Genomic DNA, 57,671 nt, shown 5'->3' with positions numbered 1-57,671 from the left:
GAAGAATTAGCTAAGCAAGGTATCCAAAACGTTCCAGTCGTTTCTCAAACTGGAAAAGTAATCGGCTTTGTACAATCAAAAAATCGGTATAAATATGGTGCTGTTGTTTCACCACAAATTGTTCCATACAATTCTGAAAATAATTTTGAAAAAACAAATCAAAACTCAGAACGACAATTGCCTTCAACTGGACAATTTGATAGTGTGTTCAGTATGATTGGTGCATTATTAATCGGCACTTTTGGTTTTGGGTTAATAACTAAAAGAAAAGAGAATTAATTAAAACTAATAAAATCAGATTGAAGAAAAGGTCTATTTTAGACAATTTTTTCAATCTTTTTTAGCAGGGATTACCAATTCCCTGCTTTTTTTCTCCTTAAAGATAGGAGGTGAAATTATATAGTGTCAGAAAGTCTAGCTCCGACTTAAACCGAGCATATCAGATCAACTCTACACTAACAAAGAAAGGAAAATATTATGAAAACACATAATCGCACAGCGGGATATTCAATTAACACCGCAAAACACTACATCAATACTAAGCAAGCTATTTACTGTCTTAGTGATGAATTAGAATCACAAGTCAAATTTGAGAACAATCAACCAACTGGAGAGGTCATTGCTTATAAAGCGTGGTTTTCACAGAAGGGACTACCACCTTTTCAGGTGAAATTTGAATCAGAAGTGCCTCTGCCTTCTTATTTGGCGATGGTTGATTTCGATAATCTTGAAGCATGTGAAGTTGGTTATAACGTTTATTTCCGCGCAAATGATGTTAAAGAGGTTAAATAATGGATAAAAAAGCACTTGAACAATATTTGTTGCAAAGTCTAAACATGGGACTAGGATCCTCGATACAGGGAGAAACTAGTTATACAAACAGTTTCGATATTAAAATCACTGCGGAAGGCTTTATTTTTATACCACGCCTTCCCGCCAGTTATATAATTGATGACGAGCTCTATCAGAAAATCTTTCTAATTGCTAATGCATCTTTATACCCAAGATATACCCTACTCAAACAAAATTCAGCATTTTTCATTGCTCTGGACACCGACGATATTCATGTTCAGCGCGGGCTCTTCTTTCCATGGAAACTTGGTATTTCTGAACGCATTGTAATACCCGATTTAGAAGAATTTTCAGAAAATCAAAAAGGAAATCTAATCCCAATCATGAAAAATCTTTCTATTGACTACAATAAGGTAACTTCTATGGCTATCGCTGGGAACAGCGGATCTGGTAAATCTTATGCTCTGACCTATTTTTTGACTTTGCTCAAAAATTTTTCTGACTTGATTATTGTAGATCCAAAGTTTGATACTCCCAGTCGTTGGGCCCGCGAAAATGGATTTCCTGTTCTCCATCCTCAACGAAATCGTTCTAAATCAGATTTTGTTTCAGAAATCAATGGACATCTTAGTTCTTGCTTAAATCTTATCCACCAAAGACAAGAAATCCTCTATGATAATCCAGACCATAAATTTAGGCATTTTACAGTTGTAATAGATGAAATGCTTGCATTATCTGAAGGAGTCAATAAAACTATAAGGGATTCATTTTTTTCACTAATCTCAGAAATCGCTTTGCTCTCGAGATCGTCAAATGTACATCTTTGTATGGTGGGACAACGTTTTGACCATACTTCTATACCGGTTTCTGTTCGAGAGCAATTAAATGTTTTAATTCAGATAGGCAATATCAACAAGAAAACAACGCAGTTCCTATTTCCAGATTTAGATCCCGAAGGAATTGTTATTCCTATTGGCAAAGGTACTGGACTAATACAAATTATTGATAGCGATCATCCATATCAGGTGCTTCCATTACTCTGTCCCACTTATTTTACAAAGGAAGGTGTTTTATAACAATGAGGAAGAGTTTTTTTCAAAAAACATACAATATTAACACAGGGTTAATCTATTTCATATTTATGAGCATATTTTTAAATCTAGCATTAAAACAACTTAGACAATTATTTGAAAAATTAAATATTCCGCAACTTAAAAATACATTCTCTCTTATTCAAGAAAAATTGAGAATTATCGAATACATGAGTAAAGTAACATCGATTATTTTAATAACTTTAATTGTTTTTCTTATTACTATCGAGTTATTTCAAAGATTTAGAAGTGATTCTGTCTTTAATTATTTTAAATCAATTTTTCAAACAATTAGATTTAGACATTTTTTAAAACAGTACGAAAAAACTGAAACAGTCAATGACAGGGACAATAACATAACAAAAACTCAGTTAGATCCTGTCATACAAAATTTTAACAGTTCGATCTCTAAATGTACGATTGACGTTAGGAATACAACTGTAAGTGTCGTTATGCAATATCCAAAGACTCAACAAGCACAAAAAATTCTACGAGAAATGACCGGACAAATTAAGGAAGAGATTTCTAATTATAACCCACGTTATATTTTCTCATCTCCTACTAGGGAAGGGGATAAATTCTGGTTTAAGGCAACAAAAGTATAACAAAAGGCAGTGCTTGGCTCATATAATGATAGCCAAGAGCACTGCCTTTTGTTATTTTTAATCAAGGTATCTATTGGGGCCCACTACGACAGCCCCCAATAGATAGACAATCATTAATCAAATTATTTTTTAAATCATTACCAAAAATGGTCAAAAATTCTCCTAATTAATGAGAATAAAAAAGGAGGTTGTTAACTTGGCAAAAAACATACGGTCAAATAAATGGACTTTCTTGTTATATCAAGAAAGTGCCCCTGAAAACTATCTTGAGATTCTAGAAGAGATGCATGTCCCTTTTGTTCTTAGCCCTTGCCATGATAAAGATGTAAATAAAGAAACTGGAGAATTCAAAAAAGCTCACCGACATGGTGCACTATATTTTGATTCGCTTAAAAGTTACACTCAAGTTTCTGATTTACTGACCAAGAATCTTAATACCCCTGCCCATGTGGAACCAGTCATGTCTCCGAAAGGGATGTACGATTATTTCACTCATGCTCAAAATCCTGAAAAAACTTTATATGATATCAATGATATTGAATCCGGTTGCGGTTTTGAGCTAGATAAATTTCTTATTAGTAATAACAATGACGAATTTCTTTCAATGGTAATCGATGTCATTGAAGAATATAATTTTACAGAATTTAATGCACTAGTAATATACGCTAGAAAAGAAAATAAACAGTTGCTAGGTTTAATTATGGATAAAACTTACTTCTTTGCTAAATATTTAGATTCAAGGAGACACGATAAATCAAGGAAGGAAAATACAAATGACAAATATTGAAAGTACAAAACTCGATCATATTGAACAGCTTCTGATATGCTTGGTATCCATTTCTCAGAAACAATTGGAAAGACATCAAAATTTAAAGATTGTAACTCAGAAAGAACTCTTAACGATTTTACAGATATCTCCTAACACTCTAAAATCTTGGGAAAAAACGGGACTTAAGCGTCTTGAACCACCCATTGAAGGAACTCGAACAGTCTATTATAAGATGCAGGATGTAATAGATTATTTGACTCCATAATATTTAAAATGTGTTAAAATAGCAATATCACATAGAATAGTGTGAGGTTGTTATTTTAGCCTTTTATATATCCGAATGTGAAAGGCTACTATGCAGAAAGAAACTATCATTCACAACAATCGAAAAGTCATTAAAACTATCAAGAATAATGGAACTATTAGCTATACGCAACGTGGTGTGTATATTGGTGTAGATGTTAAGACTGGTAAAAAAGTTACATCATCTATAACTGCTAAAACTCTAAAAAGTCTTGATAGGAAAATCATTCAAGCTCGAATTGATTTTGAAGCAAAGGGATCAACTCTAAAAGAGACCTTGTTGATTAATAACTTCGAGGAGTTAGCAGAAGCCTGGTTTGTCAGTTTTGTAACTTGGGTGACTTCTCAGAATACGATCAATCGAGTTCGAAGCTATCTTGATACCTATCTAATCCCTAAGTTTGGAGAATATAAGCCTGAAGAAATAAAATCTGCAGATATTCAAATTTGGGTTAATAAATTAGCTCAACAATCTAAAAAGTCTGTTGAATCGGGTGTTAAAAAATCCAAAAAGGGACACGCCAAAGATTTCGGTGCAGTTATCTATAAGCTTAGTGATATTTTCGATTATGGGATTACAAATTTCGAACTTTCTCATAATCCAGCTCGGACAGTAAAAATCCCTCCAAAACCAAAGGTGGTAAAGGAGAGAATCATGGTATTACATGGAGAGGACTTGGCTAATTGGCTGAACTATCTTGCTACTCTTCCTGATACACGAGCTAATCGAAGATTCAAAGTTATCTGCGACACACTTTTAGCTTCTGCGCTTCGAATCAATGAGCTTCTAGCTTTGACGATCAATGATTTAGATTTTGATGCTAATGAAATTATCATCAATAAAACACTAATGTGGAAAGCTGGAAATAAGAAACTCGGGATCAAAGGGGAAATAATTTGTAAGAACAGTGCCAAGACTGATGCTGGCAACAGAAGAGTTGCAGTTCCGAGACAAGTTTTGGATGACTTGAAAGCTTTTCATGCTGAGATGAGTGATTACTTTGAGCATCACGATTTACCAACTGTACACTTAATTTTCCCGACAATTTACGGGAACTATATGTGTGACAGAAATGAGCGTGCAACGCTTAAAAAGCGTTTGACTGAGTTGGGACTTCCAAACTATGGTTTTCACCTATTTCGTCATACACATGCTTCTTTAATGCTGAATGCTGGTGCAAACTGGAAAGAGCTCCAGATAAGGATGGGGCATAAATCGATTAAAACGACAATGGATACTTATGCTGAATTGGCACCGAAAAAGAAGGCAGAAGCAGTTGAAATCTATCTCAAAGAAATTGCAAAGTTGACAGCATAGCAAAATGACTACATTTATGACTACATTTTCTAAAGAACAATATAAAAACGTTGATATGACGGCGTTTAAAGAGTGCTAAAATAACATTAACAACCTTTACAGAAGTTAAGTAAGACAATATACCAAAAGCCTATGAAATCAACGTTTCTAGGCTTTTTTTGTTTTTATAATGTGGTTTTGTCTGATTTTTGTCTGATTAGAAGCAATTGACGTATTTTAACTGAAATTTAAAATTTCTTTCAAATATTTCCCCGTTTGAGACTCTTCACAACTGATAATATCTCTTGGTTTGCCTTCGAATAAAATATACCCCCCATTCTTTCCGCCCTCGGGTCCTAAATCAATTATCCAATCAGCTTGAGCAATAAGTTCTAAGCGATGTTCAATTATCACAACCGTATTCCCTTGATTGACGAGGCGTCTTAGTAAACTAAGCAGTTGTTCAACATCCTTACTATGCAGACCTGTGCTTGGTTCGTCGAGAACAAAGATTTGTCCTGACTCTTGTAACTTACTAGCTAACTTAACCCGTTGCACTTCTCCACCTGACAAGGTACTTGTAGGCTGACCTAAAGTCAGATAATCTAAGCCAACTTCCTTCATGACTGACAGAGATTGACAAATCTTATCGTTCGAAGAAAAAACTGTTAATGCTTCTTCGACAGTTAGATTCAAAATCTCTTCAATTGTGAAATTCTGATAACGATAGCTGAGCGCTTTAGGATTATAACGGTGACCCCCGCACTCCTCACAAACGACCTCAACTGAATCCGCAAAAGCCATGTCATAAACGATTTTTCCAGTTCCCTTGCAAATTGGACAAGCACCTTTTGAATTATAGCTAAACCAACTAGGGGTTACATTGTTGGCTTTGGCAAATAATTTTCGAATTTCATCCATTATTCCTAAGTAAGTTGCTGGTGTGGAACGAATGGAGGTACCAATAGGTTTTTGATTGATGATAATGGCATCTGGGTAATTTTCGATAAATTCGACACCAATCATAGAGCTCTTCCCTGAACCCGCGACACCCGTTACTGCGGTCAAGATTCCCTTAGGGATTTTTGTATTAACCTGTTTAAGATTATTTGCAGTAGCATCTTTGATGGCAAAATATTCTGTCCAAGCTAGTGGGTCTTGATTCAGTCTAAGTGGTTGATTTAGGGCACGGGTTGTGTAGGTGTCAGCTTTTTGCAACTCTACAAGACTTCCTTGAAAAATTAGCCTACCGCCTTCCCGACCAGCCAATGGTCCCAATTCAATGACTTCATCCGCTAAAGCTAACATTTGTCGGCTATGTTCCACAACCAAAATATTGTTGTGCTTATCTCTTAAATCCAACAAGAGCTGACCGATTTTCTCGGCATCATGAGGGTGCAGACCTGCAGTCGGTTCATCAAAAACGTAGTTGACATTACTTAGGCTGGAACCGATGTGTCGCACCAACTTGACCCGTTGCATCTCACCACCTGATAAGGTTTCTGTCTTCCGAGACAAAGATAAATAACCAATCCCAACCGTCTCCATCCGCTTAATAGCTGACTTGATTTGTGCAACTAATGATTGACCTAAAGGACTATCAACTTCTTCAAGTAAAGGCAAGAGTTCACTGACTGATAAGTTCATATAGTCAACAATATTATGCCCGTTTATCTTAGAAGCTAAGGCCTTGGGGTTTAGTCCTGAGCCTTCACAACTGGCACAAGGTACCTGAATGACAAGAGATAGCACTTCTTCTTGCAATGATTTTTTCAGCTTAGAAATATCCCTTTTCAGATAGAGGCGGTAGAAACGCGGAATGACACCTTCATAGTCAACACGGTCCACACTCCCCGTATTATTAGAACGAAATTCAACCTTGACTATTTCATCGCTTCCTTCTCGCAAAATCTGCCATTCTTCCTCAGAAAAATCAGCTAACTTTTTATCTGCATCAAGTAAAGGATTATTTTTGTAAAGATAAGCCTGCCAGCCACTCGAAAATTGGCTAAAATTAATAGCACCTTCATTCAATGATTTTGTGGTATCAAAAATCTTATCCTCAATTAACTGATAAACCTTCCCAATCCCAGTACAAATAGGACACATCCCTGCAGGATGATTGAAAGAATAAGCCATTGAACCACCCGCACTCGGTTGACCAACCCGTGAAAACAGCAGACGAATAAGCGGAGCAATGTCCATAGCCGTCCCGACTGTTGAACGAGTATTAGTCCTTAAAGCTTTCTGATCGACAACGATAGATGGGGGTAAATTTTTAATTTCGTCTACGTGAGGACGCTCATAGTGAGGTAGCTTGTTCCGTAAAAAGAGAGGATAACTATCCTGCCACTGTCTACTACTTTCTCTTGCTAGCGTATCAAAGACAAGGGAAGACTTCCCCGAACCTGAAACACCTGCAAAAACCACTAGCTTATTCTTAGGAATCGTCACATCAAAGTCTTTTAGATTGTGCTCTTTAGCACCAAAAATTTCAATACTATCTGTTTCCATCAATTATTCTCCATATCGTCAGTTAAAGTTAACAGCTCAGCTTTAGTAAATTCATTCTTCACAAGAGTTAGATATTTTCCTTGAAGTTCAACATATTTTTGCATATCCTCTTGCCCCATGGCCCTTATTGCTTCTTTTTCTGCTTCCACCATTTTAGCAACGGTCATCTCTATATAAGTTTTGCCTTTTTCAGTCAAGGACAATTTCTTGCTCTTACGAGAACTTGGTAGTGGCGTCACCCTTACATATTGGTCAGCACTCAACTTTTTTACCGAAGAGTGAATGGTTTGTTTTGGGAACATCATCTGTTCAACCAAGTCCTGCTGAGTGATATCACCACTATTTACTAATAAAAAATAACAGACCCACACGCTACTCTCAGATAGCCCAAAATTCTTAGCCATGACACGATAAAGAGATGAGAATTCTTTCTCTTGTACTGATAATTGCTTCATAAAATCTGTTTCCAAAATAATTCCTTACCTCTCTTTTGGTCTGATTACAGACTAAATTATATCCTAAAAAAATATCTATGTCAAATAGAAAAGGAGGCAGTATCCTCCTTTCCACACTTAGTTCTTATTATTAATCAATTTTTCCAGCCTTTCTACAGCTCCTCTCATGGTGTCTTTTTGCTTTTTAATCACATGGAGATAGACACGCTCAATCTCCTTGGAATCCTCCGAGTGTCCAACAAATTCTCGAATGGTGGAGAGGTCTATACCTTCGCTAGCCATAATGGAGATAAAGCTATGGCGGAACATATGAGGGATAACATGAATCGGTCTGCCAAAGTCTAGGAAGCTATCTATGTCCTTATAGGGTTTACCAGATTTTTTATTATATTTTGCTGACTGACTAGAACCACCTCTCAGGAATTGTGAGAGTTCATTATGATAAAGCGGAGAGCCTTGCCGATTACCTGTTCTGATATAGGTTCTGGTAAAGAGATAGCCTAGGTCTTGATAAGTAGGGTTAAATTGAGCTTGAAACTTATTTCTGTCTATATAATGTCGCAAAATTTTCTCTACCTCAGGACTCATTGGAATCGTTCGGACACTTTCCTTGGTCTTAAGGTCTGCTCGGTAGCGTTCCTTTCCGTCAAGATTAAGTGCTTCCATTACCTCATCTGATTTATTTTTGCTTGCCCTCTGCCAATGAACCTTTATCCACTTCTCCTCAAAATCAAGCATATCCTCATTCAAACCCAGAACTTCACTTGGTCTCATACCTGTTAGAAAAATCATTCTCAGCACATCTGCGATAAGTTGATTATCAGGACGGTTAGTCCAGCTTTCTATCAGTCGGAGAACGTAGTTAACCTCACTTGCTTCTAGGTATTTTTCTGCAATATCTTCACGTTTCTTGTTTTGCTCCTCACTCTTTGTCAGAACCCGCCTTTTAACCTTATTGTTGGCAATCGGGTCTTGTGTAAGAGTAATCTGTCCGTTTTCGACTGACCAATCAAAAACCATCTTAAGATAAATATGCAGGTTTCTTGCCATGTGCATGGAAGAAGCATTGATTAGATTTTGAATTTCCTCTGTCATAGAGGCAAATTTTGTGATAGACATTCTGGTATCAAAATTAGGCACGATATAGCGGTTATAGATAGTAACCCTTGTTTTAAGAGTATTATTGGCTGGTTTGACCCTTTCATACCATGCTTTAAAGGCTTTACCATAAAGACTTCCATCTTCATCATAGGGCTTAGCGATTTCTTCTAGGGTTAAAAGTCTCTTGGCTTTCTTAGGCTTAATACCTGTTACCTCAGCGATATAGTCATCAACTAATTTGTTCAGTTCTTGCGTGACCTGTGTAATCAATTGTGAGTTTTTAATATCGCTGACCAAAAGACGTTCTTTTCCAGAAGATGTCTTTTTACTTGGTCTTGCCTTAGTGGTAAACCACCCTTTACCAGCACCTGTAGAAAGGTATTTCTTGTGAGATTTTTTAGTAATAGGGTGGGTAAATCGCATAGCGAACTTCACCAAGACATTGCCTGCTTTATAAGGGTCTGTTCGCCAAGAACTGATGATGAGTACTCTTGAACTATTATCTCTCATAGGTATTACCTACGCCATCTTTGCGACATATTGATTGGCAATTTTGTAGTCAAACCATGCCACGAAGACTTCTGAGTGAATAAAGACATTGCCATGTGTTCCTTTAATACCGAAAGAGTATGGGCTGTCCTTCATCTGACGAATATAGCTATTGAGCGTTGCAACGGTCATGCCATGCCAGAGTTCATCTAGAAAGACGGATTTACGGTACCAGTTACGGGTCAAGTCAAAATCATGTTCTGTTTTTAATGTTGCCATTGAATTCTCCTTCTATTTTGGTTATAATCAAGTTAGTTATTTTTGGAAAGGCGATTTGTAGTTTGCTACAGGTCGTCTTTTCCTATGCCCCAATAGGCTGAGCTTTGTTGCTCTTGTTTGTACTGCTGAATATCAGTCTCATCTGTTTCCGTTAGTTTGGATATCCCAATCTCAAGTAAGTGTTGAATATAGCCATTTGCCTTTTCTTGTCCGTAAGATTCTGCTTTTGCTACATAGAGTTTTCCAAGTGTTCGTGAGACTTGCTTCTCTGTCCATAGCTCAGACCGTTTTAGGGTGGGTTTTGTCCGCTTTACACTTAAGACCGTCTTTTCTTGTGTTTCTAAGTAGTCATTCCACCATTTTACGTTTTTTCTTCGCCAACGGTTGGAATCCTTATCTCTCGGACTGACAAAGCGATAGTGTCCATTAATCGCTTCAAAGTAAATCTCTTTAAGGGGACGTCCTTTTTTTATCTGTTGAGCCAGTAAGTTTGCCTTTTCTTGCCAACATCTAAGCTCTGCTCTTGTCCATGATGAGGGCATTTCTGGTAAATCTTTATCCAGTTTTTGTTCTAATAGCTTATTATAGATGCACCATTGCTGAGTACCTCTAACACCAATCGTTACCATTTCACCAACCTTTTCACCATTTTCAAGAATACTCTTTTCATGGTAATCAAAGGTTTTAGCGGTTGATATGCAGAGTTGCTTTTTACAATAACTATAAATAAGCGGGACGGATAGGCTATCATCAAAAATATCATTGGCGATATCTAGTCTTGTAAAGTTACTATGGCATTCAGAAATGCGTTTCATCAGGGTTACCCAGTTATTGACATTGCTTTCCATGTATTCTTCATACTGACGGCACCCCTGCCCTCTCAGTTCGATAAAAACTCCCATTTTTGATTCCCAGTCTTTATTGAAGTAAACCTTTATCTCTGAGAAGGCATAATGCCTTTGGTACTTGTTTATCCCCCATTCATTGAGAACAAACTTATCTTTAGGAAGAATGAGGATTTTCTCAATGACATCATCTGGAGCTAAGCCTTTAATCGTTACGGCTAAGTAGTCTAACATCACTGAGTTATCCATGTCTAGGCTCCAATAAATTTAATATCAGTTGCCACTAGTTTTAAGCCTCCCCAATTTCCACCACCATTATTATTAGCTCGCCAACTAAGGTGGACTTCTGGATTGACAAGTTCTACTACAAGTGAGTTCAGCTCATCCTTTTCAACGGATTTAGCCAACTTGTCAAGGTTGTCTACAATCTCCAAGCGAATACCCTTGAGGTCATCAGGGGAATAGCCCAGGTCTTTCAAGGCTTGGATTTTGTCTGTATCTTGTACAGAGCAAGTAATTTTAGCTACTTCATCTGTCGAAATGCTTTCGCCATTGACATTTTTATAGACTGGTGCAACTCGTGAAGAAAGGATGGTCACTTTCTTTGGAATGTCAAATTGTGATTTATCCAATTTCAAGTCGCCAACTTTTATAGTTTCGTCTGTTAAGTTAAATTTTGTCATGTTTTTTCTCCTATTCATAAAAGCTACGCCTACATGAAATCAATCGTAAACCGTTGATATCATAGGCTTCATAAATGTTTTTTCGTGAAATTTGCTTCAAATCACTGAACCCCTTGCGTATCAAGGAATTTGACCACATTTTATGTATGTGTGCACCCCCTAATAGAAGTGGGGGAGTAACCATTGGAACATTTGAAAATCCTGACTGGGAAAATGAATTTGGATACCCAAAAGAAGGCTACCTAGATGATATCTTTTTTGAAATGCTTTATGATACGCTGAGGGACACAATTAGGAAGGAAGCCAAAACCTACTTAAGCCAGCAAGACGGACTTGATGATACTAAAATCAACGAACTTTCTGATTACTTTGCTAACCAAATCTATACTTCATATGATTTTATCGGAAATCTAGAAATCCTTTCCAAAGATAAAATCAAAAAAGAAATTAAAAAGGGCTATGAACGCCTGATTAAAGATTCGCCATCAGCAGGTGTAGAAGTTAGCTATGATTCCAATTACCTACTCGGTTTTCTAATCAATACACTTGCAGATAGCCAAGCAACAAGGCAATTACTTTCAGATATGTCCCAAGCAACAGTTGGTATGCCTTTTTCACAATTTCATGAAGGGCATGAATTAGTTGAAATTATCCAATCTGTCAGACCACGACTGATAGAACTATACAATAATACGACCTTTGATGACTGGACTGACTGGGCGGAGAAATAATCACGTGGTTTTCGCGTGACTTTCGCGTGATTTTCGATATCTTTTTAAAACGAACTACTCAAAAATGCTTTAAAATCAAGCAAAATTGAGTATTATCAAAAATTTTTTTCGCGTGATTTTCGCGTGATACCCTGCAATTTGATTTTTTAAGTTAGGAGGAAAAAGTGTGGAATTAAAAATTGAAGGCAATGATTTAGAGTACAAAAAAGCTAAAAAAGCACTTCCTGATTCTTTCTGGGAGACCTATTCTGCTTTCGCAAACACCAATGGTGGAAAAGTTGTCTTGGGAGTAGATGAAAATAATGAAGACCCTTTTCAGGGAGTTATGAATCCTGAAAAAGTTAGGAATGACTTGTTTAATCTAGTCTCTAATAGAAAAAAAGTAAGTTGTAATTTGCTAACCGATAATGATATTGAGTACATTGATATTCCTGATAAAAATCGTCAACTTATGGTAATAACGATTAGAGAAGCCAGTAGTGACCAAAAACCTGTCCATCTTAAAAATGATTTTAGAGAATCTTATAAAAGGTTAGGGGAAGGTGATGTTAGACTTGATAAAGAAGAGCTAAAGTATCTCATGGCAAGCTCCCATGATGATATTGATGGCGAACTCCTAACTAACTATGACGAAAGTGACCTCAATATTGAATCAATCGAAGAGTATAAAAAACTCCTAATCGAATTAAGCGGGAACACTAAGTACACCAATATGCCACTTAGGGACTTCTTAACTGAAATTGGTGTTTTTAAGAAGGATAGAACAGATGGCTCTTATAAGTTGACTGCAGGAGGGTTACTATTTTTCGGGAAATACAACTCCATAATATCTAGGTATCCTAAATTTCAATTAGACTACTTTGAAAAGGACAACTCACTTTCTACTAGGTGGAATGATAGGATTTCAACAGGGGACATGATGTACCCTGATTTGAACATTAATTTAGCATACAAGAAATTAACTGCAACTACCAACGATAGGTTCGAACTCAATGATAAATCTGCCCATCGTTTACCATTTAAAAAAGATTTATCTGAATCTATACGTGAAGCACTAGTAAACTGCTTAATGCACGCTTACTATGACTTTGACTCACCTATTGTTATCACCGCATATAATGATTTTTATGAATTTAAGAATCCAGGAAAAATGAAAATTTCTATTCCTGAGTTTATACATGGCGGTACGTCAAAAACACGAAACGGTACAATTTCATCGCTATTCAGAAGAATCGGAATGTCTGAGAAGGCTGGCTCAGGCGGGCCAAAAATCTTTGATGTGTCAGAAAAATACAAATTGAAAATTCCCGAAGTTTCAACTACTTTTGATAGTACTATCGTAACCATTTGGAAAGTGGACTTGTTGTCTTCATACCAAGATGTAACACAAGATGAAAGAGCTATTCTCAAGTACATAATCGAAAATGAAAGCATTAGCAAAAACGATGTTATTGAGAATAATCTGATGACAGAATATAAGTTCAGAGAAAACTTAAAAACTCTTCAAAGCAAGCAATATATAGAGGTAATTGGCAAGGGACGTTCAACAAAATATGTTCTTCCTAGAACATCATCTGAACAATATCATATCATCAAACAAAAAATTAAAAACCTTGGTGATTTTATGACCAAGAACTAAAGTTTTATCTGATTTTTGTCTGATTAAAACTAAAGCAAGGTCAAAATCACCCTATTTCATCAATAATTGAAAGATTGAAAAGCCCATAAAATCAACGTTTCTGTACATCATGAAACTTGCTAAATTACATATTACGCTTACAGAGGTGAAATAGGGGTTCACTACACGTCAATAGATGTTAGAAACCTTGATTTTAAGCGATTCTTGAAATTCTAAATTTCACTACATTGCAATATAAATCAACCGAATCACTACCTTTTTCACTACCTTTTTTGAAATAAGAATAATGATTCGGATATATAAAAGAAGAGGAACTTTATTGTGAAGCTCCTCTTTTTGTTATGTGTTCTTTTTCTCACAGATCGTATGACCTGGTTTGACACAGTTGGATTTCAGGTACTTTCAGTTTAGCTTTATATCAACCATCATCAAAATCCAACTATTTTCTTATTTTAAAAAATATGAATAAGTTTGATTGAATGAGGGAATTTCTTTAAATTTTTTCTTAGCACCTATAAGTTAATAATACTATTCTTTAAATTATAGTTTATAATTATCTGATGTTTCAATGACCACAAAACAAAGTACAGCGAATCACTTCCTTTAGTCAAACATATAACTGAACAACATTGTTTATCTTCCTGCACTTTCATATTTTTTCAATCCTTTTCTAAAAATTGTACGACTGATAATAATCAAAAAAACTGTAAAAACTATTTGATAGAAAAATAGGTTCAATGTATCTTTCCCTAAAAATATTAATACTGCAGGATTGGCAATTAATAAATTGGGAACAAATAACATAGTGATCAATCTGTTAATACCTGTAAAAATATTATATGGATACTTAGAAATTCCAATATAATTCAAAAATACATCTACTTTTGAAAATTTAGTTGGGAACCAAAATGAACTAATCGTTATTAGAAACCAAATTGAATAATATATAATACAACCACACATTAAAGAAAGGATATAAAACAATATTTTTAATGAATTTAAATGTACATTTAAATTTCCATAACTTATAAAAATGATCGCAAGACCAAAAAAAGTATTCACGAATTGAACTAAATTAAATGATCTAAAAATATAGAACAACTGAGTATCAAACGGCCTCAATAAAATTTGATCCAAGTTACCACTCAAAATATCTGATTCTAAAATTCCCATACTTCTAATTAACAATCCCATCATAACTCCATCTACAATAGTGTAGGAACCTACCAAAAATAAAATTTGATAATAGTCCCAACCATTAAAAGAGTCTATGTTTAAGAAAATCAATCTAAAAAATACAATAGGTAAACCAATCCACAGTATCGACGAAAATAGACCACAAAAGAAGTCAAAATGAAAATTCATATCAGATTTAAAACCAAAATGAAGTAGCCTAAAAATTACTTTTATTCTAAACATTTTATCCTCCCACATTTGAGAAGTGCTCCACTCCTTTTCTCAATATGAATCTTGATATAATATAAAAAATGATGCACCAAATCAATTGAATACAAATAATTCTCAAATAGTCTATTAATTTATATGTATCATTACTAAACATCTGAAGCGGTTCATATACTAAGTATTTAAAAGGTAATACATCTAAAAACAGACGAAAATTATTTGAAAAAAAACTTAAAGGCAATAATATTCCTGATAAAAACTGAATTACTATTTCTTTAACAGTAAGGACAAAAAATATATTTTCTAACCAAAAAGAAAGCATACCTACACAACATGATATTAAAAACCATAGAACCATAGATAGAATAATTGCAATACTTCCTAAAATAAGAATTTCAATGGTTAATAACTCATTCTTGTAATAAACACTGGAGAATAAAATGACAGGAATGATGATAAATAATACATGAGCAAGCCTATCTCCAAGCATTTTACAAAAATAATACTTATAAAAAGTAACAGGTTTTATTAATATGCTAAAAAAATTTCCTGAATGAACATCGTCATTGATTTCCCAATCAACTGGATAAAAAACAAAATATGAAAAAATTATAGTCCCCAAATAGTATTGAACCATTGAGGTAAAATCATATCCTGCTATATTTATCTGGTTACTCTGATATATATACGTCCATAAAAATACTGATATCATAATTTGTATACTTGCCTGTAACATTAACAATAGTACACTTGATTTATAGTTCAAAATAGATCGAAATGATATCAGAATAATAGACATTTCTTTTTTCAATTGTGCTCCTTTTTTGTAAAATAGTTTTGTAAAATAATTTCTTCTAAAGAAAGATTTGATATTTCAAAATCTTCTATATCTACAAGCTTATTGATTGATTCTAATGTCTCAAAGACAAAATCTCTAGGTATTTTTAGTATACATTCCGATTTTGTTTGAGAAATGACTACTACTCCTTTAACAGAGCATAACTCTGGTACCAAATCTAATGTCATTTTTATCTTTAAATATTTAAAATCAGAAAATTTAGATAAAATAACATCCATTGACTCCTGCAAAATAATTTTTCCTTTGTCAATGACGATTAATTCGTCACAAACAGACGAAATATCATCCATATCATGACTCGTTAAAATAATAGTAGTATGACATTCTTCATTCATTTTCTTTAAAAATGTTCTGATATCTTTTTTAGACTGTATATCTAACCCTATAGTAGGCTCGTCTAAAAATAATATTTCCGGACTTGTTAAAGATGCCGCGATAAACTCCATTTTCATTTTTTGTCCAAGAGAGAGGGTCCGGACCTGCTGGTAAAGCTGATCTTTTACATTCAACAAATTGCTTAATTCCTGAATTCGTTCTTGTAAAATCGCCGGTTCTACCTCATATAAAGTACCAATCAATTGAAAATAATCCATAGCCGAAACATCTTGAAATAACTGTAATTTATTTCCTACTACTATTGAAATTTTTTTTCTAAAATTTATACTTCTTTTAAATGGAATTTCTCCATTCACTTCTAATTTTCCGGAACTAGGATAAAGAGTCCCAGTCAACATTTTAATCGTTGTGGATTTACCAGCTCCATTACTCCCAATAAAGCCAACTATACTCCCTCTCTTAATCGTAAAACTAATATCTTGAACAGCTCGAATCGTTATTTGATTACGTTTCAAAAATCTCTTGATAAATGGGAGTCTTGAATCAAAATTATAAAAATTTTTAGATAAATTCTGAGCATTAATAACTATTTCACTCATATATCTCTCCTTTCGATAAAATATATTTACTTGTACTTTTTCCATACTTTACCAAAATGCTAAAGATTGAGCTAAAATCTTCGGGATGGGTAAAATAATATTTGTCTTTAAAAAGTTTCTCAAAACCTTCAAGGCGATTATTGAAATCATTAAATTTTGTATTGTCTAGCTGGTTGAATGTCTCTTTAATATCCATAAACTTTCTCCGTGATTCTTTATTTCACTTTATAAATAGAAGAGTGTCTGTATATTTATAGATCCTCAAGAACTTGCATTTTATCAAGTATAAGTAGAATAGTATGTAAGGGTTTACATTTTCATATTATATGATTATTTAAGGAATCCGTCAATTTTCCACATTATTATATGACAAAATGTATTTTTTAAAAATGCAAAAATCTATGAGCAAGATGTTTGACTTCCTTTTTTAAACTATATATACTTATATTAACCTTAGAAAAGAAAAAATGTTTGAACAGATATTCAATAATAATTACTTTTTTTAAAATTAAAATTCGAACTTTAAATTTTTATCTTTTTTATATTATTGAGTAACCTAAATTGCCCAATTTGTAAAATTTAGCTAGACAAAAAAAGACATCCAAGAGAAATTTCTTAAATGTCTGTAAACGTTGATATAAGCGTGTTGATTAACGTTTTGATAATTGTGATGCTTTACGAGCTTTCTTAAGACCTGGTTTGGGAAGTATGTATTTCAGTTGGATTAAAAACAGCGTATTATCAAGGCTTTTCAGAACGATATCTACTGATTAATTTCATAAAATATGAATCAATAGATTATAAATAGGGGAATAGTTTGGTTCTGTAAAAATTAAATAGTACCTTAATAAACTTTATTATATCAGTTTTCTTTAACATTAAGCAAGATTACGATAACACGTTGATCATATTTTTAAAAAGTTTTATGACTGATTTCGTTAGGAATATTAGTCTTTGAAATAGCGCTTCACATCTGACCTACATGCTTCCAACAACGTTATTTCATCAGTTAATTCGAGTAACTGCAAGCCTTCATCAACTAGCTTTTTATCACTTAAACAAATTCCAAGTGTCACTTTAGCATTTCCTAGAAAATCATATCGCTTACTTTTTTGGGCCGTATCTAACAATAGATAACTGATACTCGTACATTTCTCCATCAGACCATTCCACAGAAAAATGCTAGCTAAATTTGAGAGTAATTTATACTTGGTGGGAAGAATCTCTGTATAATCAGAGTAATCATTAAGCCTATCTATAACTTCATCACAGATAGAAATCACTGTTTCTAGTGGAAGTGTAAATAAAATAACGACAATTAATTTAAGGTCACTATGATACCAGACATCCTGATTTTTGATTTCGTTCCAAGCTTCCGTGGCCATTGTTCTTACCTTTTCATTTGGACCAGATTCTCGTAAACAAAGAATGACCTCTACTCTCTTTAGTATATTTGACACAGGAATATCATTAGGATGTTTTTTTAAATAAGCTACACTCTTATTCTTCAGTTCCAATAATTTATCATTTGATTGGTAGGCATTGTTATCTTCTGCCAATAAGATAATTTCTTCTCTATCGGAGTGGTGGTAAGAATGGCATATATATCGAAATTCTTCGAAACCTAGGCCAACTTGCTTTAGAAGATGCTCCATCAACTCAAAACTAGGCACCACTTGGTTCGATTCAATACGCGACAAGTGCGCTCTTGAAGTGTAATCCTGGCAAACTTCCTCTTGACTAATATGTTTTGATTTCCGTATTTTTTTATAGATTGTACCGTAATCCCAACGCATAACAGCTCCATCTCTAATTATGTGTATATATGTGACATTTTTACATTTCGATATATGTTTAGTATATCATATATATTAAAGAAAGATGTGAAAACGTGTAAAAAATCACTATTTATTCTTTATAGCATCACTCCCACTCTTCAATTTGTTAGATAGTTGGCGATGGTGGGGATTCCATTAATTGAAGGGATGTGTCCATAGATGAACAAAAGAAGCTTCAAAAAAATGTTTCTAATATTTATTTTAGGTATCATTGTAGGTCTATTCTTAATCCCATTACTTAGACCACTTATAGTTGATTGGCTAAAAACTATATTTGGTTAATAGTAACGATAACCTTATTTAACAAAAAAGTTTTCCCTTTTATTTTTTAATAGCATTGTTTTGACAAATTAACTTCCACGTTTATTGGCGGTAGAAGTTGGTTTGAGAATTTAGCACTTTGATGACCTTAGATCCTTATAATCCTACACGTACAGGTATGACTTTTAGTTTTAGATATTCTCATTAGTTTAATTAAAGGAGGGACTGTGTTATGGTAACTAAGTATTACAAGTATATTCCTTGGTTGGTTTTAGGAGCTATTGGATCTTATGAGTCCGCAACTTATTTTGGACATAGTACATTTGATATACTGTATTTATCTATTGTTTTTATGATTGTTTACGTAGCTTTGTTCATTCTACACGAAAAATATCTGAAATATAAATATAAAGAAATATTTACACAGATTATGAGCAATCCTGAAAAAGATCATCATCCTTAGTAAGATAAAGCATAATAAAGTCCTAGCAACCAGATTGTACTGACCCAAAAAAAGTTAGGCAAATAGGCTATTCAAAGGATTTAGTTCTGTATTTTACAGAACTAAATCCTTTTAGTTTTTCCTTAATTCATTTGTTGCTGTAATAATCAATATAGTCTACAATAGCTTGTTCCAATTGATTAAGCAACTTAAATGTATTCTCATAACCATAAAACATTTCTGATTTCAAAATGCCAAAAAAGGATTCCATCATGCTGTTATCTGGACTACGTCCTTCATAGCGAAACTTCATCTGATACGCTTTCAGATGAAGAAATTTGGTACGCTCTTTTTTCAATTTGTTTTGACTAAGAAAGCGATGAAATCAAGCACTATAAAAACCAGTAGAAGTTACCCTAACACGGATTCCCACTGGTTTTTACATTTTTCATACTAACGATTTCTCCGACTTAACTGATAAGAGTACACCATAGGGATAAACACAATGGCGAGGATGACTAGCACCAGTACATAAGAAAGAGCGAATTGAAGGCCTGCTTCAAGTAGGAGGATCAATCCTCCAATCACCCACAACTTCCCTGCCAAGCGATGGGTTTTGTGCCAGTTATCTTCACTCTGTAAGGTCCAAGGAAGGCGGATCCCAACCGTGTGGTTCACTTTCAACTTAGGCATGTAATTGCCCATGATCACAAAGATAAGACCCAGCAAAACTGAAACAAAAACTGATGGATTGGTAGTAGATCCTAGCGCCTTGCTATAGATGAGATAGGAGATACTTAAGGAAACGATTGGAGTCAACCAGTGGTTTACTTTGACCATTTTTTCATTCATCGTGCGATTCTTAGGATCACGTCTGATCATAAAGATCACAAACAGATGCACCAAGAGAAGGAGGATAGGAAGGCCAAACACAACCAGGGGTTTTGATTGGAAGTTATCAGCCTGATCAGCAGCATTAAAGTGAATTGGGATTTGGTTAGGTAATTGCGACCAAATCATCAGCCCCCAAAGCATGGGGAAAAGTATCACCATAGAAGTTAATATCAATAGTTTTTTATTCGTTTTCATCAGTAGAGTCTCCTTTCAAATCAACGAGCCAGACCATTAAATCCTCCAAGACTGAAGTATTGAGTTCATAGTAGATAAAATTCTTCTCTTTTTCCTCTCGAATTAAATCTGCCTGCTTGAGAAGGCTTAAATGATGGGAAATGGTCGCTCCTGCTACATCAAAGTGGCTAGCGATATCGCCAGCAGATAATTTCCCTGCCTTTAGCAGTTCTAAGATACTTCTTCTTATCGGATTCGATAAAGCTTTAAATGTTTGCGCAAAATTCATTCTCTATCTCCTCCAATCTATTTAGATATCTTTCTAAATAGATTGTACAACTCCACTATCATTTTGTCAACTCTATTTAGAAAAAAATCTAAATAGATTCTGTTGTAAAAAATTATCAGACCTAAGACCGATTCTTATAAACAGCGTCTTTTCTTAAGTTTTCTTTAAGAAATCAGCCTTATAATAAAACCATCAAATGAAGACCTCCTAACTTTGTTTGATAGAAAATCCTAAACTTTTTCATAATAATCTCCCTATAAGAGCCACCAAAATCGGTGGCTTTTTTCTACGTACCTTAGTGAGTCAAGTCCAGTAGGGGCGTAGACGAACTTAGGTACGTTGACGCAGTTCGAACGACAGTGAGAACTACGGTCCTTATTCTCTTTACGAGCATCAGCGAGTTTAGGTACGTTGACGCAGTTTGAGCGAAGCGAAAACTACGTTCCTTATTACCTTAGCGAACATTAGTGAACTTAGGTACATTGATGCAGTTTAAGCAGAGCGGAAACTACGATCCTTATTCTCTTTACGAACGTTTATGAACTTAGGTACATTGATGTAGTTCGAACGCTAGTAAGAACTACGATCTTTATTATTTTAAATAAAAAACGCATCCTGTTTTGGATGCTGGCTAATGTATTTTCTCAGACTTCAGACCGATTCTTTCGATCAGCACCTTTTCTTAAGTTTTCTTTAAGAAATCAGCATTATAATAAAACCATCAAATGAAGACCTCCTAACTTTGTTTGATAGAAAATCCTAAACTTTTTCATAATAATCTCCCTATAAGAGCCACCAAAACCGGTGGCTTTTTTCTATGTACCTTAGTTAGTCAAGTCCAATAGAGACGCAGACGAACTTAGGTACATTGACGCAGTTCGAACGATAGTGAGAACTACGGTCCTTATTCCTTTAGCAACGTTAGCGAACTTAGGTACATTGATGCAGTTCGAACGATAGTGAGAACTACGGTCCTTACCCTTCATTTGTACAAATACTCCAATTTATGCTCGATCTATGTTATAATGAAGAGAATTTTTGTCTGAGGAGGATTTATGAAAAAAACACATTCTACGCTATTCATCCCGGGCATCATTATGCTTGGGATTGTTTTACGAACACCATTTACTACGCTTCCGACGGTCTTGTCTGACATCGCAGCTGGTTTGGGGGTAGATGTGAGCTCTCTGGGACTATTGACTAGCTTGCCCCTTCTCACCTTTGCCATTTTCTCACCTTTTGCGATTCAATTTGCTAAAAAGTTGGGGATTGAGCGTCTCTTCTTTCTTGTCTTGATCGCAATGACGATCGGATCTGCCATTCGGATTATCAACCTCCCCTTTCTCTATCTGGGAACCATCTTGATTGGAGCTGGCATTGCCTTTCTCAATGTGCTGCTTCCAAGCCTGATTCAGGCGAACAGACCCCGCCAACTAGGCATTCTGACCACTTTGTACATCACTTCTATGGGGATGTCCACAGCGATCGCCTCTTCTGTGGCCGTTCCGATCACCAAAGCCACTTCTTGGCAAGGTTTGGTCAACATCTTGACAGCCTTGTGTGCTCTTGCTTTGGTCATCTGGATTCCTAACCTTCGCTACAACCACCATCTAAAAAAGACGGCTACTACAGAATCTAGTAGTAAGTGGTATACCAATAAATATGTTTGGGCTATCATGATTTTCGGAGGCTTGCAGTCACTGCTTTTCTACACAAGTATGACCTGGCTTCCGACCATGGCTGTTCAAGCTGGCCTTTCAAAGGTTGAATCTGGACTACTGGCCTCCGTCTTCACCCTGATCAGTCTCCCGTTCTCCTTGACGATCCCAAGTTTAACGACACGGTTATCCGATCGCAATCGACACTTGATGCTTGCCATTGTTGTCGGAGCAGGGATTCTGGGGGTAGCCATGCTCTTAATCCCGACCAGCAACTTCTTCTACTGGTTGGTATTAAATGCCCTGATTGGAAGTTCCGTTAGTTCGCTCTTCCCTTACCTCATGGTCGCTTTCTCCATGAAATCCAGCACACCTGAAAAAACAGCCCAACTTTCTGGACTTGCCCAAACAGGAGGCTACGTCTTTGCAGCCTTTGGTCCCATCCTCTTCGGCTACAGTAAATCTCTTTTCCACTCTTGGACACCTGCCATTCTTATGCTACTGGTCTTAACCATTATCATGGCCATTGCCCTTTATCAGGTGGAAAAAGTTGATCATATCTTATAACCATCGTCTGGCTGGAAGATTCGTCTTCCGGCCTTTTTTGTGCATACAAAAAAAGAACTAGGCACTTGTCCTAGTTCAAAGTTTTATTATCCGTTAAATGAGATATGTACGTGGTCGTTGTGGTTTGCTGTATCTCCACCACGGTCTGGCATTTGGTTCCATGTATTAGCTGGTCCGTAAATGTTATTTACTGGCATGTAGAATTGTTGTTTCCAGATAATATATGAGATACCTGCACGGTCCATGTTGTCAATCGCATACTGTGCAACTTGATCTCCAAGCTCTGAATTTGTTGGAACCATCACGTCTACTGCAAGTCCTTTACCATGGTCTTCTGGATCCCCTTCACGGTAACCACCGATGTTTGTGATACCGAATTTCGCTGCAATTTCTTGACGGAAAGCTTCCGCTTGAGGTTGAAGATTTGGATCAGTTGGAATAGCATTACCAGTTGTTGGAGTTGATGCTACTGGTTGCACTTCAGGTGCTGCAGTCGTTTCTGCTGCTGGTTGTGCTGCTGGAGCTTCTTCTGCTACTGGAGCAGATTGAGGAGCAGCTGGAGCTTCAGGAGTTGCTGGAGCTTCAGGAGCAGCAGCTGGGGCTGCTTCTTGATTTTGTACTTCAACATTGACAGCTGGAGCACCGTAGTTTGGTGTTTCTGGAACAGCTGGTTGTGCTGGTGTTTCTGCTGCTGGTACTTCAACTACAGGAGCTTCCGCTGGGGCTTCTTGAGTTTCCGCTGCTGGAGCTACTGGAACAGCTTTGTTATCTTCGTTTACTGGTTTAGACAAATCGTTGACAGCGACTGTTTGGTCATCAACTGTCACTTGGTTTGTTGTCAAGTCAGCACTTGCAACGGTTGCATCTGTCGCACCTGCTTGAGGAGTTTGGATTTCAACTGAAGTTACTTCTTTTTGATCATTTACTGTTGTTTTCAAAACAGTACCTGGGTAGATCAAGTCCATGTTGCTGATGTTGTTCAAGTTTGCCAACACATGAACATCGATGCCAAGCGCTTCTGCGATCGAACTCAATGTATCACCATATTTGATGGTATAAGTTTGTTGGTTTTCACCGCTTTGTTGGATATCATGTTTGATTTCATCTACTGAGCGAGCTACCCAATCTTCAAGTGTTTCTGCAGTGGCTTTTGTAAATGGAATCACTGCAAGAGCTACTGTTGAAGCGATCAAGGCTTTCGTATTAACTTTTAATTTCATCTTTTATCCTCTTTTTTCTTTGTTTTTTTGCTCAAGATTTTCTTGGACAAATTAACTACCATACTATCTTATCACAATTTAAAAATAATAAAAGGCCTTTTTGGCTATTTAACAAAACTGTATTTTTCTTGTAACATTTCGTCTTTCTTGTCACATTGTTACAAACTAGTAACATAAAATTAGGGTCCTGGAAGAAGAGTTCGAGGGCGCAAAAAAGCCTCATCAAGGAGCGGTTCCTCGATGAGGTTCTTGTATTTTTTAAGTAATTGAACATAGCTTTTTACGGCTTTGTATCTTATAACTGAACACGCCCTAAATACTGTGTGATAAACGCAAACTGTAATAGTACTAACTTCAAAGACACAGTAGCTGATTGGATTTTTCTCTCGCTTTAAGAGCTCGGAAAAATCCTAATCAGCCTTGTGGGGGCAGGACAACGAAGCATTCTATACAACCATTCTATACAACAGTGCTTCTGTCCTGCTCCCTATTTTCCTTTGAGTTGCTTAATGGCTTTGTATCTTGTGAATTGAACACGCCCTAAATGCTGGGTGAAAAAGATAAATTCTCTTGTGAGCATCGCTCACTGCAAGAATTTCCTATTTTCACTTTGCATTTTACGGGCTTTGTATCTTACTTCACCTTCATGATTCTGACGAGGTTGGCGCGTTCGGCTTCTTCGAGTTTCATTTCGATATAGTAGATGGTCTCTTTGAGGTCTGGGATAGTCGCATACTCCAGTCCGTTCACTCGACGGCGGGTTTTCTCGATTTCATCTGCCATGAGTTGGCAGCTTTTTTCGATTTCCGCTAACTTGAGCAAATCTGGGAGGAGGTCCCCCATTTCTTGAATGGTGCTATCCATTTGACTGTTGGAGGCGAGGTAGCTATAAACCACGTCCCCTTCATCATCTCCGTATGGATTTTCGATACGGGCATGGAGCTTGGGCACGCGCACACTCATGACATTTTCTTCCTCGATATGGAGCATCACTTCTCGAGTGGGAACAGCAAAGATTTCTTCTACCATGAGGTCACTCTCTAAGGACTTGGCCATCACGAAATCTTGCATATTGCCCACCAGCGCTGCCTCCACCTTTTGGCGCAGACGATTATTCTCACGCACAGCTTCAATAAAACGGCGCATGAGTTCATCCCGCTTATCCTTGAGCAACTTGTGCCCTCGGGTTGCTGTCTTGAGGCGCTCTTTGAGAATATTAAGCTCCATCCGAGTTGGTTTTACATTTAATCGTGCCATAGGCTAATCCTCTTTGTTTGGCAGATACTTGTCAATCATCTCATCCTTGATCCGTTTAAGCTCTGTTCGTGGAAGAATGGATAAGAGTTCCCAACCGAGATCCAAACTTTCCTCAATCGTCCGATTGGTAGTGAAACCTTGATTGATGTATTCTTGCTCAAAGCGGTCTGTAAATTTAACATAGAGCTTGTCGGTATCTGACAAGGCAGACTCTCCAAGCACTACAGCTAGTTCTTTGGCTTGTTTTCCTTGGGCGTAAGCCGCAAAGAGCTGGTTCATGGTCGCCGCATGGTCTTCCCGAGTCTTGCCTTCACCAGAACCCTTGTCCTTTAAACGAGAAAGGGATGGAAGAACATTGATCGGTGGGCGGTAACCACTATTATAGAGATCGCGGGACAGAATAATCTGACCTTCGGTGATGTAGCCTGTCAAGTCAGGGATGGGGTGGGTGATGTCATCTTCTGGCATGGAGAGGATCGGGATTTGGGTCACAGATCCTTTCTTTCCAACCAAGCGTCCTGCACGTTCGTAGAGGGTTGAAAGGTTAGTATAGAGGTAACCTGGATAGCCCCGACGACCTGGAACTTCCCGGCGGGCAGCGGATACTTCCCGAAGGGCTTCACAGTAGTTGGTCATGTCGGTCATAATAACCAAGACGTGCATATCTTTTTCATAGGCCAAATATTCGGCAGCTGTCAAGGCGATCCGAGGAGTGGCAATCCGTTCGATAGCTGGGTCATTGGCTAGGTTGATGAAGAGGACAGAGCGGTCAATCGCACCTGTCTCCCGAAGGTCGTTCATAAAGAACTCGGCTTCTTCAAAGGTAATCCCCATGGCCGCAAAGACCACGGCGAAGTTTTCTTCCGAATTAAGAACCGTCGCTTGACGAGCAATCTGAGCCGCCAACTCCTTGTGAGGAAGACCAGAACCTGAGAATACTGGGAGTTTTTGGCCCCGAACCAAGGTATTCAAATGGTCAATGGCTGAGATCCCTGTCTGGATAAATTCATCTGGATAGTCCCGCGAAACAGGATTGATGGCTTGTCCATCAATGTCCAAGTACTTCTCTGGGATAATCTCTGGACCGCCATCGATGGGTTTGCCCATCCCGTTAAAGATGCGTCCGACCATGTCTTCAGACACAGGAAGTTCTAGGGGACGTCCGGTAAAGCGGACTTTGGCTTTTTCCAAGTTGATCCCACTAGATCCTTCAAAGAGCTGGACCATGGCCTTATCTTCTTGGACTTCGAGGACTTGTCCCTGACGGGTCGTTCCATCATGAAGCTTGATTTCAACTAGCTCATTGTAGTGAACCCCTTCGACCTGATCGACAATCATCAAGGGGCCAACAACTTCGCTGACAGTACGGTATTCTTTAATCACGCTCATTGTCTACTCCTCCTTTTGCGACGATTTGGTGTAGGGTTTCTACGATTTCTTCTTTCAGGGCTTGAATGGTTGCCAACTGATCCTCATGGATGAACTTGCTCCGGGCAATACGGTCTCGAAGAGCTACGGTTCCTTCCATGATTTCTGTGAAGTAAGCCCCTAATTCTAGTGCTTTTTGACTTTCTTGATCAAAGGTCAAAATGTTGGTCAACAAGGCCACCTGCTTGCTGAAAGAGGTATAGGTATCGACCTCATCAAAGGCGTTTTGTTGCAGGTAGTCTTCACGGATCATCTTGGCCGCATTCATGGTCAAGCGGTCTTTTTCAGACAAGGAATCTAGACCAACCAAGCGGACGATTTCTTGCAATTCACTTTCCTTTTGAAGCAAATTCATAGCACGGGTCACTTTTTCAGACCAGCTGATTTGTTCATGTAGATCGATATAGCGACCGACTTCATCTTGGTAAAGCGAATAAGAACTCAACCAGTTGATGGCTGGGAAGTGACGACGTTGCGCCAATTGAGCATCTAAGCCCCAGAAGACCTTAACAATTCGCAAGGTATTTTGCGTTACCGGCTCTGAAATGTCTCCACCTGGAGGGGAAACGGCACCGATAGCGGTAATCGAACCTTCGCGCGCAGTGGTTCCAAGTGTCTTGACCCGACCTGCCCGCTCGTAGTATTCGGCGATCCGGCTACCAAGATAGGCTGGGTAGCCTTCATCCCCTGGCATTTCTTCTAGACGACCAGACATTTCACGAAGAGCTTCTGCCCAACGAGAAGTAGAGTCCGCCATGATGGCAACGGAGTAGCCCATATCGCGGAAGTATTCGGCAATGGTAATCCCTGTGTAGATGGAAGCTTCCCGCGCCGCTACTGGCATGTTCGAAGTGTTGGCGATCAGAACAGTCCGTTGCATGATGGATTGACCAGTCGTTGGATCGATCAATTCTGGAAATTCATTCAGAACGTCCGTCATTTCATTTCCACGTTCCCCACAACCCACGTAAATTACGATGTCTACATTGGCAAACTTAGCCACCTGGTGTTGCACAACTGTTTTCCCAGCTCCGAAAGGACCAGGAACTGCTGCAGCTCCACCTTTAGTCACAGGGAAGAAGGTATCGATGACCCGTTGACCGGTGACCAAAGGCTCTACTGGAATGAGTTTTTGTGCAAAGGGACGGCCTCGACGAACCGGCCATTTTTGCATCAGGGTTCCAGTAAAGAGACTGCCATCTGCCTGCTCGATCTCATAGACTGGCTCTTCCACTGTGTAAGAACCTGCTGCGATCTTGGTCACACGTCCACTCACACCAAAAGGCACCATGATGCGGTGTTCCACCATATTGGTCTCCTGAACCGTACCGACGATGTCTCCAGCGACCACTTCTGTCCCTTCAGTCACGCTTGGCTCGAAGGCCCATTTGGTGTCCCGATCTAGATTTGGAACTTGCACCCCGCGAACCAAAAAGTCACTGGCAGTCACTTCTTGGAAGCGTTCCAAGGGGCGTTGGATCCCGTCAAACATCTGATAGATCAAGCCTGGTCCCAATTCAACAGAAAGGGGAGCTCCGGTTGTGACCACTGGTTCTCCTGGACCGACTCCAGACGTTTCTTCATATACTTGGATAGAGGCTTCGTCCCGCCGCATCTCAATAATTTCGCCAATCAAACCAAGATCGCCGACCCGGCAAATGTCTTGGATATTGGCCTCCTGCATCCCTGATGCAACCACCAAGGGACCGGAAACTTTGATAATTTTTCCTTGAGTCATGTATTCCTCCTGGGAATCCTTTGTTTCTTTGTTTTACTTTTGTGCTATCTCTCTTAGAGATTGCTTTTGTTGGCCATTGGCATCGAAATTGCTTGGATCCAACCAAGCTTCTAGTCGCTGTTTGATTTCTGGCCATTCTTGGTCAATGATAGATAACCAGTCTGTATCACGGGTCCGACCTTTATAAACAACAGCCTGACGGAAACAGCCTTCATAGGTGAACCCTAAGCGCTCAGCTGCTTTGCGAGATGCTTGGTTTAAGGCATCGCATTTCCACTCATAGCGGCGGTAGCCTAAATCTTCAAACACGTAGCGCGCTAATAGATACTGGGCTTCTGTAGCCATGCGAGTCTGTTGGAGCGCTGGTGAGTAGGTCACTGCTCCGACCTCGATCACCCGGTTGGCTTGATCGATCCGCATAAGAGAGAAAGTCCCCAAAGCCTTGCCTGAATCTTTGTCTACAATCGCATAGTAAAAGCGACCTTGGGCTGTCATGAGATCATCTAATAAGTGGTCCCACTCCTCCTCATTGCGGGCAGGGCCTTTGAACAGAAAGGTCCACATAGCTGCTGGAGAGTCCGGCCCGTAGACCTGATAAAGATCTGCTCCATGTTTTTCTTTTGAGAGGCGCTCGATCACAGTATAGCGACCTTCGATCCGCTCAATAGCTGGCAGACGCCCCGGTGTAAAATCCGGCAGTGCATCGCCAATCGCTTGGCCAAATTCATTTGTTCTCATAAAATATCCTGTCCTACTGCTTTTTCAACATTATCGCGAATGCGCTGTTGGCCCAGCCCTGTAGTCCCTCTATGGGTCGGGATAAGGATCAAAGCCGGTGTCAGCTGCTGGTCGTAAAAAGCCACTGTTTCTGGAATAGCTTGAGCAATATCCTCTGTCAGGTAGATAATCCCGAAGTTTTCCCGACTGAGTTTTCGCAAGGTGTTGATCGCTTCTTGCGGCTCTGTGACCGGATAGGTTTGAAAGCCAATCAGGCGAAAAGGAAGGATGGCGTCCCGATTGCCCACAACGGCGATCTTATAGGTCTGTTTGTCCATAAATCGGTCTCATCCTTTCTTTGATTTCTGCTAGCGGAAAACCATTGTCCAAACCAGAGAGGACCAAACGAAGGTTGGTCACCTCTAACTCTTTTCCGTAAAGATAACGAACAAGAGGGAGTGGTCCATCGACTTCAAAACGACCAGCGTCTAGAAGACTGAATTTCACCAAACTTTCTAAATACTCCAACTCTACGGTCTTGAGTTGACCGGTGCGCATCTTTTCTTCATAAGTCTCTAAGGCGAGATCGTACTCCAGCGGATTGACTTGATAAAACCAGGTCAACCACTGACCCGATTCTAGCAGGTCGATCACCTGATGGGCACTGAGACTTCCTTCATCCGAGAGCAATTGGTGCATAAAACTATACGGTTTTTGCTGATCCAAAGCCCGTTTGACCGTAATCGCATTGTAAAAGTCAATGGTCACGTCTACCAACTGCTTCAAAATCGGATGATCTAGACTGTCTCCTAAGTATCTCAGGTGTTTAAAATAAGCTAAGTCCATCCCGATTTCGAGAACCCGCAAGTCCTGATAGTCTTGGAATTCTTGCCAAGTTGCAGCCACTTCTTCCGCCATAAAGGCCGGACAATGCTCCGCAGAAAAGGTCGCCACCAAATGCTCGAGCACATCAAGAGAATAAGGACCGACGGGGATCAATAAATGCCCCAACTTGCGCTCTGTCGCCTTGTGTTTTAGATAAACCTTGAGATTATGATAGGTGTACTTCAAGGTAAACAGGCTAACCAGGTCTGACTGAGGGCTTACCTCAAAAGCCCATTGGTATTCCGCCAACAAGGCTGCCATCAGACGCTCTTCAAGGGCTGCTAAATCCTTGATCTCGTGGCTGTCTAAAGCATAAGATGTCCCTTGTAGCAAGCCTTCTCGGCTCTCACTGGAGGGACTTGCAAGCAACTGCTCGAACTGACTGGGACTGACAAAACTAGCCTCACGTACGCTGATTCCTGTATTAACTTGAGAATAGGTCCGTTCGCTCATTGCAACCTCCTAGTTCTCTTCGTCGGTGAAAATGCTGGCTGCCATCTGGTAGCTTTCTTGCTCCCAAATAGAATCCACCAAATCACGGTAGAGATAGTTGTCATCAATCTTCCCAACCGACAAGACAAAGCCTGCCTGAGCTGGGATTGTCGCATCCGCAACTGTCACATTCTGATGAGTCTGCTTCAATCTATCGAGAGCTGCTGGATCAAATTTGCTAGCACTCACCACCCCAAAGGTCAGAGTCACAACTTGCCCTTGATAGCGGTCTAAAATCGCATCTACAAACTGCATTTCCTTTTCAAGGGGCCAAGCCGCCATTGCTTCATAAGCATCCGCAAAGAGATCCTTTAAGACTCGTTGCTTGGTGACAAGGGTTGATTGGCGTTTTTTATTTTCGATTTGTTGGGTTTCACGTTGCAATTGACGTTGAATCCGCTTGAGCTGCTCGGAGCGTTGATTGAGTTTGTCTTGAATCAAACGCTCTTCTTGTGCAGTCTCTTCTTTTAGGATGGTTTCCTTGGCCTCTTCTAAGAGTTTACGCCCTTTTTCATGGGCTTGGGCCAAGATCGAATCCTTTAATTGGGTTTGTTCATCCATATCGTTTTTTCTCCTATTGCATGCGTCTTGTGTTTTTCGCCTCGTAAGGCGAATCCATCAAAGCTAGCTCTTAGCCGACGCGTAGGGTCAATAGGAAGGACACAACGAAGGCCAAGATGGCGTAGGTTTCAACCATGGCCGCAAGGATAACCCCTTTCATCATGTCTTCAGGGCGTTTAGCCAAGATTTGCATCCCTGCTGTCGCAACATTTCCTTGGTGTTTGGCTGAGAAATAACCAACGATCGCAACTGGAAGAGCTGTAAAGAAGTAAGCGACTCCTGTTTCAAGTGGCATATCTGGCTTAATTTGCAACCAGATCAAGATCCCGATAACGAAACCGTACAAACCTTGTGTACCTGGCAACAATTGCAAAATCAAGGCTTGGGCAAATTTTTCAGGTTGTTCTTTCAAGAGTGCTGCTGCTGCTTGACCCGTTTTACCAACCCCAAGGGCAGATCCCATTCCACTAAGTGCAACGGCGATCGCCACACCAAATGCTGCAAAGAAGGCGCCCCCATGGGCTGAAAAGTATGATGCTAAAGATTCCATGAATATACTCCTATTTATTAAAGATAATACTTATTTTTTTGTTTTAATATAGCGTTCAGAAGGTTTGAGAGGACGAAATGGCTTGCCTCCTCCTTCGTAGAACTTACCGAAGAACTCCACAAAGATCAGACGGGCTCCATGCACATATCCCGACAAGAAGGACAGGAACATATTAATGGCATGTAGGACGATAAAGAGCACAAGCCCTACCGTAAACCGTCCAAGCGGTGGAAAGAGATTGACAATGAGGTTAAAGGCCGAACCGATACTCGCTCCAGACAAGCCCAAGGCCATCAAACGGGTGAAGCTGACCAAGTCTCCAACATACCCACTAACATTGTAGAGGTTAAAGAGACCGGAGGCTAAGCCGGACAGCTTCTTGGCACTGACAATGGAAACAATCAAGATCCCAATGGCATTCAAAATAGCCAGCCACTTGCCGATCGGAACTAGAAGGCTCATTCCTGGCAAGATATTGCCTACTGCTAGAAGCATTAAACCAAGTAGGATCAAGACCCAAGCAAAGCCAGCATTATAGGCTTCCGTGTAGTCTTTGAGGCGAATATTTTTCATCCCCCCTAGGAACAGTCCCACTAAGACAGTGACAAAACCAAAGACCACTGAGAGGATCAGGATGGTCATGGCGTTACTGGTCGTACTGATCAGGGCAAAAGGCATCTCAAATCCAAAGAAAGAGCCATAGACCACACCCCAAAGGGCAACTGAAATCCCGAGGAGACTGAAGAAACGAAGGTTCTTCGCTGTACCAGGCTTGAGCTTGAAGGCTTTAAGGGCAAAGCCTGTCGCTACCGTTAGTAACAGTCCATAACCGATATCTGCGACCATCATGCCAAAGAAAACAAAGTAGAAGAGAGAAACGATCGGTGTCGGATCTTGCTCGTAATACTTAGGTAGGGCGTACATCTCTGTGACTAATTCAAAAGGCTCTACCAAGGCATTATTTCGCAACTGGATCGGAACGTCATCCCAATCTTTTTCCGTCACATCTCGTGTCTCTAGTAGGACCCGAGATCCAAAGCCTTCTTGCAAGAAGTCTCGTAATGAGGCCACTTGGGATGTTTCAATCCAACCCTCTAAGGCTACCAAACTTTGCGTGCTGGCAAGAAGCGCCTTGGCTTCCTCACGAGCTCCCAAGCTCAACAAGTAATCCATCTGGTACTTGAGCTGGTCCAACTCCTTCTGGGAGTTTTGCAACTCGGCCAGGGTGGCTGCAACTACAGCTTCCTGCTCTTTGATTTCCCCTTCTAGGCGATCCAAGTAGGCGGCCGGGACCTGCTCTTCTTCATAGTCCAATTCTTTGAACCCATGGTCTTCTAGAAGCTCCTGAACAGCTACACGATCTCCCGAACGATACAAGATGACATAGCCGTGTTCGGTTTCAGACGTAAAGACTTCTTCTAACTCCAGCTCAGGATGAGCTTTTAAGGAAGAACGAACAGCGTCTGTATCGCTATTTGGGATCGTCCCGATCAAGCCATGCACATAGTGAAAAGTAGCGAGGGCAGCTGGCGTCACCTCTAACGGTCGCCATTTTTCTAAGCGCTCTATCTCTCCCTTTGCATCCGCAATCTTCTGACGAGCCTTGTCTAACACGCGCAATTGGCGTTTCAACTTGGTCAATAGAAGATCCTCGTCTCGAATCATCCCGTGAGCCTGCAAGTCATCAAAAGACAAGCTTAAGGGTTCTTCCTTCAGAGCTTGCAGAGCCTTCTTCTCAGGCATGTAGGGCTCTAGAGTCTGAATCATTTTTTCAACTTGTTCTTGACGTTTTTGCAGCTCTACCAAGGCTTGACGATTGTCCTCTGTCAAGGGTTGAGACAAGGTATTTGCCTCAAAGGCAGCCTGCCATTCTTCATGCTCACTGAGGTCATAAATCTGGATTTTTGCCTCAGACTGTAGCGCTAGTAGGAGACTGTCCAAGTCATCTTTGGGCAAGATGAGGGACAGTTTTTTCATCTGACTAACGGCCATAGCTTGCTACCACCTTTTCTACAATGGCTTCAACTAACCCAGCTCGTTTATCGGTCATCGCCTCTTGTACCTTGGCATCATTGCGCGCAACCGTTTCTTCCAGATCTTTCGTTAAACGGACGAGTCTTTCCTGGGCGTTTTTTTCTGCCTCTGTGACCAATTGCTTGGTTTCCTCATCGTAATGCTGTGCCACTGTTGCAAGGCGATCGCGTGAATCCGTTCGGATTTGTTCAACTTGAGCTTCATAGCCTACGATCACGCCCTGAGCGGCTTGCTCGATCTCTTGCATCATCTCGAGTGTTGCATTCGACATCGTCACACCTCCTTATTCAACTATTGTTCTTCCAACAACAGTACAATTATCTTAAATTATACCACAATTCATATCGTTTGTTCAGGCCCAACCGGGAATTTTCAGAAAATTGTGGACAACCAACAAGCCCCAACTGCCAAGATTGGTAGCGTTCTCTTCTTTTCTCCTATCCTGTTCCTAGTTTCAGTATTTCTTACTTGCTTTTACTTGAATAAAGCGGTTACCCATGTTATAATGTGTAATATATTATAGGAGCATCCTGTTATTTCATCTCGTGAGAAAGGAGGATTGCTGTGAAACAAGATCAAGATTTACGCGCCATTATCGCTAGCCATGAAGCTGAGTTAACAGATATGGAACGCGACATTGCCCAATATTTTTTATCATCCGAAGCACGACAGCACTCCCTGTCCTCTTCTCGTGTAACGGAGTTACTCCATGTTTCAAAGGCAGCTTTAACGCGTTTCTCTCAAAAATGTGGTTTTTCCGGCTATCGGGAATTTGTCTATCACTTTAACGAAGAAACCAAAAATCAAAAACAGGTGCAAGAGCATGACGAGCTGACGCTGAGCGTCTTGCAACGCTACCACCATATCAGTAACGTCACTGAAAGTCTGGTAAAAGATTCCCAATTAGATCGGGTAGCTGAACTAATCGATCAAGTAGACCGAGTCTATTTCTTCGGGATCGGTAGTTCCGGTTTAGTTGCTCGAGAAATGAAATTGCGCTTTATGCGACTGGGCGTCGTTTGTGAAGCCCTGACTGATCAAGATGGCTTTGCTTGGACGACCAGTATTCTCGATTCCTCTTGTTTAGTCATCGGCTTCTCATTGTCAGGAGGCACCAACTCCATTACAGACAGTCTCCTGGACGCCAAAGAAAAAGGGGCTAAAACGGTTCTTGTGACGGCTAACCCGGCTGCCATCCACCAAGGATTCACAGAAGTGTTACCGGCCACACCTCTTCCTAGTAGTACCTATATCGATCGAATCTCTGCTATTTTACCACTCCTCATTGTGGTCGATTTGATCTATGCTCATTTCCTTAATAAAAGCCGAGAACAAAAGGAAATTGTCTTTAATAGCTACTGGGAAAACAAAAAACTTTCTAGTCAACGTTCTCGAAAATCTTAATATGGTCTCCCTATTTAAAAAGCATGAAAGATCTGGTTTTCTTCATCTTTCATGCTTTTTTTGATGAATCAAAAACAAGTCGCCAGCGCGACTTGTTTTATGTTTCATGTTTTTGTCTAAAGTGATAGTAAGCCCCCAACATACCTGCGGCGTTTTGATGGTGGGCAAATTCCAAACGGATCTTATCTGCTAGGCTAGGAACCAGTTCAGCACACAGGGCTCGATAGATTTTTGGCTTGAGGATGGCTTCCTGAGCCATAATTCCCCCTCCAAGGACGATGACCTCTGGATTGACCACATAGGCGATATTGGCCAGTCCTTTTCCGAGATAGGCCACCATCCGATCAATTCCAGCCATACAGATCTTATCTCCTTCTGTTGCCTGCTTAAAGATCCGGCGACCATTCCACTGTTCCACAGGATCACCATGATGTTCTGCCACATACTCGACCAAAGCCGTCGTTGAAGCTAGATCCTGAAAGGCACCATCTGGCAAATGAAGATAGCCAACTTCACAGGCTGAATTGCTAAAGCCATGAAAGACCTGACCATCAAGCAAGAGGCAACCACCGATCCCTGTCCCAATCGTCAGGCAAACAGCATTGTTCGATCCTTTTGCATGGCCTGTAGTGACCTCTGCGAGACCAGCACAGTTGACATCATTTTCAATCTCGCAAGGGATCTGAAAGGTCTCTTCGATTTCCTTTTTGAATTGGGTGCCTGCATAGTTGGGAATTTGTGGGCCAGCATAAAAGATTTCTCCCTTATCAGGATCGACCATTCCGGCCGAAGAAATCGCAACCCCTTCCAAGGGATGCTTCTTCAAATAACGGGCTACGATTTCCTTTGTTGTGTTAAGAATGTGAGGTCCTCCTTTTTGGGCCTCCGTTGGCATTTCATGGGTCTCTAGGAGTTGCCCTTTTGCATCGGCTAGACCATACTTGATACTGGTCCCTCCGATATCAATTACAACATATGGATTCATCTAGACCTCCTTTGATCAAAGGAATCTGGCTTTTGTGTCCTGAATGAGTTGAGCAGCACGTTGAATCACTTCTTGATCCGCTTCTACTACTGGCGTCAAAGGGGAGCGAACAGATCCCAAGTCCAAACCTTCATTGATGCGCAAAACCGCTTTGATGACCGCATACATATTGCCATGAGCAGACGTCAAGACTCCGATAATGTCATTGATGGCAAACTGCAGGGCACGCGCAGTCTCCAAGTCTTTCTCAGCAATCAGCTGATTGAGCTTCAAGAAAAGTTCTGGCATCGCACCATAGGTGCCACCGATCCCAGCATGCGCTCCCATGAGACGGCCACCTAAGAATTGTTCATCTGGACCATTAAAGACGATATGGTCATCGCCTCCTAAAGAAGCAAAGGTTTGAATATCCTGAACAGGCATCGAAGAATTCTTGACCCCAATCACCCGTGGGTTTTTCAACATTTCCTTGTAAAGGCTCGGTGTCAAAGCTACCCCTGCTAATTGCGGGATATTGTAGATGACAAAGTCTGTATTGGGTGCGGCTGCACTGATTTCATTCCAGTAGTGGGCCACACTGTATTCTGGCAAGCGGAAATAGATCGGTGGAATGGCCGCAATGGCATCCACTCCTAATTCTTCCGCATGTCGTGCCAATTCCACGCTATCCTTGGTGTTGTTGCAGGCTACGTGAGCAATGATGGTCAATTTCCCTTTAGCTACCGCCATCACTTCTTCTAGAATCAGCTTGCGATCGGCCACGCTCTGGTAAATACATTCGCCAGAGGATCCGTTGACATACAAGCCCTGCACACCTTTCGCGATAAAATATTCTACCAACGCACGTACCCGCTCCGGGCTAATTTCCCCTTGGTCATCATAGCAGGCATAAAAAGCAGGGATGACTCCTTCATATTTTTTTAAATCTGACATATTTTCTCCTTTTGTCGTATCAGTAATGGTATTAACCCATGATCTCTGATAATTTAACTTTTCGGTCCTCATTAATGGAACGAGTACAAGCATCAGCAGACGCAATTGCTTCTAGCGCCGCTTCTCCGGTTAATAGTTTTTCAAATTCTTTTGATACAGGAGCACCATTCATTATGTCATGAAGGTATTTCATTTCTTTATCAATAACAGAAGATAGCCATAATGGAGTTCGTTTCCCTGGTTTACCGTAGGCAATGGCACCATCCATCTCTGTGCTATGATAAATTCTTGTACGGTCATCATCCTCTTCCTGAGATTCATGAATTAAGAAATATGATTCTTTTCCATCTACTTTCAAAGTACCTTTACAATTAAATAGATCTAATTTTATTGCACCCTTCGTCCCCTGAATCAGAACGTAGTGTTCTCCCCAACGATAGGCAGAACCCCATTCAAGCAAGGCAAATCGCTTGCCAGGGAATTCCATATTAACAAAAATCATGTCATCTTCATCACCAAAGTTTTCTCCTTGGTGAGCTACATTTCCACCTGTCATCGTAACTGTTTCAGGAATACCTCCCATTAAAAATTGAACACAATCCAACTCATGGATATGGTGGTAAAGATGGCCTCCTGATTTTTCACGAATTTTTTTCCATGAAATGGATGGTTGTTGTTCTTCCCAGCCATTTCTAGCTGTATGACAGTATAAAACGTCCCCAATAACCCCTTGATTGATCAATTCTTTAGCATGATGGACACCATTAAAGAAATTCATAATATGACCAGCCATGAAAATCACACCATTTTCTTTACATGTTTCTACCATCTCTTTACAATCTTCGTATGATAAAGCAATCGGTTTTTCACAGAATACATTTTTTCCATTCTGAGCAGCTTTAATAACAGGTTCTTTATGCAGATTATTAGGAGAGGCAACGATCACACAGTCTACATCATCACTTTGAACCAATTCATCTAGTGACGAAGCCACTCTTGCTCCTAATTCTTCTGCTACAGCTTCTGCATTTTCCGGATCATACACCACTGTAATTACTGCACCATCATTTTTTTTCATATATCTTGCTAATTCAGCACCAAAGTATCCTGTGCCGACAACACCATAATTTACAACCATTGTTTTTCTCCTATTTCTATTTTTACTATTTTACGGATCCTTCAGAAAGACCACTTGCGATTTTATTTTGGATAATTGAGAAGAAGATAATTGAAGGCAATACCACAATTACGGATGCTGCCATCATATCTCCCCAATCCAGTATTTCCGAGCCATTTAATGAACGCAAAGCCACCGCAACAGTCATCTTACTTGTATCGTTGATCAAAATCAATGCATAAAGAAATTCATTCCAGGCATTGATAAAGGTATAGATCGCTGTAGCAACAATCCCTGGCGCTACAATTGGTAATACCACTTTATAGAAGGTAACAAATTTATTCGCACCATCTATTTTTGCTGCTTCCTCGATTCCAATTGGAACTGTTTGAAAGAACCCTACTAACAACCACACTGCATAAGGAACACTAAATGAAAGATAAACAATCATTAAACCAATTAAACTATTGGTCAATCCAACTTTTGCAATGGCGATCGAATAAGGAATTGCCAATAAAATCGGAGGGAAGATATAGGTAATTACAAGCAACCGGGACATAATCGCCCCTAATTTTGGAAAGAATCGAACAATACCATAAGCAGCCATTGCAGAAATGATAATAGCGATAACTGTTGTCGTTAATGCGATTAACAGGCTATTTTTTATATTATTTATAAAATGTAAATCATTAATGACATGCGTAAAATAATCTAGAGTAAACTGTTTAGGCCAAAATCTTGTTGGAAATTGGGTTAATTCTCCTTTTCCTTTCACAGAAGATAGGAGGATCCAAACTAAAGGAAAAATTGCGATAATAGTTGAAATAACTAAAACAACATGTGACCCAATATCAAGGAGTACATTTGTTCTTCTCTTCATCATTTTCTACCCTCCTTCTCCCATTTACTAATTACTCCAAAGTAAATGAAACATACTGCCAATAAGAAAATAAATAGCAAGACTGTTACCGCTGAGGCACGCCCAAGGAGTTTTGTTCCCCATCCGAGATTATATGCAAATATTGGCAATGTTGTTGTTGCGTTTGAAGGGCCTCCGCCTGTAATCAGATAGATAATATCAAAGTTATTAAAGATCCATACTGTTCTAAGTACAACAAGTAATCCGACTACTACTTTAATATGAGGTAAAATTACAAATCGAAAAACTTGCCAACTGGAGGCTCCATCAATCCTAGCAGCTTCAAACTGTTCCTCCGGAACCGTTTGTAAGGCAGATAGAACATTGACCATGATCATAGGGGCACCAAACCAAATATTAATAAACACTAAACAGATGAAAGCCCACGTACTTTCTGTCAAAAATCCAGGGACGTGATTCATCAGTCCTAATTTCACAATCAAGTTAGGTAGATAACCATATACTCCATTTAAGATCCATTGCCAAGAAAAGGCAATGACAATAGTTGGAAATGCCCAAGGAACAATCAACAATGTTCTATATAACTTCTTAAAGCGTCTTACTCTATGCAAGGCCAGTGCTAACACAAAACCAACAAGCACTTGTCCCAAAAGAGAAAAGACTGTCCACTTAAGGGAATTAAAGAAGGCATTGTAGAAATTAGGGTCCGATAAAACTGCTTTATAGTTTGCCAATCCTACAAATTTATACCTTGGCATGATCAAATGTTTGTTTGTAAAGCTAAAATAGATGCTGGAGAAAAATGGATAAACAAATAATAGTCCAACAATGATAATAGCAGGTAATACAAACACCCATCGAGTCAAATTTCTATTTTTGACCATATGCTTATTCCTCTCTAAAAACAGAGGCCACATAATTGTAGCCTCTGCTATCATTATTTAACATCAACTGCTACAGTTTCAAATAAATCATTCAATTGTTTTTCTGCATCCTTAGCAGCCTCCATTGGATCTTTACCATTTGTAATAATATCTTGGAACATTTGTTCAATGATATGTTGGTTTGTTAACATTCCAGCTTGAACACTTGGACCATTTTCATATCCAATAGCTGTACCTTTTTCTGCTGCTTTTGTAATAACTTCTTCTGCATGTTGGAATTTCTTACGGATGTCATTATCTTTATAGGCTGGATCATCGCTAATTCCTTTGATGGCAGGCAACATTCCAACAGGAGTTGAATCCAAGAAACGAATGTAGTCTTTCTTTTCATACAAAGATTCTAAGAATGCCTTCGCTACTTCTGGATGTTTTGAATTCTTCCAAACTACCAATGGAATATTAGAAGTTTCAATACCATAATCTTTATCTGATTCTTTTACTTTTGGAATCGGATAAGCATCAATCGCATCAATTAGTTGAGGACTATTTGCTTGGATACCACCAATATGGAATCCTGAGTTAAAGTCAAAGGCTGTCTTTCCTTGATAGAACAAAGTAGCTTGTTGCAAGACATTAAAGTTCAATGAATCTTTAGGAGAAAATTCCTTGTACATTTTCACCCAATATTTAATTCCATCTTGAGCCAATTTGCTTGTCAAGTTAGCTTTCAAATCTTTTGTCAACAGACTTCCACCACCGCTTCGTACGTAGAAATTCAAGAAGCGTGTCCCCATCAAATCATTTGTCCCAAAAGGAACAGACAATCCATAAACTCCATTTTCTTTTAATTTTTTAGAAGCTTCATACAACTGGTCCCATGTTTTTGGAACTTCAATATTATATTGTTTCAATAAATCAGTGCGAACCCACATGACCTGAGCATGTGAATACAAAGGAACGGAATAAAAATTGCCATCAACCTTCGCTTCATCTAATGCTGTTTTATTAAATTTATCTTCTCCGATTTTCTTAACAGAATCATTCAATGGAACTAAAGCATCTGAATTGACCATTTCCATAACTTGGTTTGGTAATGCTGTACTAATATCTGGAACATTGCCATTCGCTAAACCTGTTGTCCATTTTGTATAAAAGTCATTCCACGAGAAGGTTTCAATTTTAATTTTAACTTTTGGATGCTTCTTCATGAACTCATCAGCTGATTTTTGAATACTTTCTAACCGAGGTCCCTGAGTAAATGAGTGCCACATTACAATTTCACCAGATAATTCTCCAGATTTATTACTTCCTTCTGCATCATTTTTTGAAGATGAACATGCAGTGACAAACAATGCGAATAACGCGAGAACCAAAGCGAAAAGAATTTTCTTACTATTTTTCATTGTTTTCCTCTTTCTATTTTTAATACAAAATATGTAATCAGTGCTTTGAAGCCTTAACTTCTCCGAAAAAACTAACTATATCGCTTATCTCCTCCATTTTCTATTTGACATATCTAATCAATCGCAATTTTGAATAGATACTTTCTGACTATTTCTTCCTGACCTGAATAGCCATTTGGTTGGTGAGGTTCACCAGGGAAGAAGACTGCAAAATTATGATAGCCCAAATGAAGTGGATAGAATTTCTCACAATGAACAAAGCCAATATCACTTGCTTCATCAAATGGAATAGCTTCATCTAGGATACGGGAACCGTAGCTAGAAAATTCATGTCCTTCAACTAATAAATGAAGGTCGGCATAACGGCGATGATGTTCAAAGCGATCATTTTCATCTTTGTTAAGGGTGTTTTCTTGGACAACGAGAAAGACCTTGTCACCGTCGATATCATATCTCCCTAGCTCAAAAGAATCTTTCCGGTGTTCATAGAGAAAATCAATCGCTTGATCCAGATTAGGATGAATCCCTTTGTACAATTTTATGTTTATTAAATCATCAAATATCATCTATTTCTCCTTTTACACTAGATTTATGTTGCAGAAAGTTAAGCAAATATGACTTCCTTCTTGAAATCTTCATCGTTATCCTTCACTGAAACATTCTCATTAAATGAATTCGACTACTCTCTATTCGGTCTCCTCCTCCTTCAATCTACTGTTTTGTTTTCTCATTTTAAGGCTGCGACGAAGCGCTCTGTAATCTCTTTTGGTCGGGTAATGGCGCCGCCTACAACGATCCCACGAACCCCAAGATCATGGATTTTCTTGGCCTGATCAGGATAGTGGATCTTGCCTTCTGCGATGACATCCACTCCTGCTTGACAGAGGCTATGGATCAGTTCAAAATCTGGCCCATCAACCTTCGGACTGTAGTCCGTATAGCCCGAAAGGGTCGTTCCGACAAAGTCTACTCCCGCTTCGACCGCTGTCAATCCTTCTTCCAGAGTAGAGGTATCAGCCATCAAGAGTTGGTCTGGATATTTCTCTTTAACTTGATGGATAAAGTCACTAATCGAAAGACCATCATGACGGGGACGTTTGGTACAATCAAGTGCAATGACTGCGATATCCAAAGCTGCCAGCTCATCGACTTCTTTCATAGTAGCCGTGATAAAGGGTTCTTCAGGTGGATAATCACGTTTGATAATCCCAATAATTGGTAACTTGGTCACTTCCTTGATTTCCTTGATATCCCGGACACTATTGGCTCGGATTCCGACAGCTCCACCCTGCTCAGCCGCTTTGACCAAGAGAGGAATGACTCCTCCTGCTTCTGTATAGAGCGGTTCGTGAGGGAGAGCTTGACAAGAAACAATGATGCCATCCTTGATTTGTTCAATCAATTCATCTTTTGTAATCTTTGACATAACTCCTTCTCCTTTGATAATAAGGCAACTCGAGTACTTGTAAATTGATTATAATCTATTTTTAAAGCGCTTACAATATTGATCGTGCAATTGGATTATAGTTTCACATTTTAGGGAAAAATAAAAAGATCTCTGAAACTAGTTTCAGAGATCTAGGACATGGTGATTCCCTAAGCCATCTTTTGAGTCGCTTTTTCCTTTACAACAAATACAAAGCCGATAGAGCCGACGACGGCTCCAAGCAAGATCCAATAGACCATATCCGATGAAGCAATTGGGCCTGCCAAGAGACCTGCTAATAAAAAGAGATCGATATACAGTCTAGTATCGCGATAGAAGGTCCAATTGAAATGGTAGCTACCTTCTGGGTACTGCCGTGTCGATACAGACGGTTGAAAGACCTGCAGAAGAATCAAAATCCCTACAAAAGCAAGATAAGCTAGGCTAACTACCGAAAGCGGAGCCCGCATCGTCAAAGCTACAGCCACTAAAAGCAAGACCAAGATCCAGAAATGGAAGTCCATCCAGAATTCACGATGATAACAAAACCGTTTCATAAGATCACACCTTTCTCTTTATGTAATCGTTTTCTGTACTTCTATTATAAGACAACAAATTTATTTTGCAAGGAATCATTGGCTTTTGGGGGTTGAAAATAGGACCAGAATATCTCTGGCCCTTCTAAAAAAACTATGAACAAAGAGTAACGAGCACATCATTCACTGATGTCATTTTCGATAATAACCTTGAGTGCATTGTTTTCACCCGCATGTTTAAAGACATCATAGGCCTTTTCGACTTCTGAGAGTTTGAAGTGGTGGGTAATGAGCTTGGTTGCATCGATCTTACCAGATTTTAGGACATTGAGCAACATTTCAGTGGTGTTGGCATTGACGAGACCGGTGTTGAGGGTAATGTTCTTGATCCACAATTCGTCCAAATTGAAGCTAACTGGTTTTCCGTGAACACCGACATTGGCAATATGACCTCCGACAGAGATGACGTTTTGGCAGACATCAAAGGTAGCAGGATAACCCACACATTCCATTGAAATATCGACACCACGACCATCCGTCACATCATTGATAAAGGCCTTAATTTCAGCGATATCACTTGAGCAGATGGTGTGAGTTGCCCCAAATTTCTTAGCTGCTTCAAGACGAGATTCAGATAAGTCCACCATGATAATCGTAGCTGGTGAGAAGAATTGAACAGTCAAGAGAGCCGCAAGACCGATCGGACCAGCTCCAACGATACAGACATTGTCCCCTGGTTTCACATGAGATGGAAGCACCCCAATTTCATAAGACGTTGGGAGAATGTCTGAGAGCATGACCAAGGCTTCGTCATCCACCGTTTCAGGCGCATGATAAAGACTGCCATCCGCATGTGGAATGTGGACATACTCTGCTTGGGTTCCGTTGATCAAGTGACCCAAAATCCAACCACCATCTTCACAGTGAGAAGGCAGACTACGTTTACAGTAGTAGCAGGTATTACAAGCTGTGACACAAGAGATAATGACCTTGTCGCCCACCTTGAAGTTGGTAACCGCATCACCGACTTCTTCGACGATCCCGATTCCTTCGTGACCTAAAATCGTGCCTTCTTTACAAGCTGGAACATCTCCTCCTAGGATATGAAGGTCTGTCCCACAGATGGTTGTCTTCAAGACACGCACAATGGCATCCGTTGGGTTTTTGATCACTGGTTTTGGTTGGTCAATCAGTTGCAGATTGCCTGCAGAGACATAGGTTGCAGCTTTCATAAGCGACTCCTTTTCTTTGTTGGTTTGATAAAACCATTTTATTTTCGTTTCTTTGTGAATATTATAACATATTAAGCAAACGCTTACAAGAATTTATGAGCACATTTTTAAAAGTTTTTTGAGCAAACAAAAACATTCCTCTTATCTCTACCAGAGGAATGTTTCAATCACCTTGTTCTAATTGTTGGCGCTGCTTATAGTACTCTTGCTGCTCGCGCTCACGTTCTTCTTCTAAACGCTCTTCATAGCGCTTGAGTTCTGCCTCAAACTCTTCTTGCAAGGCAAATAAACGTTCCAAGCCACTTTGAGCCTCCGCACTTGGGGCTTGAAAATGCAGGGCACTCAGCCAGTCTACTAAATTTTCTGTATGTTGGCGGACATCCATTCGCATATCCGCATAATCCCACTCCAACTCGCTAAGTTTCTGGTTGAAGCGGTAATGTCGATCTTCTAGTTGTTCTAATTCACTATTTCCTGAATGGTACATCACATACCTCCTTTAATCGGACTCAATAAAATCGGCTTTTTCACTGATTTCAGTGCTGCTTCTGCCGCGTCCGCTGCTCCTCCTGTAAATCCATCTTTCAAATCATTAACTAGAGTTGTTGTGGCAAAAGAGCGCATTTTTTCGGATTGACCGCTCAAAGTCACCTGCAAACTCATCCCTTCCAACATCATCAAGGCTTTTTGCGTTGCAATCAAACTCCGAATTGCAATCCGCTCTTGCTCCTTTTTAATCTCTCGATGGAGCTCCTCAATGCGTTCTCTATCCTCTCCCAGGATCTCTAACATCTTTTTCTCCTACTTATGAAAATCAAAGGCCACTGCTTGTCCCTTGTCCAAGTCCACCAATTGGGCTGATGCAACCTCCAGTTGGCCTGCCAAATCTGACAGACGTGTGTAATAGGCCTTTGCTTGAGCCAGGTTTTCCGCCTCGACCGCTTGGTCCCAGCAAGTATCCATGGAGAACTCTCCTAATAGTTGCTCCACTTCTGCGTCAGTTAAAAATTGGGCCATGCTGTGGGCCATTTGAGACACCTCCGCAACCTTATGGGAAACCGTCTCCTTGGCCACTTCTAGCTGATCTTTGAGCTCGGCCTCAAAGACCGTCGCTTGCGCTGAAGCATTTTGTGCTACTGCCAGTACCAATTCCTCTCGTAATTGAATGGTCTGGGTACCAGATGCTCCCGCCAATTGCTGATGGAGACTCGGAATGCTGGGCCTTTCCTGCCCATACATGGAGACCACCGAAGCAGATGATGGCTGATTTTCTAAAGCGGATGTTGCCCGATCTCGTTGGGGCATTTCAATAATTTTCTGTGCCTGATCTTGCACTTCACCTTCTAACTCCATTTGAGATGGCCTCCTTTCTTGGATTTGTTTTTTCGTTTCCTATAACTGAAAAAGGATCATAACCCTTCAGCTACAGGCAGATTCACACACTATAGGGTAACATAAATTAGCCCGGAATGCTATAAAAATAACACAATTTCTGGAAAAAAGTCTAATTTTTTATGAAAAAATGGTTCGGAGGTCTGAAAAGCAAAAAAAGACAGGCAATCCCTCAGCTCCCTTTTTTCGATCGAAACCTGAAAAGGCCATCAAAAATCCCCCGCTCTTTTGAGCGAGGGATAGCTGATAAACATCAGTTGTTCCTTGGCATCTTATTTACGACGTCCTGGGCGTTCCTTGTAACCATAGTAAGCATCTTCGATGATTTCTTGCATATGGTCTACCATTGGAAGACGTGGGTTAGCTGGTGAACATTGGTCTTCATAAGCAAGGAAGGCCAATTCACGAGAATGTTTCTTCCATTCTTTTTCATCGACGCCTTGTGCTTTGAAGTTCATTTCAATACCACAGCGTTCACCAAGTTCGTACACAGCTTTTGCGTAAGCTTCAACGGCTTCTTCTGGTGTAGAGCATGGAAGTCCTAACATACGAGCGATATCTTGGTATTTTTCATCTGCACGGTAGTAGTTGTACTTAGGCCATGTAGCTGTCTTGGCTGGGCGTGTACCGTTGTAGCGGATAACGTACGGAAGCAAGATCGCATTGGTCCGTCCGTGGATGGTGTGGAATTGTGCACCGATCTTGTGGGCCATTGAGTGAGAAATACCGAGGAAGGCATTGGCGAAGGCCATACCTGCGATCGTTGACGCATTGTGCATCTTTTCGCGTGAATGGAAGTCCGCATTCTTCACTGAGCTTTCCAAGTTTTCAAAGACAAGTTTAATAGCTTGAAGAGCAAGACCATCTGTGAAGTCGCTAGCCATTTGTGATACGTAAGCTTCTGTCGCGTGCGTCAAGACGTCCATACCAGTGTCTGCTGCAACAGATCCAGGAACTGTCAATACCAAGGCAGGGTCTACGATGGCTACTGTTGGAGTCAATGAGTAGTCTGCGATTGGGTATTTACGGTTGTTGGCCTTATCAGAGATAACGGCAAATGGTGTTACTTCGGATCCTGTACCAGATGTTGTTGGGATCGCAATAAATTTGGTCTTCTTACCAAGCAATGGGAACTTGAAGGCACGTTTACGGATATCCATGAATTTTTGAACCAAGTCACGGAAGTCAACTTCTGGTTGTTCATAGAAGAGCCACATTACTTTGGCCGCATCCATCGGAGATCCTCCACCGAGTGCAACGATGGTATCTGGTTTGAAGGCACGCATGATCTCTGTACCACGTTCAACAGTTGTGATATCTGGATCTGGTTCTACGTCTGCAAAGATTTGGTAAACCACCTTGTTGCGACGAAGGTCAAGCTGTTCGATGATACGATCAAGGAAACCAAGCTCTACCATAGCGTGGTCTGTAACGATCATGACACGTTCAACGTCACGACATTTTTGTAGGTATTCAATTGAATCACGTTCAAAGTATGTTTTTGAAGGAAGTTTCATCCATTGCATGTTATTTCTCCGGCGTCCGACTTTTTTGATATTCAAGAGGTTGATGGCACTAACGTTGTCCCCAACAGAGTTGCGTCCGTAAGAACCACATCCAAGTGTTAATGATGGCAAGAAGGCATTGTAAACATCCCCGATACCACCGAAAGTCGAAGGAGAGTTGCAGATCACACGAATGGCTTTGACTGCTTTACCAAATTCTTTGGTCAATTCTTCGTCAGCTGTATGGATGGCAGCTGAGTGACCAAGACCGTTGAATTCAACCATTTGGCGAGCTTTGTTAATTCCGTCTTCACGGCTTTCAGATTTCAAGACAGCGATGACTGGTGACAATTTTTCACGAGTCAACGGTTCTTTTTCACCAACTTCTTTACATTCTGCCGCAAGGATATTGGTTCCTTCTGGTACTGAGAAGCCAGCTTGTTCAGCGATCCATGCTGCTGGTTTCCCAACGATGTCCGCATTCAATTTTGCACCCGCACAGTTCTTGCTGTTAGCTTTCACACCGAAGCAGAACTCTTCAAGAAGGGCTTTTTCTTTTTTGTTAACAAAGTAAGTATGGTAAGATTTGAATTCTTCTACAAACTCATCGTAGATTTCTTTATCGATGATGACCGCTTGTTCAGATGCACAAACCATTCCGTTGTCAAATGACTTAGACATGACGATATCGTGGGCTGCTTGGCGGATGTTAGCTGATTTTTCAACATAAGCAGGAACGTTACCTGCACCTACCCCAAGAGCTGGCTTCCCGCAAGAGTAGGCCGCTTTCACCATGGCATTCCCACCTGTTGCAAGGATGGTTGCAATCCCTTCATGGTTCATCAGGGCACTGGTTGCTTCCATAGAAGGTTGGGTAATCCATTGCACACAGTTTTCAGGAGCTCCTGCTTTAATCGCTGCATCGCGTACGATTTGTGCTGCATGAGCTGATGATTCTTGAGCGGATGGGTGGAAGGCAAAGACGATAGGGTTCCGTGTTTTCAAGGAAATCAATGCTTTAAAGATTGCTGTTGAAGTTGGGTTTGTTGTAGGAGTGATCCCGCAAACGACTCCGACTGGCTCAGCAATAAGGGTCAAACCAGTGACGTCATCTTCTTGAATGACACCAACTGTCTTGGTGTGACGCATGTTGTTTACAACGTGCTCACAAGCGAACAAATTCTTAGTCGCCTTGTCTTCGAAGACCCCACGACCAGTTTCTTCATATGCATGAAGAGCAAGCTCACCGTGTGCGTCAAGAGCAGCTACAGATGCTTTTGCAACGATGTAGTCTACTTGTTCCTGATCCAATTTGCGCATTTCTTCAAGCGCAACAAGCGCTTTTTGCACCAACTCATCTACGTGTTTTTCAGCAGCGAGTTTCTTTTCTTCAGGTGAGAGAGTTTTTTTATCAGCCATTTGATGCTTTCCTCCAATGTTTGAAACCCTTATCCTTTTCCGGAACTTTTTCTTGTTTTCAGAAACTTTCAAGAATAGTGTAAGAAATTTCGATTTGTTAATTATTTCACAATATAATTGTACTCTATTTTGAGTTTTTTGTAAACACTTCCAAGCAACTTTCACAAAGATTTTTTTGAAGTTTGTGAAAGTTTTATCAATTCAATTGCTGCAAAAGCAATTCTTTAGCAAAATTGTGAAAAAATAATTTAAAAAATTTTTTCTTCACAAAGTGATGTTTTCAATTGATTTTTGTAAGCGTTTTCTTGATCTTACTAAAAAAAGCAGCTTTTTACAAGTAAAAAGTTGCTTTTTGTTTTGTTAGGATTTGTTTTGTTTCAGTTTCAGAGATGCTTTTTTTACTTCTTGACTGGACCTTTTTCAGCCTTATCAAGAGCTTCTTTGACTGTTTGAGCATAGAGTTCCCCACCATTGGTTTCCATATTGAAGTGAACAGAGTCTGTTCCCACCCAAATATTTGGATTTTCCACGGCTACTTGATACCAGTCCGCAATGGTGATGAAATCGTATTTCTTGGCTAGTTCCAACTCATAAAGACGAGTTTGAACCGATTCGCTGGACTGATCGTTGGCATATCGACCATCATATGGTGTCACAAGGATCAAGCGACGGCCTTTTGGAAGTTTTTCAACATACTGATCCAGCAACTCTTTGTAGTTGCTCACAGTATTGGTTCCTAGGGCAATGACCACATTTTTTAGTAGAACTTTATTGGAGATATCGGTCTCAAAGACCTTCATTCCATTTTCCAGCTGACGGCTCACCACCGCATCGATCTGGATGCCAGGGATCGCTTTAGTCAGGTAGTCCTGCGCCCGCAAGTTAACGGAGTCACCGATCATGGTCACACCATTTGAGACGTTATAGTCTGTTGCAGTCGCATTGTCCACCTGCGTCCGCGTAACCTGCATTTTGCTATCTGCTTGATTGAGCCCACTCACAACCAAACTCTCATCAAAAGCTCCGACTGTCGGTGCAAAGGCAGAGATTCCGATCATCAAGAGAGCCAGTGGAATCATGAGGTAAAAGATCGGCCTGGTCAAAAAACTCAGATCCATCTTCATACCAAAGACACGAGGCTCCTTGCCTGCAATGGTTGGCTCTAAAATATAGAAGGAAAGAGCCGTTAGAATCAAGGAAACGATTGTCGTCACAAGGGCTGCCATCATATTTCCCAAGTGTTGAGAAAAGATGATAAAGAAAGGCCAGTGGAAAAGATAGACACCATAACTGGTATCTGCCAAGAAATTGAGGATAGCTGGTTCTTTTTTATCTGGAGTCTTTTCATGGAGAATGCGGGCCGACAGAATCATGGCACAAGCTGCGATTGTCGCTGCTAAAAAGCCAAACAGATAGGTCCACAAGCTATCAAATGGCAAGAAAAGACTGAGCACAAACAAGAAGGCAAAGCTTCCACCCAAGACTGACAAGGTCTTTTTCATACTCCAAGACTGCACCAATTTTGTAAAGTTCGGGCTGACATTGGCAATCCCTGTCACCGTTGCTAGACATGATCCCGCAAAGAAGGGGAAGATGTGAGTGAAGCTAGAAAAATAGATAGTAGAGAAATTAGCTGTCAGAAAGGCGCGGATGAACATGGACAAGAAGGTGAAGAGAAAGAGCCCGCTGGATGCCAGGAAGAGCATGCCTCGGTATTTCCCAACAGTCTTAGCTCGCTTAGCCAAGAACCATGCCAAAAGTGCCCAGAGCACATAGTAATGCACTTCTAGGGCCAAACTCCAGGTATGAAGGAAGAGGTGCGGAATGAAGTTGCTTTCGTAACTACCACCCGTTGCCATCTCAAAGAAATTGGTCACAAAACCGAAGACCGCCGCAATCTGAGTCCCAATACCAGCCACGTAGTCCCGTTGGACCATAAAGGTAAAGGGCATCACGACCAAGACCATAAAGACAAGGGGTGGTACGATCCGGTAAAAGCGCCGTTTCAAGAATGCCAGGTAGTCGATTCCTTGCTTGCGCGCAAATTCATCGATCAAGAGCGCTGTAATCAAAAATCCTGAGAAGGTGAAGAAAATATCTACCCCAATAAAGCCTCCAGGAAAGGCTTTTTGGAAGAAATGGTAAAGCAATACCAATAAGAGTCCTGTAACACGGACTAGTGAAAACCATTTAATGCGCATTTTGATAAATCCCCTGCTTGAATGTTCCTTTGTATACGACGTTGGCTTCTGTGGTTAAGGTGCCTTTGCCCTCCGGCTGGCCGTTAACAAACTGCCCTTCATAGGTCCAACCATCCTTGGACTTAAACTTACCATAGCCGCTAAAAGAGCCGTTGACGAGGTTACCTGTATAGGTATCCCCATTTTTAAAGGTGACGGTTCCCTTGCCATTCATCTTGCCACGGACCAGACTTCCGTCGTAACGGATCGCCCCCTTGTCCAAGGTCAAGACACCCTGACCTGGAATGGCCGAAAAGAAAACCATCAAAGCAGATAAGACAATCACTACCAATGCTGCTATTTCTAAATTTTTTCGCGTCAGATAGACCTTATAGGTCTCATAAAATTCTTTCATATTCTGTATTCTCTCACATATCAAACTCTTAAGAAGTTGCTAGCTGATCCAACCAGGCCTTACAGCCAGTCAGAACTCTAGAATAGGTCTCTTCAAAATCACCGGTATACCATGGATCTGGCACACTTTCAGCAGCAAAGAGCTGAATCTTGTGCTCTGTTCCCGCAGGAGCCATTTGCTTCAGATCTGCTACATTGTTTTCGTCCATCCCCAGGATCAAATCAAAGTTGTAAAAATCCTCTTCCTTGATCTGTAAGGACGTCTTGGCTGGATCATAAGGGACTTGGTATTGTTGAAAGATTTTCTGGGTTCCCTGATGGATGGGATTGCCATGTTCCCAGCTCGAGGTAGCCCGACTTTCAATCTCATACTGATCCGTCAAGTCCTTCATGACAAACTCCGCCATGGGGCTCCGACAAATATTTCCTAAGCAGACAAAGACGATTTTTTTCATGATTCCACCTAACTCCTTGTTCGGACTGCCCAACCTAGCTGAGCTCTTGGCTTTCCACTATGGAAAACCAGCATACTATTATTATTATAACAAAAATGTGACAGAAAGATGACAAAGTGGCTCCATCATTTTAAAGAAAAATCAGATTCCTTTTTCAAATCTGATCTGTTTCTCTATTTTGGAAAACGAACCTCTAATAGAGGCCATTTACTCTGCCAATTTTTCTTTTTCATCCGCTCTGTATAAACCGCCAAACGCTCTGGGCTGGCTAAAAAATGCGGAGTCGGCTGAACGATGAAGTCTTCGATATCCTTTGTCCCATAAGGGAGAAAGAGCTCTAGCTTACCCTCTTTCCTTAAGCGAACTGCAAGAGCTGTACACTGCTCGGGGTATTTGGAAACCGCATCACAGGCACTGCGATAAGGAGCCGTCCCAGGACTATGCTGGTGCATATAGACTTGATTTTTGACTTCCCAAGCGTACTGGGGATAGGTCTTCTTTAATTCTTGCTCGATCTGCAGAGTCTCCTCATAACTGATCGCAGGGTCATAAAAGACCAGATCCATATCCGTCGTCGCATCAAACCCTGGTTTTCCAGAGAGCTGGTTCCAGATGAAATTGCGCACCGCGCCCGCCGCTAACCAGGCATCTGCCAAGTTGAGATCTCGAATAATGGCCAAGACAGTCATCATCTCCGGATCCGCTTGGATTTGCTCTACGATTGCTTCTTCCGTCAGCATCTTCTTCTAGTCTCCATTGTAGGGATAACCCAGATGTTCATAGGCCTTGCGGGTCGCCACGCGCCCTGTCCGGGTCCGCATGATAAAGCCTTTTTGAATCAAGTAAGGCTCATACATATCTTCTACGGTCTCTCGCTCTTCGGCGATATTGACCGATAGGGTCCCAAGGCCAACTGGTCCTCCCCCATACATCTCAATCATGGTGCGCAGGATTTTTTGATCGACATAGTCCAGTCCTTCATGGTCCACATCCAGCATGGAGAGAGCCTTGTCGGTAATGGTGTCGTCAATCAAGCCATCCCCCATGATTTGGGCAAAATCGCGCACCCGTTTGAGCAAGCGATTGGCAATCCGAGGGGTCCCACGACTACGAAGAGAAAGCTCTTCAGCAGCCTCATGGGTAATCTCCATCTCAAAGATCTCGGCAGTCCGCTCGACAATCTCTGTCAGATCATCTTGTTCGTAGTATTCCATATGTCCGGTAATCCCAAAGCGAGCGCGCAAGGGATTGGACAGCATACCTGCTCGGGTCGTCGCCCCAATCAAGGTAAAGGGAGGAAGGTCCAGGTGGACACTCCGACTGGTCTCGCCAGCGCCAATCATGATATCTATGTAAAAATCCTCCATGGCACTGTAAAGCACTTCTTCGACTGACATAGGCAGACGATGGATCTCATCGATAAAGAGAACATCGCCCGGCTCTAGGTCATTAAGGATAGCTACCAAGTCACCAGCCTTTTCAATGACAGGACCAGAAGTCTGCTTGAGATTGACGCCTAGTTCATTGGCAATGACAAAAGCCATGGTGGTTTTCCCAAGGCCTGGAGGGCCAAAAAGAAGGACATGGTCCAGCGCTTCATCCCGAAGTTTAGCCGCTTCAATAAAAATTTTCAGCTGGTCCTTAACCTTATCTTGACCAATATATTCATGTAAATATTGCGGGCGCAGCGTCCGTTCAACAGCCTCTTCATCGCCCATGATTTCATTGTCTAAAATTCTACTCATACAGTCTATTATAGCAAAAAATAATACCTTCGGTACCATAAATAGAATGTGTTTTTTAAAGATCCTGGTTCTCACTAGCGTTCGTTAGAAAAAGTTGAACAGTTGCCCTCATCGCCAACCTTTCTTTTTATTATACAGTCCCTTCTTCTTCATCTATCGCTCACCATTTCACTTTATAATTATTTCCTTTAATGATAAAATTAAAGCAACAACGTTTCGGAGGTAAATTTATGTTTACTAAAACAAAGAAGATCCTTTTCGGTTTCTTGGCATTCTTTGCAGTGCTCCTTATTGCGGGATGTCAGTCTTCTCCATCGCAGTCTTCTAAAACAAATAAGTCTTCTCAAACAGATAAATCTCCTCAAACAATAAAAGCACCACAAGATCTTACAAAGGATCAACAAGGAACTTGGGAATGGACTGACCAACAAATGACCATTCAGAAAGTATTCCTAGCTTCTAATATCAAAAAACTTGCCGCTGGACTAATGCTTGATGACTTCGATAAGGTTAAGATGACGATGACCATTAAAGACAAAACCGTTGAATTGAAGTACCATTTTGATTACAGAGAACTGTATGAGGATCAAGCATTTGCAACAGGAGAGAACAAAGCGAATTATGAATCGTATTTAAAAAATAAAACTGCTGAATTTAAGAATTATATTCCAAATTTGAAACATACAAAGATTACTCTTGACGAACCTAATTATGCCTATGATTACTCTCTAACTGGAGAAATCGATACGCAGAAACACACTATTACGTTCCCTGAAACACCTACATTTTTAAGTAGAATTGTTATGGGAACCACGTATAACTCGCTTGTACCAATTACTTATACTTACACCGTTGAAGGTAACCAAATAACACTTTATGCTGAAGGTAATGATGAACAAAGTCATTTTAGAGTAATACGTCTTCGTTTCAATTACGTAGGAGACAAACATTAGAAGGAGTGATCAATCATGAACAATATGAAAAAAAGTTCCCTATGGATGTTTTCCCTTCTTGCTCTTCTATTTGTATCAGGATGTGGGCAACAGAAACAACAGCAACAGCAACAACAAACAACCGCTGAGACTACAACAGTTGCAGAAACTACCACAGTAGCACCGACTCCAGTCTCACTCGAAGGAGACTGGAGAGCTGTAGATTTTAGAGATACCGTGGAACGTACTTTCTTAATTTATTATGGTGATGCTAATAGTCGATTAAAGGTTACTGAAGCCTTCCAAGATATCGTTCCGACTCTAAAAATTACAGGAACAGATGTAACTTATTCTTATAGTGCCGATATGAATAAGTATATTGATTTTTATGCTGAACAGAATAAAGATAAATACCCTACAAAAGAAGAAGCTACTGCCATCCTTCTAGGCGTAAGAGAAAAGAAATTTGGAAGTTTTAAACATCAAACTGGAACGTTTGATAACGATACAAAAGTGTTAACTGCAACGTTAAATGATGGGGTTTTAAACGAGAATGCAAAAACGATCGTATTCCCTGAAGTTCCAAACATCTTTGGAGTTCTACCTCTTTATATTAATTCTACAGACGTACCAATTACTTATCACTACGAATTGAATGGTGATATCCTTACAATGTATGCTGAGAAAACATTCGAAGAAACAGGAGCACATCTCGTTTATCCGATGAAATTCAAGAAAGTTTCAGATCCTAAAACTAATTAAATAACTCACTGAGAGTGAGACAGAAATCGGTAATTCGTTAGAATTCGATTTCGTCGTCCAACCTCCGCACAGTTGAGTAGGGCTGTAAAAGCTGATGAAATCAGCGTATTAGAGCCCACTCAACCACTGCGTCTTGCTCGACAATCCAAAAATAATTGAGAGGCTAGGACTTTTGTCCCAGCCTCTTTTCTGTGCAAAAAAATAATTTAGGAAGCCTTGAGAATCTCATCTATTGGGGACTCTGCTACATACAATTTTCCCGTTTCTTATGTTGAATAATCGGTCAAGTTACAAAACAAAATTGCGATTTGTTTGAAAGCCCTTGCAAAACAATTGTGTTGAACGTATAATATAAGCGTAATACAATCATCTATTTTAAGGAGGTCTAACGATGATTAGACGTTATAAAAAATTATTTTTAGCATTCGTTGCTCTGTTCTCAGTCTTCCTACTAGCTTCTTGTTCTCAAAAACAAAGTGGCTCTAAAAATGCTGCTAAAACAGAAACAGCAAAAGTCGAAACGATTGATGGCGAATGGGAATTAGTCGATACTCTCGATGCTTTAACGGAATCCATCGGAGCCTATACCCTCCATGGAATCCACTTTGCACACTTGCTTGAATCTGTTAAAGACTTCAAAATGGACATGAAGATTGAAAACAACACGGCAACCATTAAATACGACTATAACATTGATAACTTTATTAAAGCTTTCTCCACTGTCACAACAGAAGCTAGAGGCAAGACTGAAGAAGAATTCAAAAAAATCATGTATGACTCTCATGAAGGATTTGCAAGCGACTTTAAGAAATACAAAGTCAGCATGAATAAAGATACTGGCGTGTTTAGCTACGAAGCAACGGGTTCTATTGATCAAGGTGCCAAAACAATGACCTTTGATGAAGGACTTTCCGTAGCAAACTCATTCTTCTTCTCATTCGGTGAAAATCGCGTTTCGCCAAACACATATCACTACAAATTAAAAGACGACATGCTTTATGTCACGATTGACGGAAAAGCGAAGAAAAATAATCTTCCAGTTCACTATGAACTACACTTCAAACGTAAAGGAAGCACTACTCAAAAAGACCCCGTTCCAATTGAAGGAAAATGGCAAGCCATCGACTTCCGACCAGCTCTTGAACGTAGCTTAGCCTTTAAAGATTTTGACAATGATGATTCGGCTATCAAGCTGATCTATCCTGAGGCATGGAAAGATTTAAAACCAACGTTGAACATTACAGATACATCTGTTGAATTCGACTATACTGTATCTCTAGCAGATGGTTTTGGAAGGTTCTACGATTACTTAAAACAAAAAGATGCATCTAAAGTGACTCAAACGAAAGACGAATATATTAAAGATCAATTTACCAAATTATCAGTCAATCTACAGGATGGCGCTAAGGACTTGCCCAATACAACTTATGAATTTGATAAAGGTAATGCTAAAATTCATTCTGTCTTGAAGAACGGTAAATTAGATACAGCAAACCAAACGATTATCTTCCCAGAAGCTATCAATATTGTGCAACTTGCAACCATGTCCATTGGACCTGTCGCTAAAGAAACTACGTATAAATACTCTATTGATGGAGATATTTTAACGTTGACGATTGAGCAACGCGATGGACGGAATAATCTAAATACGATTATTTCAGCAAAATTCAAAAAAGTGTCTGATGCAACGGGCAAGTAGTCATTCCACTGCTCCTTGAGATTTTCTCAAGGAGCTTTTTTCTGTGCAAAAAAATAAAGAGCTTACGCTCTATTAAAATACTTCGGTACCTTTGGTTCGGTTGAACTCTCTGAGTTCACCTCATTAATTTTTTAAAGATCGTAGTTCTCACTTGCGTTCGAACTGCGTCAATGTACCTAAGCTCGTCTACGTCCCTATCAGGCTTGGTTAGATGAAATAGGTTTAGTAATAATTACATAACGCAGTGGTTGATTGGTATCTTTGTTCGCTCTTATAGCTCCAAAGATTACCTAATCAACTGTGCGGGGGTGAGACAACGAACAATTTTAAAAAATTGTTCTGTCTCACTCCCAGAAAAAAGCCACCGGTTTTGGTGGCTCTTATAGGGAGATTATTATGAAAAAGTTTTAGGAGTTTTATCATTCAAAGTTAGGAGGTCTTTGATGATGGTATTAGTATACGATAGGAAGCTTAAACTTTCCTTATAGTTTTTCTAAAAAATTTTTTTCGAGAAAAAGAGGAGGTCCCAAGCAAGAATTTCACATCCTTGTTTGGGTCACCCCTTTCCTCCT

General features: G+C 40.1%; 58 protein-coding genes and 2 pseudogenes (2 of these 60 running past the window's edge). 15 read left to right on the top strand and 45 right to left on the bottom strand.

The genetic code is table 11. From position 1 onward, the window contains the following. From TZ97_RS09305 to TZ97_RS09275, 7 genes are all read left to right on the top strand, one after another. Positions 1 to 279, top strand: partial view of an SEC10/PgrA surface exclusion domain-containing protein gene (locus TZ97_RS09305; RefSeq protein WP_045760142.1) — the 3' end only. Its footprint begins 2,274 nt before the window's first position; only the last 279 of its 2,553 coding nucleotides appear in the window; its start codon lies beyond the left edge, outside the window; it ends in the stop codon at positions 277 to 279. A 198-nt stretch (positions 280 to 477) separates the two neighbouring features. Continuing rightward, positions 478 to 792: a hypothetical protein gene (locus TZ97_RS09300; protein WP_023920133.1), complete on the top strand. Its 315-nt coding sequence runs from the start codon at positions 478 to 480 to the stop codon at positions 790 to 792. Next, positions 792 to 1,868: a cell division protein FtsK gene (locus TZ97_RS09295; RefSeq protein WP_045760141.1), complete on the top strand. Its 1,077-nt coding sequence runs from the start codon at positions 792 to 794 to the stop codon at positions 1,866 to 1,868. Before TZ97_RS09300 ends, TZ97_RS09295 begins: the two co-directional genes overlap by 1 nt. Before the next feature lie 65 nt (positions 1,869 to 1,933). Further along, positions 1,934 to 2,488: a hypothetical protein gene (locus TZ97_RS09290; protein WP_235287936.1), complete on the top strand. Its 555-nt coding sequence runs from the start codon at positions 1,934 to 1,936 to the stop codon at positions 2,486 to 2,488. A 196-nt stretch (positions 2,489 to 2,684) separates the two neighbouring features. Further along, a complete protein-coding gene (locus TZ97_RS09285; protein ID WP_045760139.1) occupies positions 2,685 to 3,275 on the top strand; it encodes a replication protein in 591 nt (196 codons plus the stop codon). Beyond that, positions 3,262 to 3,522, top strand: a complete 261-nt coding sequence (locus tag TZ97_RS09280; protein WP_045760138.1) for a MerR family transcriptional regulator — start codon at positions 3,262 to 3,264, stop codon at positions 3,520 to 3,522. The genes TZ97_RS09285 and TZ97_RS09280 overlap by 14 nt, the downstream gene beginning before the upstream one ends. 90 nt (positions 3,523 to 3,612) lie before the next feature. After that, positions 3,613 to 4,878, top strand: a complete 1,266-nt coding sequence (locus TZ97_RS09275; RefSeq protein ID WP_045760137.1) for a tyrosine-type recombinase/integrase — start codon at positions 3,613 to 3,615, stop codon at positions 4,876 to 4,878. Between the two features lie 216 nt (positions 4,879 to 5,094). Here TZ97_RS09275 and TZ97_RS09270 read toward each other — a convergent pair whose 3' ends face one another. The 6 genes from TZ97_RS09270 to TZ97_RS09245 form a co-directional block, all read right to left on the bottom strand. Next, positions 5,095 to 7,371, bottom strand: a complete 2,277-nt coding sequence (locus TZ97_RS09270) for an ATP-binding cassette domain-containing protein (RefSeq protein WP_045760136.1) — start codon at positions 7,369 to 7,371, stop codon at positions 5,095 to 5,097. Next, complete coding sequence (locus TZ97_RS09265; protein ID WP_235287934.1) at positions 7,371 to 7,826, bottom strand: MarR family winged helix-turn-helix transcriptional regulator; 456 nt, start codon at positions 7,824 to 7,826, stop codon at positions 7,371 to 7,373. The genes TZ97_RS09270 and TZ97_RS09265 overlap by 1 nt, the downstream gene beginning before the upstream one ends. A 117-nt stretch (positions 7,827 to 7,943) precedes the next feature. Next, positions 7,944 to 9,437: a tyrosine-type recombinase/integrase gene (locus TZ97_RS09260; protein WP_045760134.1), complete on the bottom strand. Its 1,494-nt coding sequence runs from the start codon at positions 9,435 to 9,437 to the stop codon at positions 7,944 to 7,946. A gap of 9 nt (positions 9,438 to 9,446) precedes the next feature. Continuing rightward, positions 9,447 to 9,695, bottom strand: coding sequence for a hypothetical protein (locus TZ97_RS09255; protein WP_045760133.1), 249 nt, complete (start codon positions 9,693 to 9,695; stop codon positions 9,447 to 9,449). Between the two features lie 65 nt (positions 9,696 to 9,760). Beyond that, positions 9,761 to 10,789, bottom strand: a complete 1,029-nt coding sequence (locus TZ97_RS09250; protein ID WP_045760132.1) for a replication initiation factor domain-containing protein — start codon at positions 10,787 to 10,789, stop codon at positions 9,761 to 9,763. 2 nt (positions 10,790 to 10,791) lie between these two features. Then, positions 10,792 to 11,223, bottom strand: a complete 432-nt coding sequence (locus tag TZ97_RS09245; protein WP_045760131.1) for a hypothetical protein — start codon at positions 11,221 to 11,223, stop codon at positions 10,792 to 10,794. A gap of 110 nt (positions 11,224 to 11,333) precedes the next feature. Here TZ97_RS09245 and TZ97_RS09240 point away from each other — a divergent pair. Further along, positions 11,334 to 11,954 (top strand): annotated as a pseudogene (locus tag TZ97_RS09240) (helix-turn-helix domain-containing protein); the annotation flags it as partial. A 166-nt stretch (positions 11,955 to 12,120) separates the two neighbouring features. Then, complete coding sequence (locus TZ97_RS09235; RefSeq protein ID WP_045760130.1) at positions 12,121 to 13,593, top strand: RNA-binding domain-containing protein; 1,473 nt, start codon at positions 12,121 to 12,123, stop codon at positions 13,591 to 13,593. A gap of 633 nt (positions 13,594 to 14,226) precedes the next feature. On the opposite strand, the gene TZ97_RS09230 is transcribed toward TZ97_RS09235, so the two are convergent. From TZ97_RS09230 to TZ97_RS09210, 5 genes are all read right to left on the bottom strand, one after another. After that, complete coding sequence (locus TZ97_RS09230; RefSeq protein WP_003013947.1) at positions 14,227 to 15,012, bottom strand: ABC transporter permease; 786 nt, start codon at positions 15,010 to 15,012, stop codon at positions 14,227 to 14,229. A gap of 1 nt (position 15,013) precedes the next feature. Then, positions 15,014 to 15,808 (bottom strand): ABC transporter permease, encoded by a 795-nt coding sequence (locus TZ97_RS09225; RefSeq protein WP_045760129.1) that lies wholly within the window; start codon positions 15,806 to 15,808, stop codon positions 15,014 to 15,016. Then, positions 15,805 to 16,791, bottom strand: coding sequence for an ABC transporter ATP-binding protein (locus TZ97_RS09220; protein WP_003010129.1), 987 nt, complete (start codon positions 16,789 to 16,791; stop codon positions 15,805 to 15,807). The genes TZ97_RS09225 and TZ97_RS09220 overlap by 4 nt, the downstream gene beginning before the upstream one ends. Then, a complete protein-coding gene (locus tag TZ97_RS09215) occupies positions 16,784 to 16,987 on the bottom strand; it encodes a hypothetical protein (RefSeq protein WP_003010127.1) in 204 nt (67 codons plus the stop codon). The genes TZ97_RS09220 and TZ97_RS09215 overlap by 8 nt, the downstream gene beginning before the upstream one ends. 751 nt (positions 16,988 to 17,738) lie before the next feature. After that, complete coding sequence (locus TZ97_RS09210) at positions 17,739 to 18,587, bottom strand: helix-turn-helix domain-containing protein (RefSeq protein WP_045760128.1); 849 nt, start codon at positions 18,585 to 18,587, stop codon at positions 17,739 to 17,741. Between the two features lie 535 nt (positions 18,588 to 19,122). Between TZ97_RS09210 and TZ97_RS09205 the strand changes: the two genes are divergently transcribed. Continuing rightward, a complete protein-coding gene (locus TZ97_RS09205) occupies positions 19,123 to 19,353 on the top strand; it encodes a hypothetical protein (RefSeq protein WP_045760127.1) in 231 nt (76 codons plus the stop codon). Positions 19,354 to 19,480: 127 nt separating this feature from the next. Here TZ97_RS09205 and TZ97_RS10360 read toward each other — a convergent pair. The 3 genes and pseudogenes from TZ97_RS10360 to TZ97_RS09195 form a co-directional block, all read right to left on the bottom strand. After that, positions 19,481 to 19,627, bottom strand: a pseudogene (locus tag TZ97_RS10360) (IS3 family transposase); the annotation flags it as partial. 158 nt (positions 19,628 to 19,785) lie between these two features. Beyond that, on the bottom strand, positions 19,786 to 20,421 hold the full coding sequence (locus tag TZ97_RS09200) for an SdpI family protein (RefSeq protein WP_045760126.1): 636 nt from the start codon (positions 20,419 to 20,421) through the stop codon (positions 19,786 to 19,788). Further along, positions 20,408 to 20,689 (bottom strand): autorepressor SdpR family transcription factor, encoded by a 282-nt coding sequence (locus TZ97_RS09195; RefSeq protein WP_031572731.1) that lies wholly within the window; start codon positions 20,687 to 20,689, stop codon positions 20,408 to 20,410. The genes TZ97_RS09200 and TZ97_RS09195 overlap by 14 nt, the downstream gene beginning before the upstream one ends. A gap of 1,055 nt (positions 20,690 to 21,744) precedes the next feature. Here TZ97_RS09195 and TZ97_RS09190 point away from each other — a divergent pair. After that, on the top strand, positions 21,745 to 22,914 hold the full coding sequence (locus TZ97_RS09190) for a CynX/NimT family MFS transporter (RefSeq protein WP_045760125.1): 1,170 nt from the start codon (positions 21,745 to 21,747) through the stop codon (positions 22,912 to 22,914). 86 nt (positions 22,915 to 23,000) lie between these two features. Here TZ97_RS09190 and TZ97_RS09185 read toward each other — a convergent pair whose 3' ends face one another. The 11 genes from TZ97_RS09185 to TZ97_RS09135 all read right to left on the bottom strand — a co-directional run bounded on the left by TZ97_RS09185 (position 23,001) and on the right by TZ97_RS09135 (position 34,067). Next, positions 23,001 to 24,134, bottom strand: coding sequence for a M23 family metallopeptidase (locus TZ97_RS09185; RefSeq protein ID WP_045760124.1), 1,134 nt, complete (start codon positions 24,132 to 24,134; stop codon positions 23,001 to 23,003). A gap of 633 nt (positions 24,135 to 24,767) precedes the next feature. Further along, positions 24,768 to 25,391, bottom strand: a complete 624-nt coding sequence (locus tag TZ97_RS09180) for a V-type ATP synthase subunit D (protein ID WP_045760123.1) — start codon at positions 25,389 to 25,391, stop codon at positions 24,768 to 24,770. A 3-nt stretch (positions 25,392 to 25,394) separates the two neighbouring features. Then, a complete protein-coding gene (locus TZ97_RS09175) occupies positions 25,395 to 26,780 on the bottom strand; it encodes a V-type ATP synthase subunit B (RefSeq protein ID WP_003002370.1) in 1,386 nt (461 codons plus the stop codon). Then, complete coding sequence (locus TZ97_RS09170; protein WP_045760122.1) at positions 26,767 to 28,557, bottom strand: V-type ATP synthase subunit A; 1,791 nt, start codon at positions 28,555 to 28,557, stop codon at positions 26,767 to 26,769. The genes TZ97_RS09175 and TZ97_RS09170 overlap by 14 nt, the downstream gene beginning before the upstream one ends. Before the next feature lie 33 nt (positions 28,558 to 28,590). Continuing rightward, entirely contained in the window at positions 28,591 to 29,295 is a 705-nt protein-coding gene (locus TZ97_RS09165; protein ID WP_045760121.1) for a GNAT family N-acetyltransferase, read from the bottom strand. Further along, positions 29,292 to 29,612, bottom strand: a complete 321-nt coding sequence (locus tag TZ97_RS09160) for a V-type ATP synthase subunit F (RefSeq protein ID WP_031572747.1) — start codon at positions 29,610 to 29,612, stop codon at positions 29,292 to 29,294. Before TZ97_RS09160 ends, TZ97_RS09165 begins: the two co-directional genes overlap by 4 nt. Continuing rightward, on the bottom strand, positions 29,593 to 30,612 hold the full coding sequence (locus tag TZ97_RS09155) for a V-type ATPase subunit (RefSeq protein WP_045760120.1): 1,020 nt from the start codon (positions 30,610 to 30,612) through the stop codon (positions 29,593 to 29,595). Before TZ97_RS09155 ends, TZ97_RS09160 begins: the two co-directional genes overlap by 20 nt. Before the next feature lie 9 nt (positions 30,613 to 30,621). Beyond that, the gene (locus tag TZ97_RS09150; RefSeq protein ID WP_045760119.1) at positions 30,622 to 31,212 is read right to left on the bottom strand and encodes a V-type ATP synthase subunit E family protein; all 591 of its coding nucleotides are present in this window, start codon (positions 31,210 to 31,212) and stop codon (positions 30,622 to 30,624) included. Between the two features lie 70 nt (positions 31,213 to 31,282). After that, a complete protein-coding gene (locus tag TZ97_RS09145; protein ID WP_003009435.1) occupies positions 31,283 to 31,762 on the bottom strand; it encodes a V-type ATP synthase subunit K in 480 nt (159 codons plus the stop codon). A gap of 30 nt (positions 31,763 to 31,792) precedes the next feature. Beyond that, entirely contained in the window at positions 31,793 to 33,754 is a 1,962-nt protein-coding gene (locus tag TZ97_RS09140; RefSeq protein ID WP_045760118.1) for a V-type ATP synthase subunit I, read from the bottom strand. Further along, entirely contained in the window at positions 33,744 to 34,067 is a 324-nt protein-coding gene (locus tag TZ97_RS09135) for a hypothetical protein (RefSeq protein ID WP_003015405.1), read from the bottom strand. Before TZ97_RS09135 ends, TZ97_RS09140 begins: the two co-directional genes overlap by 11 nt. Before the next feature lie 293 nt (positions 34,068 to 34,360). Between TZ97_RS09135 and TZ97_RS09130 the strand changes: the two genes are divergently transcribed. Further along, on the top strand, positions 34,361 to 35,200 hold the full coding sequence (locus TZ97_RS09130; protein WP_045760117.1) for a MurR/RpiR family transcriptional regulator: 840 nt from the start codon (positions 34,361 to 34,363) through the stop codon (positions 35,198 to 35,200). Positions 35,201 to 35,297: 97 nt separating this feature from the next. On the opposite strand, the gene TZ97_RS09125 is transcribed toward TZ97_RS09130, so the two are convergent. The 19 genes from TZ97_RS09125 to ruvB all read right to left on the bottom strand — a co-directional run bounded on the left by TZ97_RS09125 (position 35,298) and on the right by ruvB (position 53,706). After that, positions 35,298 to 36,185 carry an ROK family protein gene (locus tag TZ97_RS09125; protein ID WP_045760116.1) on the bottom strand — a complete coding sequence of 296 codons (888 nt, stop codon included), beginning with the start codon at positions 36,183 to 36,185 and terminating at the stop codon, positions 35,298 to 35,300. 15 nt (positions 36,186 to 36,200) lie between these two features. After that, positions 36,201 to 37,118: a dihydrodipicolinate synthase family protein gene (locus TZ97_RS09120; protein ID WP_037608222.1), complete on the bottom strand. Its 918-nt coding sequence runs from the start codon at positions 37,116 to 37,118 to the stop codon at positions 36,201 to 36,203. 31 nt (positions 37,119 to 37,149) lie between these two features. Continuing rightward, positions 37,150 to 38,256: a Gfo/Idh/MocA family protein gene (locus tag TZ97_RS09115; RefSeq protein WP_045760115.1), complete on the bottom strand. Its 1,107-nt coding sequence runs from the start codon at positions 38,254 to 38,256 to the stop codon at positions 37,150 to 37,152. 25 nt (positions 38,257 to 38,281) lie between these two features. Next, positions 38,282 to 39,115 carry a carbohydrate ABC transporter permease gene (locus TZ97_RS09110; protein ID WP_045760232.1) on the bottom strand — a complete coding sequence of 278 codons (834 nt, stop codon included), beginning with the start codon at positions 39,113 to 39,115 and terminating at the stop codon, positions 38,282 to 38,284. Further along, positions 39,115 to 39,999: a carbohydrate ABC transporter permease gene (locus TZ97_RS09105; RefSeq protein WP_006595263.1), complete on the bottom strand. Its 885-nt coding sequence runs from the start codon at positions 39,997 to 39,999 to the stop codon at positions 39,115 to 39,117. Before TZ97_RS09105 ends, TZ97_RS09110 begins: the two co-directional genes overlap by 1 nt. A gap of 53 nt (positions 40,000 to 40,052) precedes the next feature. Beyond that, a complete protein-coding gene (locus tag TZ97_RS09100; protein WP_045760114.1) occupies positions 40,053 to 41,402 on the bottom strand; it encodes an ABC transporter substrate-binding protein in 1,350 nt (449 codons plus the stop codon). A 113-nt stretch (positions 41,403 to 41,515) separates the two neighbouring features. Continuing rightward, positions 41,516 to 41,968, bottom strand: a complete 453-nt coding sequence (locus tag TZ97_RS09095; protein WP_045760113.1) for a YhcH/YjgK/YiaL family protein — start codon at positions 41,966 to 41,968, stop codon at positions 41,516 to 41,518. 161 nt (positions 41,969 to 42,129) lie between these two features. After that, positions 42,130 to 42,828, bottom strand: coding sequence for an N-acetylmannosamine-6-phosphate 2-epimerase (locus tag TZ97_RS09090; RefSeq protein WP_009731987.1), 699 nt, complete (start codon positions 42,826 to 42,828; stop codon positions 42,130 to 42,132). A gap of 170 nt (positions 42,829 to 42,998) precedes the next feature. Then, the gene (locus TZ97_RS09085; protein WP_045760112.1) at positions 42,999 to 43,385 is read right to left on the bottom strand and encodes a hypothetical protein; all 387 of its coding nucleotides are present in this window, start codon (positions 43,383 to 43,385) and stop codon (positions 42,999 to 43,001) included. A gap of 158 nt (positions 43,386 to 43,543) precedes the next feature. Continuing rightward, entirely contained in the window at positions 43,544 to 44,596 is a 1,053-nt protein-coding gene (locus TZ97_RS09080) for a zinc-dependent alcohol dehydrogenase family protein (RefSeq protein ID WP_045760111.1), read from the bottom strand. 163 nt (positions 44,597 to 44,759) lie between these two features. Next, on the bottom strand, positions 44,760 to 45,083 hold the full coding sequence (locus TZ97_RS09075) for a hypothetical protein (RefSeq protein ID WP_003009394.1): 324 nt from the start codon (positions 45,081 to 45,083) through the stop codon (positions 44,760 to 44,762). Then, complete coding sequence (locus TZ97_RS09070) at positions 45,083 to 45,388, bottom strand: hypothetical protein (RefSeq protein ID WP_023920072.1); 306 nt, start codon at positions 45,386 to 45,388, stop codon at positions 45,083 to 45,085. Before TZ97_RS09070 ends, TZ97_RS09075 begins: the two co-directional genes overlap by 1 nt. Before the next feature lie 9 nt (positions 45,389 to 45,397). Beyond that, complete coding sequence (locus TZ97_RS09065) at positions 45,398 to 45,949, bottom strand: hypothetical protein (RefSeq protein WP_045760110.1); 552 nt, start codon at positions 45,947 to 45,949, stop codon at positions 45,398 to 45,400. A gap of 311 nt (positions 45,950 to 46,260) precedes the next feature. Then, entirely contained in the window at positions 46,261 to 48,912 is a 2,652-nt protein-coding gene (adhE, locus tag TZ97_RS09060; RefSeq protein WP_045760109.1) for a bifunctional acetaldehyde-CoA/alcohol dehydrogenase, read from the bottom strand. Between the two features lie 398 nt (positions 48,913 to 49,310). Then, on the bottom strand, positions 49,311 to 51,113 hold the full coding sequence (locus tag TZ97_RS09055; protein ID WP_045760108.1) for an acyltransferase family protein: 1,803 nt from the start codon (positions 51,111 to 51,113) through the stop codon (positions 49,311 to 49,313). Next, positions 51,103 to 51,507: an MORN repeat-containing protein gene (locus TZ97_RS09050; RefSeq protein WP_045760107.1), complete on the bottom strand. Its 405-nt coding sequence runs from the start codon at positions 51,505 to 51,507 to the stop codon at positions 51,103 to 51,105. The genes TZ97_RS09055 and TZ97_RS09050 overlap by 11 nt, the downstream gene beginning before the upstream one ends. 28 nt (positions 51,508 to 51,535) lie before the next feature. Beyond that, on the bottom strand, positions 51,536 to 51,961 hold the full coding sequence (locus TZ97_RS09045) for a low molecular weight protein-tyrosine-phosphatase (protein WP_045760106.1): 426 nt from the start codon (positions 51,959 to 51,961) through the stop codon (positions 51,536 to 51,538). 173 nt (positions 51,962 to 52,134) lie between these two features. Further along, a complete protein-coding gene (locus TZ97_RS09040; RefSeq protein WP_045760105.1) occupies positions 52,135 to 52,701 on the bottom strand; it encodes a nucleotidyltransferase family protein in 567 nt (188 codons plus the stop codon). A gap of 6 nt (positions 52,702 to 52,707) precedes the next feature. Continuing rightward, positions 52,708 to 53,706 (bottom strand): Holliday junction branch migration DNA helicase RuvB, encoded by a 999-nt coding sequence (gene ruvB, locus TZ97_RS09035; protein ID WP_045760104.1) that lies wholly within the window; start codon positions 53,704 to 53,706, stop codon positions 52,708 to 52,710. 230 nt (positions 53,707 to 53,936) lie between these two features. Between ruvB and TZ97_RS09030 the strand changes: the two genes are divergently transcribed. The 3 genes from TZ97_RS09030 (at position 53,937) to TZ97_RS09020 (ending at position 57,099) form a co-directional block, all read left to right on the top strand. Next, the gene (locus TZ97_RS09030; protein ID WP_235287931.1) at positions 53,937 to 54,659 is read left to right on the top strand and encodes a hypothetical protein; all 723 of its coding nucleotides are present in this window, start codon (positions 53,937 to 53,939) and stop codon (positions 54,657 to 54,659) included. A gap of 15 nt (positions 54,660 to 54,674) precedes the next feature. Beyond that, complete coding sequence (locus TZ97_RS09025; RefSeq protein WP_045760102.1) at positions 54,675 to 55,400, top strand: hypothetical protein; 726 nt, start codon at positions 54,675 to 54,677, stop codon at positions 55,398 to 55,400. A gap of 391 nt (positions 55,401 to 55,791) precedes the next feature. After that, positions 55,792 to 57,099 carry a hypothetical protein gene (locus TZ97_RS09020; RefSeq protein WP_045760101.1) on the top strand — a complete coding sequence of 436 codons (1,308 nt, stop codon included), beginning with the start codon at positions 55,792 to 55,794 and terminating at the stop codon, positions 57,097 to 57,099. A 571-nt stretch (positions 57,100 to 57,670) separates the two neighbouring features. On the opposite strand, the gene TZ97_RS09015 is transcribed toward TZ97_RS09020, so the two are convergent. Next, position 57,671, bottom strand: partial view of an aldose epimerase family protein gene (locus TZ97_RS09015; protein WP_045760100.1) — a 1-nt sliver only. Its footprint extends 1,040 nt past the window's final position; only 1 of the gene's 1,041 nt is visible here; its start codon lies beyond the right edge, outside the window — the gene reads right to left on this strand; its stop codon straddles the right edge of the window (only 1 of its three bases is visible, at position 57,671).

The organism is Streptococcus parasanguinis (genome assembly GCF_000963275.1).
GTDB lineage: Bacteria > Bacillota > Bacilli > Lactobacillales > Streptococcaceae > Streptococcus > Streptococcus parasanguinis_B.
This window is presented reverse-complemented; position numbering and strand designations above follow the sequence as displayed.

Excerpts from the sequence above, each read along its gene's own strand:
- TZ97_RS09300 (WP_023920133.1), top strand. The coding sequence starts at position 478 with ATGAAAACACATAATCGCACAGCGGGATATTCAATTAACACCGCAAAA.
- TZ97_RS09295 (WP_045760141.1), top strand. The coding sequence starts at position 792 with ATGGATAAAAAAGCACTTGAACAATATTTGTTGCAAAGTCTAAACATG.
- TZ97_RS09290 (WP_235287936.1), top strand. The coding sequence starts at position 1,934 with ATGAGCATATTTTTAAATCTAGCATTAAAACAACTTAGACAATTATTT.
- TZ97_RS09280 (WP_045760138.1), top strand. The coding sequence starts at position 3,262 with ATGACAAATATTGAAAGTACAAAACTCGATCATATTGAACAGCTTCTG.
- TZ97_RS09275 (WP_045760137.1), top strand. The coding sequence starts at position 3,613 with ATGCAGAAAGAAACTATCATTCACAACAATCGAAAAGTCATTAAAACT.
- TZ97_RS09270 (WP_045760136.1), bottom strand. The coding sequence starts at position 7,371 with ATGGAAACAGATAGTATTGAAATTTTTGGTGCTAAAGAGCACAATCTA.
- TZ97_RS09265 (WP_235287934.1), bottom strand. The coding sequence starts at position 7,826 with ATGAAGCAATTATCAGTACAAGAGAAAGAATTCTCATCTCTTTATCGT.
- TZ97_RS09260 (WP_045760134.1), bottom strand. The coding sequence starts at position 9,437 with ATGAGAGATAATAGTTCAAGAGTACTCATCATCAGTTCTTGGCGAACA.
- TZ97_RS09255 (WP_045760133.1), bottom strand. The coding sequence starts at position 9,695 with ATGGCAACATTAAAAACAGAACATGATTTTGACTTGACCCGTAACTGG.
- TZ97_RS09250 (WP_045760132.1), bottom strand. The coding sequence starts at position 10,789 with ATGGATAACTCAGTGATGTTAGACTACTTAGCCGTAACGATTAAAGGC.
- TZ97_RS09245 (WP_045760131.1), bottom strand. The coding sequence starts at position 11,223 with ATGACAAAATTTAACTTAACAGACGAAACTATAAAAGTTGGCGACTTG.
- TZ97_RS09230 (WP_003013947.1), bottom strand. The coding sequence starts at position 15,012 with ATGTTTAGAATAAAAGTAATTTTTAGGCTACTTCATTTTGGTTTTAAA.
- TZ97_RS09220 (WP_003010129.1), bottom strand. The coding sequence starts at position 16,791 with ATGAGTGAAATAGTTATTAATGCTCAGAATTTATCTAAAAATTTTTAT.
- TZ97_RS09215 (WP_003010127.1), bottom strand. The coding sequence starts at position 16,987 with ATGGATATTAAAGAGACATTCAACCAGCTAGACAATACAAAATTTAAT.
- TZ97_RS09210 (WP_045760128.1), bottom strand. The coding sequence starts at position 18,587 with ATGCGTTGGGATTACGGTACAATCTATAAAAAAATACGGAAATCAAAA.
- TZ97_RS09205 (WP_045760127.1), top strand. The coding sequence starts at position 19,123 with ATGGTAACTAAGTATTACAAGTATATTCCTTGGTTGGTTTTAGGAGCT.
- TZ97_RS09200 (WP_045760126.1), bottom strand. The coding sequence starts at position 20,421 with ATGAAAACGAATAAAAAACTATTGATATTAACTTCTATGGTGATACTT.
- TZ97_RS09195 (WP_031572731.1), bottom strand. The coding sequence starts at position 20,689 with ATGAATTTTGCGCAAACATTTAAAGCTTTATCGAATCCGATAAGAAGA.
- TZ97_RS09190 (WP_045760125.1), top strand. The coding sequence starts at position 21,745 with ATGAAAAAAACACATTCTACGCTATTCATCCCGGGCATCATTATGCTT.
- TZ97_RS09185 (WP_045760124.1), bottom strand. The coding sequence starts at position 24,134 with ATGAAATTAAAAGTTAATACGAAAGCCTTGATCGCTTCAACAGTAGCT.
- TZ97_RS09180 (WP_045760123.1), bottom strand. The coding sequence starts at position 25,391 with ATGGCACGATTAAATGTAAAACCAACTCGGATGGAGCTTAATATTCTC.
- TZ97_RS09175 (WP_003002370.1), bottom strand. The coding sequence starts at position 26,780 with ATGAGCGTGATTAAAGAATACCGTACTGTCAGCGAAGTTGTTGGCCCC.
- TZ97_RS09170 (WP_045760122.1), bottom strand. The coding sequence starts at position 28,557 with ATGACTCAAGGAAAAATTATCAAAGTTTCCGGTCCCTTGGTGGTTGCA.
- TZ97_RS09165 (WP_045760121.1), bottom strand. The coding sequence starts at position 29,295 with ATGAGAACAAATGAATTTGGCCAAGCGATTGGCGATGCACTGCCGGAT.
- TZ97_RS09160 (WP_031572747.1), bottom strand. The coding sequence starts at position 29,612 with ATGGACAAACAGACCTATAAGATCGCCGTTGTGGGCAATCGGGACGCC.
- TZ97_RS09155 (WP_045760120.1), bottom strand. The coding sequence starts at position 30,612 with ATGAGCGAACGGACCTATTCTCAAGTTAATACAGGAATCAGCGTACGT.
- TZ97_RS09150 (WP_045760119.1), bottom strand. The coding sequence starts at position 31,212 with ATGGATGAACAAACCCAATTAAAGGATTCGATCTTGGCCCAAGCCCAT.
- TZ97_RS09145 (WP_003009435.1), bottom strand. The coding sequence starts at position 31,762 with ATGGAATCTTTAGCATCATACTTTTCAGCCCATGGGGGCGCCTTCTTT.
- TZ97_RS09140 (WP_045760118.1), bottom strand. The coding sequence starts at position 33,754 with ATGGCCGTTAGTCAGATGAAAAAACTGTCCCTCATCTTGCCCAAAGAT.
- TZ97_RS09135 (WP_003015405.1), bottom strand. The coding sequence starts at position 34,067 with ATGTCGAATGCAACACTCGAGATGATGCAAGAGATCGAGCAAGCCGCT.
- TZ97_RS09125 (WP_045760116.1), bottom strand. The coding sequence starts at position 36,185 with ATGAATCCATATGTTGTAATTGATATCGGAGGGACCAGTATCAAGTAT.
- TZ97_RS09120 (WP_037608222.1), bottom strand. The coding sequence starts at position 37,118 with ATGTCAGATTTAAAAAAATATGAAGGAGTCATCCCTGCTTTTTATGCC.
- TZ97_RS09115 (WP_045760115.1), bottom strand. The coding sequence starts at position 38,256 with ATGGTTGTAAATTATGGTGTTGTCGGCACAGGATACTTTGGTGCTGAA.
- TZ97_RS09110 (WP_045760232.1), bottom strand. The coding sequence starts at position 39,115 with ATGAAGAGAAGAACAAATGTACTCCTTGATATTGGGTCACATGTTGTT.
- TZ97_RS09105 (WP_006595263.1), bottom strand. The coding sequence starts at position 39,999 with ATGGTCAAAAATAGAAATTTGACTCGATGGGTGTTTGTATTACCTGCT.
- TZ97_RS09100 (WP_045760114.1), bottom strand. The coding sequence starts at position 41,402 with ATGAAAAATAGTAAGAAAATTCTTTTCGCTTTGGTTCTCGCGTTATTC.
- TZ97_RS09095 (WP_045760113.1), bottom strand. The coding sequence starts at position 41,968 with ATGATATTTGATGATTTAATAAACATAAAATTGTACAAAGGGATTCAT.
- TZ97_RS09090 (WP_009731987.1), bottom strand. The coding sequence starts at position 42,828 with ATGTCAAAGATTACAAAAGATGAATTGATTGAACAAATCAAGGATGGC.
- TZ97_RS09085 (WP_045760112.1), bottom strand. The coding sequence starts at position 43,385 with ATGAAACGGTTTTGTTATCATCGTGAATTCTGGATGGACTTCCATTTC.
- TZ97_RS09080 (WP_045760111.1), bottom strand. The coding sequence starts at position 44,596 with ATGAAAGCTGCAACCTATGTCTCTGCAGGCAATCTGCAACTGATTGAC.
- TZ97_RS09075 (WP_003009394.1), bottom strand. The coding sequence starts at position 45,083 with ATGTACCATTCAGGAAATAGTGAATTAGAACAACTAGAAGATCGACAT.
- TZ97_RS09070 (WP_023920072.1), bottom strand. The coding sequence starts at position 45,388 with ATGTTAGAGATCCTGGGAGAGGATAGAGAACGCATTGAGGAGCTCCAT.
- TZ97_RS09065 (WP_045760110.1), bottom strand. The coding sequence starts at position 45,949 with ATGGAGTTAGAAGGTGAAGTGCAAGATCAGGCACAGAAAATTATTGAA.
- adhE (WP_045760109.1), bottom strand. The coding sequence starts at position 48,912 with ATGGCTGATAAAAAAACTCTCTCACCTGAAGAAAAGAAACTCGCTGCT.
- TZ97_RS09055 (WP_045760108.1), bottom strand. The coding sequence starts at position 51,113 with ATGCGCATTAAATGGTTTTCACTAGTCCGTGTTACAGGACTCTTATTG.
- TZ97_RS09050 (WP_045760107.1), bottom strand. The coding sequence starts at position 51,507 with ATGAAAGAATTTTATGAGACCTATAAGGTCTATCTGACGCGAAAAAAT.
- TZ97_RS09045 (WP_045760106.1), bottom strand. The coding sequence starts at position 51,961 with ATGAAAAAAATCGTCTTTGTCTGCTTAGGAAATATTTGTCGGAGCCCC.
- TZ97_RS09040 (WP_045760105.1), bottom strand. The coding sequence starts at position 52,701 with ATGCTGACGGAAGAAGCAATCGTAGAGCAAATCCAAGCGGATCCGGAG.
- ruvB (WP_045760104.1), bottom strand. The coding sequence starts at position 53,706 with ATGAGTAGAATTTTAGACAATGAAATCATGGGCGATGAAGAGGCTGTT.
- TZ97_RS09030 (WP_235287931.1), top strand. The coding sequence starts at position 53,937 with ATGTTTACTAAAACAAAGAAGATCCTTTTCGGTTTCTTGGCATTCTTT.
- TZ97_RS09025 (WP_045760102.1), top strand. The coding sequence starts at position 54,675 with ATGAACAATATGAAAAAAAGTTCCCTATGGATGTTTTCCCTTCTTGCT.
- TZ97_RS09020 (WP_045760101.1), top strand. The coding sequence starts at position 55,792 with ATGATTAGACGTTATAAAAAATTATTTTTAGCATTCGTTGCTCTGTTC.